Genomic DNA, 54,795 nt, shown 5'->3' with positions numbered 1-54,795 from the left:
CGCTGGGACTGGCGCTGCTGGCCACGCCGCCGCTGGTGGCGGTGCTGCTGATGGCGACCGTGGTGGGTGCCCTCGCCGGCCTGGTGCTGTTCGCCCTCTACCCGGTCATGGTGCTGGTGGGCGGGCTCAACGGCGCCCTGTCCCTCGGCGGCCTGGTGCTGGCGCGCCTCCGGCGCGGCGACGCCGGCGGCGGAATCCGTTTCGTGGCGCTGCTGACCGGCATCGTGGCGCTGGCGCTGCTGGCCTGGATTCCGCTGCTGGGCGGCCTGCTGGTGTTGGCGATCGCGGTGACCGGGCTCGGCGCGCTGGGGCTCTCCGCCTGGAGCGCGCGGGCCGGCGGGGCGGCGCCCCCGGCGGCCCCCGACGTGGTATAAATTGACCCTCTACCGACCGCACCGTTTTTGTTCATGACCGCCACGCGCATCGATCTGGAGCACGTCGTCCCCGCCGGCGAGAAGCGGGACGCCTGCACGCTGCTGGCCGCCCTCTCCGGCCTGCCCAAGGGACGCATCAAGGACGCGATGAACAAGGGCGCGGTCGGGCTCCGGCGCGGCTGCGCCCCCACGCGGCGCCTGCGTCGCGCCACCGCCGCGCTCTACGCCGGCGATCGGCTCTCCCTGTGCTATGACGCCGAGCTGCTCGCGCGCCAGCCGCCCCGGGCCCGCCTGCTGCACCGCCTGGGCCGCTACAGCGTCTGGTACAAGCCGCCCGGGCTGATGGCCCAGGGCAACCGCTGCGGCGATCACTGCAGCCTCCTGCGCCAGGCGGAGCAGATGCTGGCGCGCGAGGTCCACCTGGTGCATCGGCTGGACCGGGAGGCGGAGGGCCTGATGCTGGTGGCCCACGACGGGGAGGCGGCGGCGAAGCTCTCGGCGCTGTTCGCCAACCGCCGGGTGGAGAAGCACTACCGGGTGGAGGTGCGGGGCGTGCCGGGTCCGGTGGGCGCCACCGGGCGCATCGACACGCCGCTCGACGGCAAGCCGGCGCTGACCGCCTACCGGGTGACTGAGGTGGATGCCGGGCGGGGAACGGCCCGGCTGGAGGTCGCCATCGAGACCGGGCGGCTGCACCAGATCCGCCGCCACCTGGACGCCATCGGCCACCCGGTGCTGGGCGATCCCCGCTACGGCACGGGCAACCGGAACACTGAAGGGTTGCGGCTCAGCGCCTGCCGGCTGGCCTTCCGCTGCCCGTTCACCGGCGCCCGGCGCGAGTTCAGCCTCGACGCCCCGGAGGCGGTCGGGGAAGCCGCTCCCGGCCCGGAACAGCCGGCATGAACGCCCCCGCCGGCCTGGATCGGCAGGCCCGCCTGCTGCGCCGGGCCACACTGGCCTCGGTGGTGACCGCGAGCGTGCTCATCGCGGCCAAGCTGGTGGCGTGGCTGCTGACCGGCTCGGTCAGCCTGCTGGCCTCCCTGGTGGACTCGCTGATGGACGTGGCCGCCTCCATCATCAACCTGATGGCCGTGCGCTACGCGCTGGAGCCGCCCGATGCCCAGCACCGCTTCGGCCACGGGAAGTCGGAGGCGCTGGCGGGGCTGGCCCAGGCGACCTTCATCGCCGGTTCGGCGGTGTTCCTGGTGTTCCACGCCGTGGACCGGCTGCTGCACCCGGTGCCGCTGGCCGATCTGGAGGTGGGCATCGTGGTGATGGTGTTCGCCATCGTCGCCACGGCCGTGCTGGTGGCCATCCAGCGCCACGCCATCCGCCACACCGGCTCCACCGCCATCCGCGCCGACTCGCTGCACTACCTCACCGACCTGCTCACCAACGTCGGCATCATCGCCGCCCTGGTGCTGGCGGGCCTCGGCTGGCAGGGGATCGACCCCGTCATCGCCATCGTCATCGCCGTCTACATCTTCTGGAGCGCCTGGGGCATCGGCCGGGAGGCGTTCCACGTGCTCATGGACCGGGAGCTGCCCGAGGCGGTGCGCGAGCGGGTGACGGCCCTGGCCCTCGGCCATCCGGAGGTGCGCGGGGTGCACGATCTGCGCACCCGCCAGTCGGGGCTGGTGAAGATCATCCAGCTGCACCTGGAACTGGACGCGTGGCTGCCCCTGCGCGAGGCCCACGCCATGGCGAAGCAGGTGGAGCGGGAGATCCTGGCCGCCTACCCGGAGGCGGACGTGACCATCCACCAGGACCCCCGCGAGGTGGACGGCAGCCGCTCGCGGAGCTGAAGGATTTGTCCAACAGAGGGTACAGGGCAGAAGGCGAAGAGAAAAAAGCGGCGGGACCGCAGATTGACCGCATGTGCCTTTAGATAGGCGGAGCAGGGCCCTTGTTCACCTCCTTCAGCGAGGTGTGCAATCCCCGGTTGCTGCCTTCAAACGATTACCGTGCCTGCCACCCGCTGAATCGCATCGAGAACGTCAATCACCTCGGGATCGATGTCTGCTGGGTCGACATGCTTCGCGAGGACATGATAGTCCGTCTTTCGAATCAGGTTCGGCAAGCCCAGTTTCCTGAAAAACTTTTCGAACAGCGGGTCGAGAAAATCGTCGGTGACCTTGATGTCTGCGCTCCAGGGCGATGGCTTCCCCAGGGTTTCCAGCGCGCTCTCCAGCTCTGTGAGCGTTTCATCCATCACGCTTTCCCATTGCCCCGCAAAAAGCGGTCCGGCCGACTCGGCTTCCGCGGTGTTTCTCGCCCATTTTCTCAGCACATCCCTGGAGCAGAGATAGTTTTCGATCTCCCGCCTTTTCCACATGTGTTGTTGAAGATTCGGATCGGCAGGCAGGTCGCGGTCCAGTCGATCGTAAATGGCGATGCCCGCGAGTTCGGCTTTAGCCTCACGCAGTCCATAGAAATGATCTCGTGCCTTCTGCGGCTGATTCAGCACATAGTGCGCAAAGGGCCGTTCAAGGCGATCCATCACCGGATGGCCCAGGGACCGGGAGAAGGCTCGCAGGATGGCCAGATCCGTGGAGCCCTCGAGGTACAACACCCACCCCATCTCCTCGGCCTGGTAGTACTGGTCGTAACCGATCTCCTTCAGCGACTTGAGGACCTGTGAACCGCGATCATCGATGCGGTGCGGCTTCCCGACGAACGCGACCACCATGTCGCGGTCGGCCGCCTCGTTCAGGATGACTTCCGAATGACTGGCGGCAATGATCTGATTGCCGTGCTCGCTGGCGGTTTCGGTGAGCAACTGGTAGATCTGGCGTTGACGGAGGATTTCCAGATGCGCATCCGGCTCGTCCATCAACAATACGGACTTCCGGTTGACCATCATGTGGGCCAGCAACAGCAGTGTCTGTTGAAGTCCTCGGCCGGATGACGAGACATCGAGCCGGATGTTCCTCTCCCGATAGGCCAATGTGATTTCGCCTCGCTCGGCGATGTAACGCGGTTCTTCGAGCTCGATGCCAAAGAAGTGATGGATACGCTCCGCAAGCGTGTTCCAGCGCTCTACGCCGTTATCGCCTTCGAGAATCTGATGACAGAGGTTTCGCAAAACCTCGGCGGTGCGTCCTTCACCCAGGCGGACATTGATGGCGCCCACATCCAACCGGGTTTCGGTTGCCGTCAATCCAGACATCGGCGGCAGGTAGGCCACCCGGACGTCCTGTGCCTGTTCCGGTACCTGCATGCGCTCGGGGTGCTTGTCCTCGCTCAGGCGCAGCGGACGACAATAGAAGGACTCCTCGTTCGCATAGTCGAACTCGAGCCCGCACTGCCATTCCTCGCCGCCGGAGACGCCGCTCACGATGATATCGATACGGATGTTTTGGGTTCCCTTGCTCTTCGTCGACTCCCGGACGTGCAAGTTGCGCCACAGGAGGTTGGCATCGGGTACCGGCACGGTAATCAGGTCGCGACGGTTCACCGTCACCCCGGGGCGCTTGTTAGGCACGGTGCCGGTGCCGCGTTTTTCGATCCAGCGCTTCAGGCCGATATCCCACAGCGCCAGGGCCTGAAGGGCCGATGTCTTGCCCGAGTTGTTCGGACCGATGAAAATGACGCGGTCGCCGAGTTCGAAGGAGACCTCGTCGAAGCCCTTGAAGTTGCGGATCGTGATGTGGGTCAGCATGTGGCTGTGGCTCGATCTGTATCAGGATTCATCCACGAAGGATTACGAAGTCATTCGGGCATTGTTTATAGGTTACCTGAGAATGCTTGGTGCAGTAGTGCCTGAAAGGCCAATTCGCTGGCTGAATCAGCCGCCCCCCCTGAGCCTCAAGGGCGAGCACATCTTTGCATCGTTGTACAAATCGGTCTTGCGGAAGCAACGGTGGCAATGGTATTGGAAACCCGCGTAGCGCACGCTGTGGCCATCGGTCATGTCCCAGCCTACATCCTTCAACTGGGTGTCGATGACGACGCGGGTGAATGCCTCTTTTTGTCCGGTTGGCGGGGTCACGGGCAGGCTTCATTGTCTCTCGTCACTCGCCCACCTGTGGGTGGGTTTCCAATGCTTCTGGCTTGTCCGGGACTTCCGTGAAGACCCGCATCAACGGCAGGTTGATGTAGTAGTTGTAGCGTCCGATCTTGTGTTTCTCGACAAACCCATCCGCGGCCAGCAGGTCGAGGTACTTGGTAGCGGTCAATCGGGATACGCGCAGGTCATTCTGCAGTGCCTCGATCTTGGTGTAGGGGTGCTTGAACAGGTTGTTGAGCAGGTCTTGGCTGTAGATCTTCGGCAGATCCGTCCGGATGCGATGCTTGTAATCCATCATCAATGCCTTGATGCGGCCGATGATCCAGATGGTCTGCCGCGCGGTCAGCTCCACACCCTGCAGTATGTAGAGGATCCAAGGCTCCCAGTCGCCCGTGTCCCGGGTCTCCTGCAGCAGCCGGTAGTACTCGGTCTTGGTGTGGATGACGTAGCGGCTGAGATACAGCACCGGGATGTTGAGCAGGCCTTTGGCGACCAGGTAGAGGATGTTGATGATCCGGCCCGTACGCCCGTTGCCGTCGTAGAACGGGTGAATGCTCTCGAACTGGTGATGGATCACGGCCATCTTCACCAGCGGGTCGGCATCACTCAGGGCATCGTCATTGATGAACTGCTCAAGGTTCGTCATCAGTCGCACAAGTTCGGCGTGATCCTGCGGCGGCGTGTAGACGGTCGCACCGGTTCGCTCGTTCTTCAGTGCCGTGCCGGGCACCTTGCGAATACCCGCGTCGTTAAGCACCAACTCGTGGTGTATATCCAGGATGCGATTAGTGGTCAGCAGGTGGTCGCGGGAAACCAGCTCGAAGCCTTTCTTGAGTGCCGTGGCATAGCGGCTCACCTCCTTCGCCGCGGGATCGCGGATGTAGTCGGAGAAGAGGTCCGCCTTGTACAACTCGTCCTGCGTGGTGATGATGTTTTCGATTTCGGAGCTGTCCTTCGCTTCCTGCAGTGCGAGCGTGTTGATCAGAATGTGCTCGTTCGGGATCGTCGACGCCAGACCCTTCAGTTCCGCCAGGAACCGGTGCGCCGGCGCAAGCCGTTTGAGTACCGCCCGGGTCTCCAGCTCGGTCCTGGGCGGCAGAAGGGGTAGGGTGGGAGCCATCACGTAGGGGAGGTACCTGTATAAGGCTTTCGGGTTTTGTATACATGAAATCAAATCATGTCAAGAAAATCGTATTTTTTATACATGACAGGCATGACATGCATAGAAACCTGGCCGTTTCTTGCACGACTGGGCTGGCAGCTCAGCAGTACCCCGAGGACCGGCCGTCACTCCGAGCGGTGCAGCACCGCGCCCGCCGGGTCCACCACCTCCACGGCGATGGGGATGCCCGCGCGGATGCTGGCGCTCACCACGCAGAAGTCCTCGAACAGGTCCAGGCAGCGCTTCATGCGCGCCGATTCGGTGAGCTCCCCGCCCACCTGCAGGCGCACCTCCATGGCGCCGATGCGCAGCCGCTTCTGTTCGTTGCGCACCAGGCTGACCGTGGCCTCGGTCCGCACGCTCCCGGCGGGGACATCCTCCTTGCTCACGCAGTAGAGCAGGCTGGCGCTGAGGCAGTTGGCGGCCGCCGCGGCCAGCATCCGCGCGGCGTTGGGGCCGGCCTTGCCGCCCAGCGGCGGGGGTTCGTCCATGAGCACCTCGGCGGCCTGCTCCCAGTCGAATTTCACCTTGAACTCGTAGTCCTGCAGGTGCTCCATGCGGATGGTGAAACGGCCTTCTTCGGACATCGGATCGGCTCCTGTCACAAGATCTTCACCACGATCGGCGATTGTTTGGGTTGATTACGGGGCCAGAATAGCGAGAATTGCCTGTTCAAAAAACGGCTTTTAAGATTGCGGTTCGTTCGCCAGGGAGGGCGTGCTCCCGGGGGGACGATGCAATGAGTGAAGGCGGCACGAGGGTGGCTGCCGGCAGTGGCGCGTTTGTCGCCCTGCTGGGGGGGTATTTCCTGCTGCATCTGGTCTTGCGGCTGTTCCTGTCGGACAGCTTCGAGCTGGACGAGGCCGAGCAGCTGCTGATGACCCAGCAGCTGGCCTGGGGCTATGCCTCCCAGCCGCCTCTCTACACCTGGTTGCAGTGGGGCTTCTTCGCCCTGTTCGGCAAGGGCGTGCTGGCGCTGTCGCTGCTCAAGCAGCTGCTGCTGTTCACGGCCTTCGCGTTCTGTTTCCTCTCCGCCCGGCTGGCCTTCGGCGGACGCTTGCTGCCCGCCGTGCTGGTGACGCTGTCGCTGCTGCTGCTGCCGGAAATCGCCTGGGAGTCGCAGAAGGATCGCAGCCACTCGGTGTTGATGCTGGCCCTGTGTAACCTCTCCTCCTACCTGGTGCTGCGCTTCCGCGCCCGGCGGCAGACGCTGGATTACCTGCTGCTGGGGCTGGTGCTGGGGCTCGGGCTGCTGTCCAAGTACAACTTCGCGCTGTTCGCCCTGGCGCTGTTCCTGGCCGCGCTGCTGGCCCCCGCCTGGCGGGCGGCGGCCCGGGATCCGCGGATCCTGCTCGCCATCGCCATAGCGGTGGCGCTGTTCCTGCCCCACGGCCTCTGGGTCCAGGAGCATGTCCAGGCGGCCACCGGCGATACGCTCCAGGCGCTCAAGGTCTCCGGGCCCGGGCTGGAGGCGTTCCTGCGTGGGCTGGGCTCGCTCACCTATGAGACGTGGCTGTTCCTGACCCCCTTCTGGCTGGTGGCGCTGCTGGCGTTTCCGGGGATGTTCCGCTGGCGGACCAGTACCGCTGTGGACCCATTCGCCGTCGAGGTGCGGGCGCTGCTGGGGCGCTTCTTCGTGGTGGTGTTCGTGCTGCTGGTGGTGATGATGCTGGTATTCGGCTTCTCCCAATTCAAGGCGCGCTGGCTGGAGCCGTTCCTGTTCCTGGTGCCCCTGTTTCTGTTTCTGCGCGGGGATTGGGAGGCATGTGGGGAGAGGCGCCGGCGGGTGTATTTGGGCGTGACACTGGTGTTTGCGGTGCTGGTGCCGGCGCTGCTGGCTGCCAGCGTGCTGGGTGGTTCATTCCGCGGCAAGTTCACCCGCCTCGGCCATCCCCTGACCGCCATCGCTGAACAGTTACGCGCGGCAGGATATGAAGGCGCCCGGGTCTATGCCGATCGCCGCTTCGTGGGCGGCGCCCTGCTGGTCCACCTCGACAGCCCCGCCACCCAGGTGCCGGGGGCGGAGTTCGCACCGGCGGGGCCGGACGGGCGCGTGGTCATGGTCTGGCAGGGCCCGGCGGAGGAGCCGCCGGCGGATCTCGTCGGGATCGTCGCCCGGGACACGGGCGTGCCCGGGGACCGCCTGCCGCCGCCGATCACCCTCAGGGCGCCCTATCTCCACAGCGACCAGGAGTACGAGATCCGGGCGGTGCTGCTCGATAAGGCCATGCTGGCGGCGCTGCGGGAGGAGTGAGCCGGGTCCCGCGCGGGCTCAGTGCTCCCGGTGCCAGATGAGCTCCCCGTTCCGGTAGACCGCCTTGATGCGGTGAAGCGGAATGGTGCGCGGCACCCCCTCCGCGTCGATGAGCTCGAAGTCGAACCGGTCGCCCGGCTCGAAGCGGAGCTCGCCCAGGGGCACCCGCACGATCGCCCCCTCCACCCGGTCGTAGTAGCCGATCACGAACTCCCCCCGCCCGAACTCCGGGTCCCAGCGGATGCGGCTCAGCAGTTCGTGGATGGGGACCATCGCGGTGATTCCTCCCGGCCGACTTGCAGGGCAGAGGGGGCACGATCACGTAGTTTCAGTTCTTGTTCAAAGATCTCACCGATAAACTTGATCTGTTCCTTGTTGAAAAGGCGTTGATAGGGCACGTTGCTGTCACGGTAGTTTGACTTTTCTCGTTCATTCAGTCTGCCGCTGAATGGTATTCCAAGCATTTTGAAAATGCATGTCAGTTCTTCGTCGAGATTCTCGTACTTGATGATGTGGTCGACAAGGATATTCTGGTTTCTGTCGCAGTACAGGGGGTAGTTGAGGCAAAAATTGCCATCGGAAAAATATTTTTCCACCGTCAGATCCGGGTGCTTGTTTTTCTGGTGGTAGAAGTGAGAAGCGGTTTTGTCCCAGGGGTTTCTTTCCACGCAGAATTTGAAATAGCTGTTCCATATCTTCTCCGGAATTCTTGCCCTGAGCACCATGGCCGGCATATGGCTGTAATAATTTTTTCTGTTGAAGAAATGGCCAAGCGCCTTGATCGCATCTTTGGGGCCGAGCGCCATTTCCTTTATGGGGCTGAACAGGCCTCGGTGATTCCTCGCTGTATGGTGGACCACCGGTGGTGATATTTCTGTCAGTACATCATCCAGGCCGCAATGCCTCGACAGGTAGGATTCGATGCTGGTCCCAGCCGTTTTCTTGGTTTTTATAAAAATGAATTTGTATTTGTGCGAAATGATCATGAATTCCCTTTCATGTGTGTCGTTGCGGTGGAGCCCGCTTGTCCAAGCTAGCGTGCAGGGATATGGCGTTTCCTGTGTCTCATGCGCTCGAGATGGTCTTGGCGCAATGTCGTGCGGCGACGGACCTGACGTTCACCGGTGGTCTGGCGCAGGGTGAAAGTGAAGCACCCTGTGTGCTGGCAGGAGCCGTTGCAGGTAGTCGGTACATTGTCCGGGTACGTGCCGCAGTCTGGTGAGACTCGGCATCCTGGTACCGGAAGGGGAATTGGCAGGGGGTGTCCATGGGGTGACATTCCGTGGTCGTCGATCCGGACATCAGGCGATGGCCCGATCATGTCCGGGGGGATTCCTTCCCTGGCCTCCACCAGGCGGCGAAGGCAACACGACTCATAGGTTAAACGAAAGGGTATCCTATTTCGAGTAGGGACCCGGTGGAGTCTTTGTTGCAGTGCGGGTTTTCAGGGGGACAAAACCCTCATGGCGCACAGTGGCTTGAGGCCCGCATGGACCACGGGGCGATCGCCAGATACGCGCAGCGGATGTGGCAGTACCCAGATTGTCCGCCCGGGCAGGCAACGACTTCAGCCGATCGAGTGCAGATGAATCTGCACCTGCAACCCTTGTCCACCCTCAGCAATCGTCCGCGCATTCCCCCCGGGTGTGGATCCAGACCAGGGTGCGGTTGTTCACCGGCATTTCGTGGTCCGCGGTGAGACACAGGCCGTGCCGGCGGGCGAGCCGGTCGAGGGCCTCGAAGTCGCGGATGCCGCTGGCGGGATCGCGGGCCTTGAGCCAGGCGTCGAAGCGGGCGTTGCTGGGCGAGGTGTAGCGGCCGCCGTAGTTGAACGGACCGTAGAGGCAGAAGCGGCCGCCGGGGCGCAGCACCCGGCCCACGCCGGCGAAGAGGCGTTCCACCGCGTCCCAGGAGATGATGTGGGTGGTGTTGGCGGAGAAGATGAAGTCCGCCTGGGAAACCGGCCACTGCGCGGCGTTCACGTCGAGCGCCAGCGGCTCGCGCACGTTGGGGAGCTGCGTCTCCTCCAGCCAGGTCCGGATGCCCGGCAGGTTCTCCTCCATGTCGGTGGGCTGCCAGGTGAGATGGGGCAGGGCGGAGGCGAAGTAGATGGCGTGCTGGCCGGTGCCGCTGCCGATCTCCAGCACCGTGCCCGGGGAATCGAACTCGAAGCGCAGCACGCCGAGAATCGGTTCCCGATTCTGCTCGCTGGCCTCGGAGTAGGGCTTGGTCCGCTTGTTCAATCGTGCACCCTCCAGGGTCGACGCTGGGTTGGCCGGACTGTAGGCTTGACCGGATTCGGAGGCTTCCCTTCCAGCCTCCCCCGGGAGCCGAAGGCAATATGACAGTTAAGTTAGACGAGAACGCGGCCTACCGCGAACTCGGACCCGATCAGGTGCTCGATGCGGTGGAGAGTCTCGGTTTCCCCACCGATGGCCGCCTCCTGGCGCTCAACAGCTACGAGAACCGGGTCTACCAGGTGGGCCTGGATCCGGGCAGCCCGCTGGTGGCCAAGTTCTACCGGCCCGGGCGCTGGAGCGACGCGGCGATCCTGGAGGAGCACGCCTTCACCCTGGAGCTGGCCGAACGGGAGATACCGGTGGTGGCGCCGCTGGTCTTCGACGGCCGGTCACTCCACCGCCACGGCGTGTTCCGCTTCGCCCTCTACCCGCGCCGGGGCGGGCGCAATCCGGAGCTGGACGACCCGGAGGTGCTGGAGCAGCTCGGCCGCTTCATGGGCCGCATCCACGCCCTGGGCGAGGTGGAGCCCTTCACCCACCGGCCCACCCTCGACCTGGAGAGCTTCGGCACGGCCTCCGCCGGCTACCTGCTGGACAGCGGCCACCTGCCGGCCGAGGTGCGCCCCTCCTACGCCGAGGTCACCTCCGCCCTCCTGGAGGCGGTGCGCGCCGCCTACGGGCGGGCCGCCCCGGTGCGCCTCATCCGCCTCCACGGCGACGCCCATCCCGGCAACATCCTCTGGACCGACCACGGGCCCCACATCGTGGACTTCGACGATGCCCGCATGGGCCCGGCGATCCAGGACCTGTGGATGTTCCTCTCCGGCGACCGCGCCGCCATGAGCCTGGGCCTGTGCGACCTGCTCGAGGGCTACACCCAGTTCCACGACTTCGACCCCCGCGAGCTGCACCTGGTGGAGGCGCTGCGCAGCCTGCGCATGCTCCACTACGCCGCCTGGCTCGCCCGGCGCTGGGACGACCCCGCCTTCCCCCGCGCCTTCCCCTGGTTCAACACCCACCGCTACTGGGAGGAGCACGTCCAGAGCCTGCGCGAGCAGATCGAGGCGGTGGCGGCGCCGCCGCTGGTGTGGGATTGAGGTTGGTTTGCAATAGACAGGATTGACAGGAATTTTCAAGATTTACAGGATGTTGGTTGGGGTAATGGTGAAGGGTTAAAGGTGAAGGGATTGCCCGTTCTGGCTCCAGCCACCTTTATCCATTATCCATTGGCCATTGACCCTTCACGCACTCACGCACTCACGCACTCACGCACTCACGCACTCACGCACTCACGCACTCACGCATTCACGCACTCACGCACTCACGCACTCACGCACTCACGCATTCACGCACTCACGCATTCACGCATTCACGCACTCACGCACTCACGCATCATTTCGTGTCTTGGCGCCCTTGGCGGTGAACCGATTCAGTCCCACTTCCCCTCCAGCGCCCGCTCGAACCCGGCCAGGGTGGTGACGGGCGCCGCGCAGGCGGTGCCGGTGCAGAGGTAGGCGATCGCCTCGCCCCGGGGTCTGCGCTCGGCGAGGAGGCCCGGGAGCGCTCCGGCTTCCGCGGGGATGGCCAGCACCATCCGGCCGGGGTCGTAGGCCTTCTGCGCCAGCGCCTGCCACCGGGCCAGCGCCTCACCGTGGCCGCGCAGCACCACGCTGCGGGGCGGGTCGAGGTACTCCTCCAGGGCGGTCAGCAGGCTGGTATGGGCGTAGGGCGCCTCGCGGATGCCGTTCCAGGCGGCGCGCAGCGTGCCCTCGGCGGCGTCCAGGTAGCGGGTCTCGCCCAGCAGGTGGCCGAGGCGCAGCAGCACCTGGGCGGCGATGCCGTTGCCGGAGGGCAGCGCCTCGTCCAGCATCGGCTTGGGACGGTGGATGAGCCGCTCGTGATCGTCGGCGGTGAAGAAGAAGCCGCCGGCCTCGCGATCCTCGAAGTGGGCGAGCACCGCCTCCACCAGCTCCAGGGCGAATTCCAGGTCGCCCTCCCGCCAGCGGGCCTGCAGCAGCTCCAGGATGCCGTCGGCGAGAAAGACGTAGTCGTCCAGGTAGGCGGCGTGCCGGGCGCGGCCATCCTTCCAGCTCGCCAGCAGGCGGCCCTCCCGCCACAGCCCGGTGCGCAGGAAGTCCAGCGCCTGCTCCGCCGCCTGCAGGAAATCCTCCCGCCCGAGGAGGCGCCCGGCCCGCGCCAGGCCGCGGATCATCAGCCCGTTCCAGGCGCTCAGCACCTTGTCGTCGCGGCCCGGCCGCACCCGCTTCCCGCGGGCCTGGAACAGCCGTTCCCGGGCCGCCTCGAAGCGCCGCGCCGCCTCGGTCTCGTCGATTCCCAGCCGCCGCGCCGTCTCCGCCAGGGAGTGGAAGACATGGGGATACCAGCGGCCCTCGAAGTTCGGCTCGCCGTCGAGGCGGAAGCGGTGGGCCGCCACGGCGAACTCCCCGGGGCTGAGCAGCGCCTCCACCTCCTCGCGGGTCCAGGTGTAGAAGCGGCCCTCCTCGCCCTCGCTGTCGGCATCCAGCGCCGAGGTGAAGCCGCCCCCCGGGGCGCGCATCTCCCGCAGCGCCCACTCGCCGGTCTCGGCGGCGATGCGGGCATAGAAGCCGTTGCCGGTGGCCTGGGCCGCGTCGGCGTAGACGGGCAGCAGGAGGGCGTTGTCGTAGAGCATCTTCTCGAAGTGGGGGATCATCCACTCGTTGTCCACCGAGTAGCGGCAGAAGCCCCCGCCCAGCTGGTCGAACAGCCCGCCCATGGCCATGCGCGTCAGGGTCATGGCGGCCATCTTCAGCGCCGTCTCGTCCTCGTTGCCGCGCACGCGGCTGGCGTGCCAGTGGCGCAGCAGCCGGTTGAGGTTGTCGGGGTGGGGGAACTTGGGCGCCTGGCCGAAGCCGCCGTGGCGGGACTCGAAGGCCGACTCCAGCTGGGCCCGGGCATCCTCCAGGGGGGCGCCGTCGAGAATCTCACCGCCGGCCGGGGCCGGGTTGAGGCGGGTCATGGCCTCGCCGAGGGCCCAGGCGTGGCCGGCCAGGTCATCGGCGTGCTCCCCGTACCACTCCGCCACCCGTCGGCAGAGGTCGGTGAAGGCGGGCAGGCCGTGGCGCGGCTCGCGGGGGAAGTAGGTGCCGGCGAAGAAGGGGGTGTGATCGCGGGGGTCCAGGAACACCGTCAGGGGCCAGCCGCCGCCCCGGCCGGTGAGCAGCTGGTGGGCGGTCTGGTAGATCTTGTCCAGATCCGGGCGCTCCTCGCGATCCACCTTGATGTTCACGAACAGGCGGTTCAGCACCGCCGCGGTCTCCGGGTCCTCGAAGGATTCGTGGGCCATCACGTGGCACCAGTGGCAGGCCGAGTAGCCGATGGAGAGCAGGATGGGGCGGTTTTCCGCCCGCGCCAGCGCCAGCGCCTCCTCCCCCCAGGGCTGCCATGCCACGGGGTTGTGGGCGTGCTGGAGCAGGTAGGGGCTGGTTTCCGCGGCAAGGCGGTTGGAGTGGGCGGGGGCGTGGCTCATGGCGGGCTCCGGTGAATATCCGACCGAAACAGTCTACATTGGCCGGCCAGGAGTGGATACACCGAGAGCGCGGGGAAGAACGGTTTTCCGTGTTCCGTATTCAGAGCGTCCCCGTTCGGCTCCAGCCACCTTTATCCTTTGTCCATTATCCATTGACCCTTCACGCACTCAATTGACCCTTCACGCACTCACGCACTCACGCACCCACGCACCCACGGAACACGGAACACGGAACACGGAACACGGAACACGGAACACGGAACACGGATGAGCGGCCCTCTTACCTTTATCCATTCACCTTTATCCTCGTATCCATAAACCCTCATCCCTTGTCCCCAAAAACCCCAGTATTCATCCAGACTTATTGAGTTGAACCCCCGTTGATGCTAGATTTCCACGCTTTCTCTTCCGGGCCGGCAGGGACCTTCCAGGGTTGGCTATTTCCTCTCTCAAGCTGAAGCGGCTGGCTGCCTTCCTGCTGCTCATCGGCCTCGTCGTGGCCGTGCAGGCGTACGTGGGCTGGGGCCGGCTGCTGCAGCCGTGGCTCGCCGTGCCCTTGCCGCCCATGGCCGCCGCGGTGCTGCTGGTGATCTGCACCTACGGGCTGCGCGCGGTGCGCCTCTACGACTTTTTCGCCGAGGAGGTGCGCGGCCGTTTCCCGCTCGCCTTCAAGCTGATGCTGCAGCACAACTTCTTCAACAACCTGCTGCCGGCCCGCAGCGGCGAGGTGGCCTTCCCGGTGCTCATGCAGCGCTACTTCGACGTGCCCCTGGCGCGCTCGGTGCCGGCGCTGATCTGGTTCCGCCTGCTGGACCTGCACACCATCGCCCTGGTGGGGCTGTGGGCGCTCGGCGCCCTGTGGCTGCCGCCGTGGGCCATCCTCGGCCTGTCGCTGGTGTGGCTGAGCGTGCCCGGCTGGGCCTGGCTGCTGAACAACTGGCTGCTGCGGCGCATCTCCCCGCACAAGGGCGGGCTGCAGGGGCTGCTGCGCAAGGCGCTGGAGGGCTCGCCCCGATCCTCGGGGATGCTGTTCCGGGCCTGGTCCTGGACGATGGTGAACTGGACGGTGAAGCTGGGCGTGTTCGCCTGGGTGCTGGCGCTGTTCGTGGACGTGAGCCTGCCCGGCGCGGTGCTGGGGGTGTTCGGCGGCGAACTCACCAGCGTGCTGCCCATCCACGGCGTGGCGGGTGCGGGCACCTACGAGGCGGGCATCGTCGCCGCCCTCCTGCCCCAGGGGCTGGACGGCGAGTCGGCGCTGGGCGCGGCGGTGAACCTGCACCTGTTCCTGCTCGGCGTTACCCTGATCGGGGGCGCCTTCAGCCTGGTCATGGGCCGCAGCCATGGGCGTTGACCGGCAGATCCTGCTCTGGATCAACCAGGACTGGGCCCAGCCATGGCTGGACACCCTGTTCGCCTGGGTCTCCGAGCGCGGCGCCTTCTCCATCCCGCTGCTGCTGGCCATCCTGGCGGGGCTTGCCGCCTGGCGCGGACGGGACGGGGTCAAGCTCTGGGGGCTGCTGATTCTCGCCGTCCTCCTGGGCGACGGCATCGGCAACCTGCTCAAGCACCTCATCGAGCAGCCCCGGCCCTGCTTCGAGGTCTGGGAGCTGCTGCGCCCGCCCGGGGGCGGCGCGCCGCGCCAGTGCAACGCCCCGGTGACGGGCATGCCCTCGAACCATGCCCTGAACTTCTTCGCCGCCGCGGTCTTCCTTGCCCTGACCGTGCGTGCGCGCTGGCTCACCGTGGCCATGGCCGTGATCGCCGTGCTGGTGGCCGTCTCCCGGGTCTACCTGGGCAAGCACTACCCGAGCCAGGTGCTGGCGGGCGCCGGCATCGGCCTGGCCTGGGGGGCGCTGGCGGCCGGGCTGGCGCTGCGCTTCCTGCCCTTCGCCCGGCGCCTGCGGCCGCAGGCACCCCCGGCGGGCAACGGGACGGCGACCCGCTTCGAACCCGTCGACCTGCCGCCCATGGCCGCCCCGGCAGGCGGGGGGACTCCCGCCTGGGCCGCGCGCCTGGCCGCCCGTCCCGACTGGCAGCTGCTGCTGGGGCTGGGGCTGGCGCTGGTGGCGCTGCGGGCGCTGCTGGCCGCCGCCGCGGGACTGGAGATGCACTTCGACGAGGCCCAGTACTGGGAGTGGTCACGCCACCTGGACTGGAGCTACTACTCCAAGGGGCCGCTGGTGGCGTGGCTCATCTTCGCCAGCGAGAGCCTGTTCGGCCATGGCGAGTGGCAGACCAGGCTGCCGGCCTGGATCGCCGCCAGCGGCTGGCTGGCGCTGCTCTTCGCCCTGGCCCGCGACCTGGGCGGCGGCCGCGCCGCGGGCTGGTGGGCGGTGCTGCTGGGGCTCACCACGCCGCTCTACTTCACCCTCGGCCTGGTGATGACCACCGACGTGTTTCTGTTCCTGTTCTGGACCTGGGGGCTGTGGGCGGCGGTGCGGGCGCTGGAGGGTGGCCGCTCCCGGGCCTGGCTGGAGCTGGGCGCGGCGGTGGGCCTGGGGGCGCTGACCAAGCTCTCCATCGGGCTGCTGCCGGCCATCGTCGGGCTGCTGGTGCTGCTCTCGCCCGCCCGCTGGCGCCACCTGCGCGACCCGCGGCTGTGGGACGGGCTGGCGCTGATGGTGGTGCTCATGAGCCCGGTGCTGGTCTGGAACGCCGCCAACGACTGGGTGATGCTGCGCCACGAGTTGGGCCACGTGGGGCCGGACACCTGGTCGCTGGGAAGGCTGGGCGAGTTCGTCGGCGGGCAGTGGCTCGCGCTGTCACCGCTGGTGGCGGCGCTGGCGGTGACGGTGCTGTGGCGGCGTCCCGCCGGTGCGGCGCGGCGCCTGGTCTGGATCGTCTCCCTGGCGGGGCTGGCCTTCTTCCTGTTCAAGGCGGCCACCGGGAAGGTGCAGCTGAACTGGGCCGCGCCGGTCTATATCGGTTTCCTGGCCCTGTTCGCGGGCGCCATTCCGGGGCTCGGCCGCGGCGCGCGGCGGGTGCTGGCCGGCGGCATGGCGCTGTCGGTGGCGATCGTGGGCCTGGCCCTGTTCCCCATGGTGCTGGGGCTGCCCGCGGACCGCGCGCCGCTGCACCGCCTGCGCGAATGGTCCGATCCGGTGGCCCGGCTCGCCGCCCAGGCGCCCGCGGCCCGGTTCGCGCTGGTGGACGACTACAAGATGGGGGCCTGGATCGCCTACTACTGGCCGCGGGAGATCCCCGTCTACCAGACCGGCGACAGGGATCGGCGCTACAACCAGCGCGACCTGTGGCCGGGACCGCAGCGGGAGGCGGGCCGGACCGGGCTCTACGTGAGCGACGACCCGGAGCTGCCGGCGGTGGTGGAGGCCGCCTTCGCCCGCTGCAGCGCGCTGCCGGTGGTGCCCGCGGTGGATGCCGACGGACGGGTGATCCGCCTGCTGCGCGGCTACCTGTGCGAGGATTTCCGGCCCGTCGACTGGCCCGAGCCGGGCAAGTACTGAGCCCGGTCCCCCCATGAGCCCGCAATCGAACCACAGCCCGCCGCTCGCAGCCGCCGAGCACCGGGCGCTGCTGGCGCTGGTGCTGCTGGCCGTGGTGGCGGGGTTCTGGGTGGGCATCGGCTCGGTGCCCCTGTTCGACCTCGACGAGGGGGCCTTCAGCGAGGCCACACGCGAGATGTTCGAGCGCGGGGATTTCATCTCCACCTACCTCAACGGCGAGCCCCGCTACGACAAGCCGATCCTGGTCTACTGGCTGCAGGCCGCGGCGGTGCTCGCCTTCGGGGTGAACGAGTTCGCCTTCCGCCTGCCCTCGGCGCTCTCGGCGAGCCTCTGGGTACTGCTGGTGGGCGCCTTCATGGGCCGGGTGGCGGGTCCGCGCGAGTCCCTCTACGGCGCCGGACTGACCGCCACGGCGCTGATGATCACGGTCATGGCCAAGGCGGCCACGGCCGACGCGCTGCTCAACGTCCTGCTCGCCGCCGCGGTGCTGGCCGCCTACCTGCACCTGCGCGAGGGGGGGCGGCGCTGGATCCTTGCCGCCTTCGCCTGCGCCGGGCTGGGCTTCCTGGCCAAGGGACCGGTGGCGGTGCTGGTCCCGGCGGCGGTGACCTTCCTCTACTGCCTCAGCCGCCGCGAGCCCGGGCGCTGGCTGCGGGCCATGTTCCATCCCGGCGGGCTGCTGCTGTTCGCGGCCATCGCGCTGCCCTGGTACCTGGCGCAGTACCTGAAGGAGGGCGACGCCTTCATCCAGGGCTTCTTCATGAAGCACAACGTGGGCCGCTTCTCCTCGCCCATGGAGGGGCACGGCGGGGGGTTCCTCTACTACCTGCCGGTCCTGCTGCTGGGGGTGCTGCCCCACACGGCCCTGCTGTTCAGGGTGTTCGCCCGCTGGCGCGCGGTGTGGGCCGACGACCTGCAGCGCTTCATGCTGCTCTGGTTCGCCTTCGTGTTCGTCTTCTTCTCCCTCTCCGGGACCAAGCTGCCCCACTACCTCAACTACGGCTACACCGGGCTGATGGTGCTCATGGCGCTGCACCTGGACGGGCTCCGCTCGCGCTGGCTCACCCTGCTGCCGGGGCTGCTCTACCTCGGCTTCCTCATGGCCCTGCCGCGGCTCATCCTCGCGGCGCTGCCGCTGGTGGAGGACCCTTACTACCGGGCGGCGCTGGGCGCGGTGGACGAGTATGCCGGGGCGGCCTGGTACGGCGGCTTCGCCGCGGCGCTCGCGGTGGGGCTCTATCTCGCCGTCGAGCGGCGGCGGCCGCCGGGGCAGAAGCTGCTGGTGCTGGGCGCGGTGCTGGCGCTCGCCAATTCGACGCTGCTGTTCCCGCTGGCCGGCGACCTGCAGCAGCGCCCGGTGCGGGAGGCCGCCGCGGTGGCCCGCCAGCTCGACGCCCCCCTGGTGATGTGGGGCATCAACACGCCGAGCTTCAGCGTCTACGTGCAGCGGGTGGTGCCGCGCCGGGAGCCGCGGCCGGGCGAGGTGGTGCTCACCAAGAGCCACCGCCTGGAGCGCCTCGGGGACTACACCCTGCTCTACGACCGGCAGGGCGTGGCGCTGGCGCGGGTGCGGCCATGAGGCTCGACTACGACATTCCGGCGGTGGGGCGTCTCGGCGATCCCCGGGTCTGGGCGGTGCCGCTGCTGGCGGCCGCCGCGCTGCTGATCGTGGCCATGGGCGACAACAACCTGGCCCTGTTCCGCTTCCTCAACGGCTGGGGCGCCGTGACCGGCGACAGCGTCTGGGCGGCCCTGACCGTGCTCGGCGACACGGTGGTGGCGCTCACGCTGCTGGCGCCCTTCATCGGCCGGCGCCCCGACATCATCCGGGCCGCGGTGGTGGCCGCCGTGCTGGCGACCCTCTACGTGCACGGGCTGAAGGACCTGCTGGCCCTGCCGCGCCCGCCGGCGCTGCTGGACGCGGCGACGCTGCACATCATCGGGCCGGCCTTCAAGGCCGGCTCCTTCCCCTCCGGCCACACCACCACCATCTTCACCCTGGCCGGCGTGGTGGCGCTGCACTTCCCGGGCCGCTGGCACACCCGCTCCCTGGCGGTGCTGGCCCTGCTGGTGGGTCTGTCGCGGTCGGTGGTTGGTGTACACTGGCCGGTGGATGTGCTGGCCGGCGCCGGCGGCGGGTGGCTGGCCGCCGTGGCCGGCACCTGGATCGCGCGGCGCTGGGCCTGGGGGCTCTCGGGCCGGGCGCAGGCGCTGTTCGCGGTGCTCCTGCTCGGTTGCGCGGCGACGCTCCTGGTGGGACAGAAGACCGGCTACGGCGTGGAGAACTGGCAGCGGCTGATTGCCGTCGTCTGCCTGCTGCCCCCGCTTCTGCGCCTGTTCGCCCGCCGGGGAGCGGCGACTCCAGGGCACTTCCAGTAATCCGGCCGCCCGGCGACCGTTTTCCATTCATCGAGCAGAGGCTTGCAAGCAGACGTGACCACCGACACTCCCACTTCCGACACGCCCGTCTCCGAGAGCCTGTCCATCGTCATTCCCATGTACAACGAGGAGGACAACGTGGTGCCCCTGCTGGCCCGCGTGCACGAGGGGCTGGCCGGCTACGCCGGACCCTGGGAGCTGATCCTCGTGGACGACGGCAGCACCGACGCCACGGTCGCGCGCCTCCAGGACGAGGCGCGGCGCTACGGCAGCCACGTGCGCGTCGTGACCCTGCAGCGCAACTTCGGCCAGACGGCGGCCATGCAGGCGGGCATCGATCATGCTCGCGGCACGGTGGTGGCCATGCTCGACGGCGACCTGCAGAACGATCCCGTGGACATTCCGCGCATGGTGGCGCGGCTGGTGGCCGAAGACCTGGACATGGTGGCCGGCTGGCGCAAGAACCGCCAGGACAACCTGTGGCTGCGCAAGGTCCCCTCGCGCATCGCCAACCGCCTCATCGCCCGCATCACCGGCGTGCACCTGCACGACTACGGCTGCAGCCTGAAGGTGTTCCGGGGCGACGTCATCCGCGACGTGCGCCTGTACGGCGAGATGCACCGCTTCATCCCCGCCTGGGTGGCCTCCCTGACCTCGCCGGCGCGCATCAAGGAGATGGTGGTGAACCACCACGCGCGCAAGTTTGGCGAGTCGAAGTACGGCCTGTCGCGGGTCTACCGGGTGCTGCTGGACCTGCTGTCGGTCTACTTCTTCATGCGCTTCCGCGCCCGGCCGGGGCACTTCTTCGGCCGCATCGGCCTGGTGTTCGGCGCCATCGGCGGCGTCGCGCTCACCTGGCTGCTGGGGGTGAAGCTGTTCCTGGGCGAGGATATCGGCACCCGCCCGCTGCTGCTGGTGGGCATCCTGTTCGTGGTGATGGCGGTGCAGTTCCTCACCACCGGCGTGCTGAGCGAGCTGCTCACCCGCACCTACTTCGAGTCGGGCACCACCCGCTCCTACACCGTGCGCCCGCCGCGGGGCGAGCAGCCGGAGCCGGGCTGGAAGCAGCCCGCCGGCCGCGCGGCGCGGGCCTGAGGTGGAGACCGTGACGGAGTTCCATCCCCTGCGCCTGAAGCGCGGCGAGGAGCGGCGCCTGCGGGCCGGCCACCTGTGGGTGTTCAGCAACGAGGTGGACGTGGAGGCGACGCCGCTGAAGACGCTGGAGCCCGGCGTACCGGTGGTGATCGAGGATTACCGCGGCCATGCGCTCGGCACCGGCTACGCCAATCCCCACTCGCTCATCGGCGCGCGGCTGGTGAGCCGCGACCCGAAGCACCCCTTCGGCCCCTCGCTGCTGGTGCACCGGCTGAAGGTGGCGCTGGCCCTGCGCGAGGCGCTGTTCGGGCGGCCCTTCTACCGCCTGGTCCACGGCGAGAGCGACGGACTGCCGGGGCTGGTGGTGGACCGGTTCGGTGAGGTGCTGGTGGCGCAGATCACCACCGCCGGCATGGAACGGCAGCGGGAGGCGGTGACGGCAGCGCTGGAGAAGGTGCTGAAACCCGCGGCCATCCTGTTCCGCAACGACACTTCCATCCGCACCCTGGAGGGGTTGGATCTCTACGTGGAGCCGGCGCTGGGCCCGGTGCCGGAGGAGGTGGAGCTGGAGGAGAACGGCGTCCGCTTCCGCGCGCCGCTGCTCGGCGGCCAGAAGACCGGCTGGTTCTACGACCACCGCGACAACCGCGCCCGGCTGGCCCGCTACGTCGCCGGCCGGCGGGTGCTGGACCTGTTCAGCTACCTGGGCGGCTGGGGCGTGCAGGCCGCCGCGGCGGGCGCGGCCGGGGTGCTGTGCGTGGACGCCTCGGCGCCCGCCCTCGAGCGGGTCCACGGCAACGCCGCCCTGAACGGGGTGGCGGAGCGGGTGGCGACCCTGCAGGGCGACGCCTTCGAGGCGCTGAAGGCCCTGCGCGAGGAGCGCGAGCGGTTCGACGTGGTGGTGCTGGATCCGCCCGCCTTCATCAAGCGCCGCAAGGATGTGAAGGAGGGCGTCGCGGCCTACCGCCGCGTCAACCAGGCCGCCATGCAGGTGCTGGGCCGGGACGGCATCCTGGTCTCCTGCTCCTGCTCCTTCCACCTGCAGCGCGACACCCTCCGCGACACCCTGCTCGGCGCCGCGCGCCACCTCGACCGCAACCTCCAGATCCTGGAGCAGGGGCACCAGGGGCCCGACCACCCCATCCATCCCGCCATTCCCGAGACCGAGTACCTGAAGGCCTTCTTCACCCGCGTGCTGCCGGCCTGAGACCGGCGGTCACGGGCGGGCGGCGCCGGCGCGGACAGCGGCGTTTCCCGGTGGCGGCAACGGACTCGCCACGGGAGGCGATGGGGAGGTGCGATCGAGGGAGGGATAAAAATAAAAAATTGACCAAAATCAATAATATTACTGACATTGGTCATTTATTTCGGGGGCCGGCGGCTTTACTTTGACCTCTCCGCCGCGCAGGTTCTAAATATAACAGAAATTCCCCGGTTCGGGAGGTCAATCATGCAAGCCCTGGTGGATCGCGACTTCATCGTACGCAACGCCGCCGACATCATCGGCCTGTTCGGCGTGGGCGTCTACCTCAATCTCATCCTCATGCGCCGGACCGATCTGTTCGAGGCGGTGGCCGACTGGCACCTGCGCCACGGCATTCCCATGCCCGGACGGGTGGGCAACGCCTACCGGCTCTCCGCCCTGCTCGAGTACCGCGTGGCCCGCATCTACGGCCGGCTCGCGGAACGCTTCAGCCTCAATGCCGAGGCCCGGGATCTGTTCCGGGAGCTCGAGCGCGAGGAGATCCAGCATGGGCAGGTGATGATGCTGTGCCTGTACACGGTCCGCCAGGACTCGGCCCTGACCTTCATTCCCAGTGTCCGCGACCCGGAAATGCGCGAGATCCTGCAGAAGCTGCGGCGCATCGAGCGCAACGTCGAGGGGCTGTCCCTGGAGCAGGCGCTCGACCTGACCCTCAAGCTGGAGGAGGGGGAGGTCAACACCATCTTCGGCCGCCTGCTGAAACAGGTGGAGGATCCGAAGACCCGCTTCTTCGCGCACCTGCTCAGCCTCGCCGGCAGCCACCAGACCACCGTTCCCCCGCGGGTCGCGCGTCTGCGCGAGAGCCTCCACTCCGACGCCGCCTGAGCGCCTCTCCGCGACGGCTCCCGTCGCGGAGAGGGCTGTTGACGACGGGTCAGTGCCTGTCCAGGCCGCTCCAGCCGGGGTGGTCGAAGTAGCTCCCGTAGTTCTCCAGCGTCCGTATCACCCCCAGGGCGCCGTCGCGGCGGGAGATGTCCGGCCGCTCGCCGCGCATGACGGGCACACCCTCGATGGCGTCGGTGAGCACCGTGTGCAGGGTGGCGTCGGTCGCCGGATCGAGGTGGCAGTTCTGGAACATGTAGCCCAGCTGCGCCTCCACCCCGTCGGCGAGCTCGCCGTAGTCCTGTTCCGTCGCCACGTCGCTGTGAATGCGCGGCAGGCGCTCGTTGATCAGCGCCAGGATGGCGCCCATTCCCTGGCGCAGGGGCGCGTCGGTGGGCCAGCGCTCGCCCTGGTGCAGGCTGAGGGCCGGCGCCGGCGCGCCGCCGTGTTCGTGTTCGTGGCCCTGGGCGGCCCAGGCGGCCGGTGCAATCAGGAGTCCTGCGAGCAGGAGCGGGGTGAGTCGGTTGTGCATTGGGTGTCCTCCGGGCAGTGATTCGGCGCATGGGGTACGCGCCGGTCAAGACATTGGAAGTTGCACCCTAGCTGCTGGAACCTTAACCGAAGATTAATTAAATACACAATAAATACATCAGCTTATATATTTGATGTATATCATATACATCTATTGTGGATGTCGGCCGCGGGATTGATTTCGGTGCGCCGCAGCGGCCGGAACGGGTGTCGCGGCGTCTCAGCGGGACTGGCGCCGCCGGCATTCCCGCCGCGGGCCGGTCCCGATGGCTGGGGCATGATTCAGCCGCCCTCGGGTGCGCCGTGTTCCAGGCTATCCAGGTAGCCGGCGATGGGCTTGGGCTTGTCGACGTGGAAGCCCTGGACGAAGTCGATGCCGATCCCGCGCAGCATCTCCAGGGTCCCGGCATCTTCCACCCACTCGGCCACCGTGTACTTGCCCATGGCCTGCGCCACCACGTGGATCGCCCGCACCATGGCCTGGTCGGTGGGGTCCCGCTGCAGGTCGCGGATGAAGCTGCCGTCGATCTTCACGCAGTCCACCGGCAGGCGCTTGAGGTAGGTGAAGGAGGACAGCCCGGTGCCGAAGTCGTCCAGGGCGAAGTGGCAGCCCTGGGCGCGGAGGCTCTCGATGAAGGTCACCGCCTGTTCCAGGCTGCCGATGGCCGAGGTCTCAGTGATTTCGAAGCAGACGCGATCGCCCGGGATGGCGTGGTGGCGCAGCCGGTCGATGATGAAATCGATCATCTCGTGGCGGCGCAGGGAGTCACCGGAGAGGTTGATGCTGCAGAGCGGCTGATTCGGAGCCAGTGCCCGCAGGCGGGGATCCGCAAGTACCCGGAAGGTGTGCTCGATGACCCAGCGGTCGAGGCCGGGCATCAGGTTGTAGCGCTCCGCGGCGGGGATGAAGTGGCCGGGCGGAATGGGCTGCTGCCCGGGCGCCTCGCCCTGCATGCGGACCAGGACTTCGCAATAGCCCGGGCGGCCGGCGGCCAGCGGGCGGATCTCCTGGCAGTGGAGTTCGAGCCGGTCGTGCTCGAGGGCCTCCTGCAGGAGGGTCACCCAGCGCATTTCGCCGTGCAGGACCGACATCTCCCGGTCCCCGGGCACGAAGACCTGGACCCGGTTGCGGCCCTTGTCCTTGGCGGCATAGCAGGCGGCGTCGGCCTGGGAGAGCAGTTCCGCCGGGCTGGGGCTGTCGCGGGTGACGGGCACCACGCCGATGCTGAGGCTGACCCGGTGCACGCCCTGGCCGTGGGCGCAGGGAAAGCGGAACAGGATCGCGGCCTCCCGCAGGCCATCGGCGGTTTTCACCGCCTCCTCCAGGGGGCAGTCGCGCAGCAGCAGGCCGAACTCGTCGCCGCCGAGCCGGGCGAGGAATGCGCCGGGCGGCAGGCCCCCCTTGAGGTGGCTGCTGAGGCGGCGCAGCAGGTCGTCGCCCTCGGCGTGGCCGCAGGTGTCGTTGACGACCTTGAACTGGTCCACGTCCAGGTAGCAGAGGGCGTGCTGGGCGTCCCCGTCCTGTGTCTCGCCCACCGCCTGGAGCAGGTGGCGCTCGAACTCCCAGCGGTTGGCGAGCGCGGTGACCGGGTCGTGGGTGGCGTGGTAGGAGAGCAGGTGCTCGCCGGTCCAGGGGTGGAGCACGTCGTAGAAGACCATGACCGCGCCCACGATGCGGCCCCGGTTGTCGCGGATGGGGGCGGCGGAGTCCTGGATGATGACCTCGGTGCCGTCCCGGCGCAGGAGCAGGGTGTCGCTGCTCAGCCCGACGATCTTGCGGGAGGCGAGGCAGCGCTGCACCGGCGTGGGCAGTGCCTCGCGGGTGTAGCGGTTGAGGATGCGGAACACCTGGTCCAGGGGCTGGCCGCGGGCCTCCCGGGCGCTCCAGCCCGTGAGCTGCTCGGCGATGGGATTGAGGTGCTCGATGCGCATCTCCGCGTCGGTGGTGATGACCCCGTCGCCGATGGAGCGCAGGGTCACCTCCGCCAGTTCCTTCCTCTCGAACAGCAGCGTCGCCGAGCGTCGCGACCGGACCAGGCTGAGAGGGGTCAGGAGGCCCACGGCCAGCAGCAGCAGGCCGTTGAAGATGAAAATCCGGTCACTGCCGCCCAGGGTGTGGACACTGCGCTCCCGGGTGGCTGCGATCAGCGTATCGGACAGCCCGACCACGGCATTGACGGCGGTGGTGGCGGTGCTCATCCACGTCTCCGCGTCACCGTCGGGAACGGTATCGGGCGGGGTGCCGAGGATCGCCTCCAGCCGTGACGAGAATCCGCGCCCCATCATCAGGCCGATCTGCTGCATGTTTCTGCTGATGGCGGTCTCGGTGAGGCCGGCGTGTTCGAGTCCGGTGAGTTCATCCAGCGCCTCTTCAGCCAGTGCAAAGGTGCCCTGGAGCCGGTCATGGGCGTGGTTGTCGAGGGGCATCTCCGCACTGAGGAAATAGCCGACGATGGCCCGGCTCTGGCCGGTGAACTCGGCGAGCCGCCAGGCGAGCGAGCTCAGCCGGTAGTCGCGAAGCTCCAGCAGGCGCCCCCCGTCGGTGCTGGTGTAGATGGCCTGGGCCAGTTCCCAGAGGGCGGCGTTGAAGTTCGAGATGGGAAGGAATACTTCGTCGAGCCCAAGGGTGGGACCGTCGCTTGCGAGGGCCTTGTCGGCCCGCTTGCGCATCAGGTCGAGGCCCATGCGGGCCTCGACCAGGCGGGTGTAGGCGGTGCGGACCGGCGCGGACCGCAGCAGGGGCCCGGCGGTTCGGTCGAGTCCGGTCAGCAGGCACTGCCAGCGGAGGTCGGCCGCCTGCCGCAGCCGCTCCAGGTGCTCCAGGGCGGTTGTCCGTTTCTCCAGCGGACGACCCATGTAGACCGAGGTCCAGCCCCGCTCCAGGGCGAAGGAGGGCCCCGTCTGCAGTACCGCGTAGAGGATGTTGGTGCCGATTTCCGCACGATGCAGCGCGGCGTTCAGGCGGTAGGTTTCCCAGGTTCCCAGTGTGGCGTAGACCGTGACCACCAGGGCCAGCAACAGGGTCACGCCCTGGACGATCTTCAGCTCGTTCCGGCCGCCGTGTCTCCCGGGTTCGTCCCCTTGCCCCATCCTTTGCCTACCCCATATGGCCGTTGTTGTAATTGTGTCGTGCCCTATCGGCGCAGGGCTGGCAACGCGGCCCGCCGACCATGGTCGCCTAAAAATCTTATGAAGTTACTATGGTTTGCCGCCCCGGGGCTGTCAATTGCCGGGGAATCGCGAAATCCGCACCAGGTTCCCACGGCCGGGTGATGGCTGAAGAGCCGTTGCGGAGCTTGCTCACGGAAGGGCGGAGTGTTCCCGCTGGAGAGTTTCCGAGCGGAGCGGCCCACAGGCCGTGTCGAGCCTTGGTCGCCGAATTCAGCCCGGCAGCCATGCCGTGCCGGAGGGCGTCGGGATGGCGCGCATGGGGTGGCGGTAGAGGCGCTCGAGGTTGGCGGCGGTGAGCAGGTCCGTGGCGGGGCCGGCCTGGGTCACCCCCTCCCCGTGGAGCAGCAGCAGACGATCGCAGAAGCGCGCCGCCAGGTTCGGATCGTGCAGCACCATCAGTGCCGCCCGCCCGCCGCGGCGCAGGGTGCGTGAAAGCTCCTCCAGCACCGAGACCTGGTGGTTGAGATCCAGGTGGTTGGTGGGCTCGTCGAGGAGATAGAGCGCCGGGTCCTGGGTCAGCAGGGTGGCGATGGCGAGCCTGCGGCGCTCGCCGCCCGAGAGGGTCTGCACCGGGCGCGATTCGAACGCCCCGAGCCCCACCCGGCCCAGGGCGGCGCGGGCGGCGGCGAGATCCGCCGGCCCTTCCCATTCCCACGGCCCGAGATGGGGGTGGCGGCCGGTGAGGGCCGTTTCGAGGACGGTGGAGGGAAAGGCGTCGACGTAATCCTGCAGCAGGATCCCCAGCCGCCGGGCCACGGTCCGGCGTTCGAGACCGGGGAGCGCGCGGCCGTCCAGGCGGATCCGGCCGGCCGCCGGCGGCCGCAGGCCCGCCAGGGTGTGGAGCAGGGTGGTCTTGCCGGTGCCGTTGCGCCCCAGGATGCCCCAGCACTGGCCCGGTGCAACGGCCAGTTCCAGCCCGGCGCAGACCCGCACCCCGCCCACCTCCACCGTGAGCCCGGCGGTCTCCAGCAGGGCGCTCACCGGCGGGACTCCCGGCGCAGCAGGTAGAGGAACACGGGCACGCCCACCAGGGCCGTCACCACGCCCACCGGCAGCTGCTGGGGCGCGATCACGGTGCGGGCCAGGGTGTCGGCCAGGGTCAGCAGGACGCCGCCCAGCAGCACCGCGGCGGGCATGAGGACGCGGTGGTCGGTGGCCCCCAGCAGCCGCAGCAGGTGGGGGACCACCAGGCCGACGAAACCCACGCTCCCGGCCAGCGCCACGGCGCCGGCGGTGAGCAGGGAGGCGAGGACATAGAGGCGCAGGCGCAGGGGCTGGACCGCCACGCCCAGGGCCCCGGCCTGGAGGTCGCCGCGGGCGAGGAGATTGAGCTGGCGGGCCAGGGGCAGGGTGAGGGCGAGGCCCAGGCCGAGCACCGTGAAGCCGAGCCCCGCATGGCCGGCGTGGGCCAGGTCGCCCATGAGCCAGAACAGCATGCCCCGCAGCTGCGCGGTCGGACCGAGGCTCAGCAGGAGGCTGATGAGGGCGCCCCAGCCCGCGGCCACCACCACGCCGGTGAGCAGCAGCCGGGTGCCGGTCCAGCTGCCCTCGCCCCGGGCCAGACCGAACACCAGGAAGGTGGAGAGCAGGGCGCCGGCGAAGCCGGCCAGGGGCAGCCAGACCGCGGCCGCCCCCGCGATCATGGCGCCCAGGGCGGCCACCGCGGCGCCGCCGGAGACCCCGAGGACATAGGGATCGGCGAGGGGGTTGCGCAGCAGCACCTGCATCAGGGTGCCGGCCAGCGCCAGCAGGCCGCCGGTGGCGAAGGCGGCCAGGGCGCGGGGCAGGCGCAGCTCCAGGACGACCTGTCCCGGCAGGCCCCCATCGCCGCCCGTGGCGAGGGTGAGCAGGGTCGGCCAGCCGGCATCCAGGCTGCCGGAGACCAATGCCAGGGCGAGGCTGGCGGGAACGGCGGGCAGCAGCAACAGGATCAGGAGGCGTCCCGCGCGGCGCGGCGAGGAGGGGGGGCGGGTCAGCATCGCCGGGGGCCGCGCTTCAAGCGTAGGCCTCCGCCTCCTCGTCCACCGGCGCCGGGCGGTCGCGCAGGCTGATGACGGGCCAGCCGCGGAACTCCGCGTGCTGGCGCAGGGTCTCGTCCGGGTCCACCGCCACCGGGCTGGAGACCAGCTCCAGCAGCGGCAGGTCGTTGTGGGAGTCGCTGTAGAAGTGGCTGCCGGCCAGGTTGCGGCCGGTCTGCTCCAGCCAGCGGGTCAGGCGCTGGACCTTGCCCTCGCGGAAGCTGGGAATCCCCGCCACCTCGCCGGTGTAGCGGCCGTCCACCAGCTCCGGATCGGTGGCGATCAGGTGATCCACCCCGAACTCGGCGGCGATGGGTTCGGTGACGAAGTGGTTGGTGGCGGTGATGATCAGGAGGTAGTGGCCCCGCTGCCGGTGGCTTTCGAGCAGCGCCCGGGCCCTGGGCAGCAGGATGGGACGGATCTTCTCCGCCATGAACTCCTCGCGCCACTCCAGCAGGCGTGGGCGCGGGTTTTCCGCCAGCGGCCGCAGGGAGAAGCGCAGGAATTCGTGGATGTCGAGCACCCCGCGCACGTACTCGTCGTAGAAGCGCTGGTTCTCGCGCGCATAGGCATCGCCGTCGACGATGCCCCGCTCCACCAGGTACTGGCCCCACAGGTAGTCGCTGTCCCCGGCGATGAGGGTGTTGTCGAGGTCGAAGATGGCGAGGGTCAAGGCGGATTCGCTCCCTGGACGATCCAATCCGTAAGGATACCGTTGCGCGGGTTGCAGGTAAAACCGGGGCGGCTTGCCGCCCCGGCCTGTGTTGTGGAAGAATTGTGGTTGGTCGAAAAGGCTCGGGTGTTTTATAAGTGATTGATTCTCAGGGGTTCAGGGCAAACGTCGGGATTATCCTGACCAACGACAGGGGGCAGCTCTTCTGGGCTCGCCGCGTCGGCCAGAACGCCTGGCAGTTTCCCCAGGGCGGCATGCTGCGGGAGGAGTCGCCCGAGGAGACCCTGTTCCGCGAGCTGGAGGAGGAGGTCGGCCTGGGCGCGGCGGACGTGCAGATCATCGCCCGCACCAGCGGCTGGCTGCGCTACCGCCTGCCACGCCGCTACGTGCGGCGCAACGCCGATCCCGTCTGCATCGGGCAGAAGCAGAAGTGGTTCCTGCTGCGGCTGCTGGCGAGCGAGGACAAGGTCCGCTTCGACTGCACCGCGAAACCCGAGTTCGATCACTGGCGCTGGGTCAGCTACTGGTATCCCCTGCGCCAGGTGGTGGCCTTCAAGCGGGAAGTCTACCGTGCCGCGCTGCAGGAGCTGGCGCCGTCGCTGTTCGCCGAGCTGCGGCTGCGCGAACGCACGGCGGAACGCGACCAGGTGCGCCGGGCCTGAAGGACCGGTAACGGACCGACCCTACGCGGCCCGCTGAACAGGACACCCGATGCTCAAGACACTTCGCCGAATCGTCCAGGACGTCAACGCCGCCCGCAATCTCGGCGAAGCGCTCTCCATCATCGTCGCCAGCGTCAAGGCGGCGATGGACACCCATGTCTGCTCGGTCTACCTGGTGGATCCGGAGCACAAGGACCTCCGGCTGATGGCCACCGACGGCCTGCGCCAGGAGGCGGTGGGCGTGGTCCGCCTCACCTTCGACCAGGGCCTCGTGGGCTACGTGGCCCAGCGCGAGGAGCCGGTCAACCTCGAGGACGCGCCCACCCACCCCCGCTATCTCTATTTCCCCGAAACGGGCGAGGAGCGCTACAACAGCTTCCTCGGCGTGCCCATCATCCACCAGCGCCGGGTGCTGGGCGTGCTGGTGGTCCAGCAGCAGGAGCGGCGGCGCTTCGACGGCGGCGAGGTGGCGTTCCTGATCACCATGTCCGCCCAGCTGGCCGGGGTGATAGCCCACGCCCTGGCCACCGGTGACATCCAGGAGCTGGGGCGCACCGGCTCGAGCCTGACCGGCAACTGGTATACCGGCGTGGCGGGCGCGCCCGGGGTCGGCATCGGCACCGCGGTGGTGGTCTACCCGCCGGCGGACCTGGAGGCGGTGCCCGATCGGGCCGCCGAGGACGTGGAGATGGAGATCCAGGCCTTCCACCAGGCGCTGGAGGGGGCCAAGGCGGAGATCCGCCAGCTCTCCAAGCAGCTCTCGCCCTCCCTGCCGCCCGAGGACCAGGTGCTGTTCGACGCCTTCATCCAGATCCTCGGCAGCGATACCCTGGTGGGGAAGACCGAGGCCTACATCCGCGCGGGTTCCTGGGCGCCGGCGGCCCTGCGCGACGCCATCCGCGATCACGTGCGGGTGTTCGAGGGGCTGGAGGACGAGTACCTGCGCGAGCGGGCCGCGGATCTCAAGGACATCGGCCGACGCATCCTGGCGCACCTGCAGGAGTCGGAGCCGAGGCGCGACAGCTGGCCGCAGGACACCATCCTGGTGGGCGAGGAGATCAGCGCCTCGGAGCTTGCCGAGGTGCCGCCCGAGCGCCTCGCCGGCATCGTCTCGGTGCACGGTTCGAGCTCCTCCCACGTGGCCATCCTGGCCCGGGCGCTCGGCGTGCCGGCGGTGATGGGGCTGCAGGAGCTCAAGGTGGCCCGCAGCGAGGGGCTGCAGGTGGTGGTGGACGGCAACCAGGGGCGCGCCATCCTCGCCCCCTCCGCCACCCTGCTGGAGGAGTACCAGCGCCTGGCCCGGGAGGAGAAGGAGCTGCAGGTGGGGCTCACCGGCCTGCGCCACCTGCTCGCCCAGACCCCCGACGGGCACCATCTGCCGCTGTTCGTGAACACGGGCCTGCTGGCCGACATCACCCCGTCGCTGAACAGCGGTGCGGAGGGCATCGGCCTCTACCGCACCGAGATCCCGTTCATGATCCGGGAACGGTTCCCGGACGAGGACGAGCAGCGGGTGCTCTACCGGGAGGTGCTGGAGCGCTTCGCCCCGCGCCCCGTGGTCATGCGCACCCTCGACGTGGGCGGGGACAAGGCGCTGCCCTACTTCCCGGTGGTGGAGGACAACCCCTTCCTCGGCTGGCGCGGCATCCGCATCACCCTCGATCACCCCGAGATATTCCTGGTCCAGGTGCGCGCCATGCTGCGGGCCAGCAGCGGCCTCGGCAACCTGCAGATCCTGCTGCCGATGATCAGCGGCGTGGACGAGGTGGATGAGTCGCTGCAGCTCATCCACCGGGCCTATGCCGAGGTCCTGGAGGAGGAGGGTCCCTCCATCGCCATGCCCCGGGTGGGCGTGATGGTGGAGGTGCCTTCGGCGGTGTACCAAATCCGGGCCCTGGCGCGGCGGGTGGATTTCCTCTCCGTGGGCTCCAACGACCTGACCCAGTACCTGCTGGCCGTGGATCGCAACAACGCCCGGGTCGCCGGGCTGTTCAACACCCTTCATCCCGGCGTGCTGCACGCGCTGAAACAGGTGGTGGACGGCGCCCACGCGGAGGGTAAGCCGGTGAGCATCTGCGGCGAGATGGCCGGTGATCCGGTGGCCGCGGTGATTCTCATGGGGCTCGGTTTCGACACCCTGAGCATGGGCGTGCCGAGCGTGCCGCTGGTGAAGTGGGCAATCCGCAACATCACCCTCGACCGGGCCCGCGAGCTGGCCCTCGAGGTGCTCGAGTTCGACAACGGCAAGGCCGTGCGCGCCCATGTCGGCGCCCTCCTCGAAGCCGAGGGGCTGCTCAACCCGCTCGGCCTGAAGAGCTGACCGGCGGCCGCCGGCCAGCGCCCCGCTCAGACCAGCAGCCGCCTGCGCACCAGCACCACGGCCAGGTAGTAGCTCACCGCGGCGTAGGCGGCCAGCACCGCCAGGTGCAACGGCACCCCATCCAGCGGCAGGCCGGTGACCAGCGGCCGGGCGAGGGCCACCGCGTGGGTCAGCGGCAGGAACTGGATGAAGCCCTGCAGCGCCCGGGGCAGCGTCTCCACCGGGTAGAACACCCCGCACAGCAGGTACATGGGCGTGATCACCAGCACGAAGAAGTAGTTGAAGAAGTCGTAGCTGGTGGACACGGCGCTCATCATCATCGCCGGCCCGGCGAAGCACATCCCGGCCAGGAACACCACCGGCAGGACCCACAGGGCCTGCCAGCCCGCCACCACCCCGAGCAGGGCCGCCACCACCAGGATGGCGGCGCTGCTGAACACGCTCTTGGTGGCGCACCAGAGCATCTCCCCGGCGAGGATGTCGTCCACCTCCAGCGGCGTGGCCAGCAGGGCCTCGTAGGTGCGCTGGGGCACCATCCGGGTGTAGACCGAATACATGCCCTCGAAGGCGGCGGTGGTCATGGCCGAGGAGGCCACGATGCCCGAGGCCAGGAAGGCCAGGTAGGGCAGTTCGTTCACCTGGCCGACGAAGAAGCCGAGGCCGTAGCCGAGCCCGAGCAGGTAGAGGGCGGGCTCGCCGAAGTTCATCACGATGGCGGGGCCGATGAGCTTGCGCCACACCAGCAGATTGCGGCGCCAGACGGCGAAGGCGCCGCGCCGCAGCCGGGGGGGGCTCCAGGGCGCCATCAGTCGCGCAGCTCCCGCCCGGTCAGGCGGAGGAAGACATCCTCCAGCCCGGCGGGCCGGTGCAGGAAGATGACGCCGGGGGCCGCCTGCAGCCGCTCGATGAGCGGCGCCGGCTCCCGGGTGTAGCAGTAGAGGCTGGTGCCCATGCGCTCCAGCCGGCAGCCCGCGGGGGCGTCGTGCTCCACCAGCAGCGCGCCGCTCTCGCTGCGCACCTCCACCACCTCCGGCTCCACGTGCCGGGCGATGAGCGCCCGCGGCGAGCCCTGGTCGAGGATGCGGCCGTGATCCATGATCACCAGCTCGTCGCAGAGCCGCTCGGCCTCCTCCATGTAGTGGGTGGTGAGGATCAGCGTGGTGCCGCGGGCGCGCAGGTCCGCCAGCCGGCCCCAGATGACGTGGCGGGCCTGGGGATCGAGCCCGGTGGTGGGCTCGTCGAGCACCACCAGCTCCGGATCGTTGACCAGGGCGCGGGCGATGGTCAGGCGCCGCTTCATGCCTCCCGACAGGGTCTCGGTCCGGGCGCCGCCCCGTTCCGCGAGCGCCGCGAAGTCGAGCAGCGCGGCGATGCGCCGCGGGTCGGCGGGCAGGCCGAAGTAGCTGGCGTACATGCGCAGGTTCTCGGCCACGGTGAAGTCCGGATCCAGGTTGTCCAGCTGGGGCACCACGCCCACCCGGGCGCGCACCGCGCGGGCCTGCGCCGGCACCGGGCGGCCGAAGACCGTCAGGGTGCCGCCGTCGGGCGGCGTGAGGCCCAGCAGCATGCGCAGGGTGGTGGTCTTGCCGGCGCCGTTGGGGCCGAGAAAGCCGAAACAGCGCCCGCGGCGGATCTCCAGGTCCACCCCGTCGACGGCGTTGCGGTCGCCGTAGCGCTTCACCAGGCCGGTTGCCCGGACCACCGGCTCCGGGGTCGATTCCATCAGCTGTGCGGGCATGGGTTCATTTCCGATCCATCCTCCGGCCGGCATCCCGCGGAAACATCCCGCCCGGGCGGCCGCCCCTCCGGCGTCGCGGGAATTCCGTCACCGGCCCTGAGTGTAGCGCGGCGCGGGCACGGGTACAGGGCCTGGGCGGCGGGTGTTTGAACCGCGCCCCCCACAGGGTCATGATGGGGGCAGATTTCCCGCCAGGGAGAAGGATCATGACCGAGCCGCTGGTGTGCTGGAAGTGCGGTGGGTCCATCGAGGAGTGGCCGCTGCCGCTGTCGCGACGGGCCGTGTGCCGCGCCTGTGACGCCGAGCTGCATGTGTGCCGGCTGTGCCGGGCCTGGGACCCCGCGGTCGCGGGGCAGTGCCGGGAGGACCGCGCCGAGGATGTGACCGACAAGGAGCGGGCCAACTTCTGCGACTGGTTCCAGCCCCGGGTCGGCGCCTGGCAGCCGGCCGATCCGGGTGAGGAGGCGGAGGCGCTGGTGGAACTGGCCGCGCTGTTCGGCGAGGAGCCGCCCGCGGCGGCGGTCGCCGCCACGGAGCGGAAGCCGGAGTCGGAGGAGGAGGCCGCCGCCCGCGTGGCCCTGGAGCGGCTGTTCGGGAAGGAGTGAGGCGCGGGGGAGGGTGGCAAGGCCTGCGCCGACGCGGTTTCAGGGCGCATCGTCCGGCTCCGGCAGGTTCCCGTAGTGGACGGCGATGACGTAGTAGCGCCGTTCCCCCTCCGGCGTGAGCACCCGCACCTCGTCGTCCAGTCCCCGGTTGAGCAGGGCCCGGGCCATGGGGGAGTCCACGCTGATGTGGTTGCGCCCCGGTTCGATCTCGTCGGCGCCCACGATGCGCAGGCGCAGCTCGGCACCGTCCTCGTCCTCCAGCACCACGTGGGCGCCGAAGAACACCCGCTCGCGATCCCCGGGGGCGTCGCGCACCACCTGGAGCAGCGGCAGGCGCTTCTGCAGGTAGCGGATGCGCCGGTCGATCCCGCGCAGCTCCTTCTTGCGGTAGATGTATTCGGCGTTTTCCGAACGGTCCCCCTCCGCGGCGGCCGCCGCCAGGTGCTTCGTCACCTCCCGGCGGTGGGGCCACAGCGCGGCGAGCTCCGCCTGCAGCCGATCGAAGCCTTCGGCGGTGATGTAGGGGGATGACTTGGGTGGAGGGGGTCGCCAGCGTCCCATGGTCTGCCTGAGGGGATGGAAGGTGCGTACACCGGTTCTCCGGGCTTATAGCAGAGCCGGGTGCGATTCGTCACCGGGCCAGCCGCGTGATCTCATCCGTCCAGTCGTCGCCGTCGCCCATCGGTCGTTCCGTCCGCCGAGTTGCCAGGCCCATTATGCGCCAAGGGCCGGGGACTCCCGGTGGGACGCGCGCCGAATGTGCCTCCAGGAGTGAAGCGGTACACTAAAATCAGCAGAGGGAGTTTCAGGTTGGATTCCCCCGACACCCGCAGGTTCTCCCCGACGAGGCTCCGCTTCATGACCGAGCTGCTGCAGATCGACGGACTCTCCTTCTCGGCGGCGGGCCGGGCCATCCTGGAGGCGGTGGACCTGACCCTGGAGGCGGGCGAGATCCATGTCCTGCTCGGCGCCAACGGCACGGGCAAGACCACCCTGGCCAACCTGGTGATGGGCTGCAGCGGCTACCGGCCGAGCGCCGGCACCATCCGCTTCCGCGGGCGGCCCATCGACGGGCTCCCCATCCACGAGCGGGCCCGCCTCGGCATCACCCTCACCTGGCAGGAGCCGGCGCGCTTCGAGGGGCTGAAGGTGCGCGACTACCTCACCCTGGGGGAGGACCCGGGCGACCCCGCGCTGTGGCTGGAGCGGGTGGGGCTGGAACCCGGCGCCTACCTGGAGCGGGCGGTGGACAAGACCCTCTCCGGCGGCGAGCGCAAGCGCATCGAGCTGGCCTCGGCGCTCGCCCTGCGGCCGCGGCTGGCCATCCTCGACGAGCCCGGAGCGGGCATCGACCTGCTCTCCATCGACGAAATCGCGAAGCTCATCCGCGAGTTGCGCGGACCCGGCGCGGCGGTGCTGCTCATCACCCACCAGCAGGAGCTGGCCCAGGTGGCCGATCGGGCCTCCTACCTCTGCGCCGGACGGATCATCGCCACCGGCGCACCGGAGTCCATCGCGGAGTCCTACCGGCGCCGGCCCTGCGGCGTCTGCGACGGGGAGGTGTGCCGTGACTGAGTCATCGGGCGACCTGCTGGCGCTGCTGTTCCGCACCTATGCCGACGCCGCCATCCTGAACAGTCCCGAGACCGCCCACGTGGTGGTGGACGGCCAGGAGCTGGTGAGCGCGAACGCCATCCCCGGGGTAAGCGTGACCGGCCGCCGCGAGGACGGCGTGATCGTGGCGGAGATTACCGTGGCGCCCGGGGTCGAGGTGCGCAACCCCATCCACACCTGCGTGGGCATCATGCAGCCGGAGGGGGACCAGCGCCTGCGGGTGGTGGTGGCGCTGGGCGAGGGGGCCCGTGCGCGGCTGGTTTCCCACTGCCTGTTTCCCTACGCCCGGCAGGTGCGCCACGAGATGGAGGCGCGGGTGGATCTCGCCGCGGGCGCCGAGCTCGACTACTCCGAGGGCCACGTGCACGGTCCCTACGGCGGGGTGACGGTGATTCCCCGGAGTATCGTGCGGGTGGGGCCGGGGGCCCGCTTCCGCTCCGACTTCCACCTCATCCAGGGGCGGGCGGGAGCGGTGGAGCTGGACGTGCGGGTGGAAGTGGCCGAGGGCGGCGTGGCGGAGATTACCGCGCGGGTCGCCGGCAGCGGGAGCGACCGCATCAGCCTGCGCGACGAGCTGGTGCTCGCCGGGCGCGAGGCCCGGGGCCTGATCAAGACCCGGGTGGCCCTCTCCGGCGAGGCCCGCGCCGAGGTGCTGGGCATCACCCGCGGCCAGGCCGCGGGGGCGCGCGGCCACATGGACTGCATGGAGCTGGTGCGGGACCACGCCGTGGCGCGGGCCGAACCCATCGTCGATGTCTCCCACCCCCAGGCCAAGGTGACCCACGAAGCGGCGGTGGGAACCGTGGACCAGAAGCAGCTCGATACCCTGATGGCGCACGGACTCTCCCCCGAGGCGGCCGTGGATCTCATCGTCACGGGGCTGCTGCGCTGACGCGTCGCCGGGCGGCGGGAACCGCGCGGGAGGGAATGCACCCGCGTCAGGGCGGCGCTGTACACTTTCCCCGCCCGGGATGCCGGGTGGAACCGGCCCGCCGCCACCACTCTGCGATAAGGAGGATGCCATGCTCGACGTGAATCCCGACAGCGTCTGCTTTCTCATCGAGAAGGCCCGGGAATTCCAGGCCAAGGAGGCGGTGGTCATACCCGAGGAGCCCTTCAGCCCCAGCGACGACTGGGCCCTGCAGGTGCTCGCCGACCACCAGGACGATCTCTCCTACCAGGAGGCCCGCGCCGTCATCGAGGATCTCGAGGAGGGGCAGCAGGTGGAGGTGGTGGCGCTGATGTGGCTGGGGCGCGGCGACTACGAGGAGAGCGAGTGGGAGATCGTCCTCGAGGAGGCGAAGGCGGCCTGGACCCCGCGCACGGCCGATTACCTGCTGGCCACGCCGCTGGTGGCCGACTACCTCCGGGAGGGGCTGGACCTGCTCGGCTACGGCTGTGACTGATTCGGGGCCCCGGATGGAGCCCCGGGCGGGGGTTTGGGATAGTATATCCGGCCCAGACCGCAACGATGAGCCGAACCGTGAGCGTATCCGACCCGAGCGATGAGATGACCGAACTGAACCGTGCCCTGCAGGAGGTGGTCGAACTGGGCAACCGCCTGCTGGAAGAGGATCCGGAGGCGGACTCCTGGGACGTCGCCTCGGGCCTGCTGGCCGGTGCCGTCCACTTCTGGCTCTACTCGCGCCAGCCCTGTGGCGATCCCCTCTGCGAGAGCTGCACCGATATCGATACGGCGGAGAAACGGCTGCGAATGCTGATGGACGAGACGCGCCAGTCGGCCGAGGAGAGTGAATATTTCCACACCCCGTCGGATGCCAACGTGGGCAGGGCCTGAGGCCGCATGGGGTCGCCGCGGACAGTCGGATCGGCGCCGGGCGCCAGCCCGCTGACGGAGCGGGGACGGACCGTGGGCAGGCGTGTGGCGGCGTGTGGCGGCGGGCTCCGCGGGGTGCTCCTGCTCGTTGTTCTGGCGCTGTCGGCCTGCACCCGCGGCGGCGGTCCGCCGCCGCTGCCGGTGGTGGGGCACGTGGACCTGGAGCGCTACCAGGGCACCTGGTACGAGATCGCGCGCCTGCCCAACTGGTTCGAGCGCGGCTGCCTGCACTCCTATGCGGAGTACCGGCTCACCGGCCCCGGCACGCTGGCGATTACCAATACCTGCATCAGCGCCGAGGGAAACCGCCGGGTCGCCCAGGGCCTCGCGACGGTGGCCGACCCGGTCACCAACGCCCGCCTCGAGGTGGAGTTCGACAACTGGATCTCGCGCCTTATCCCGGGACTGACCCGGGGCCGGTACTGGATCCTGGACCTGGACCCCGCCTACCGGACCGTGCTGGTGGGGGAGCCCGGCCGTGACTACCTGTGGATTCTAGCCCGGGAGAAGTCCGTTCCCCCGGAAACCTATGGGCGGCTGGTGCAACGGGCCGGCGCCCTCGGGTTCGATACCGCCAGGCTTGTCGTCCCGCAACGCTGAACGGGCCGCCGGGACGGCTGCCCGCACCGATTGAGCCTCCGTCCCGCAGCGGGTAAGCTTCCGCGCGGCGGGACTGTCGAGGGCAAGAGCATTGACCGTGAGGGAGAAGTGCATGAAACGTTTCGGTATCCGCATCACCCTGCCCGAGGGCGACACCATGAGCGCGGCGCACCTGCTCGGGCCGGGCTGGGAGAGCTTCCGCTGGTTCGAATCCGCGGCGCAGCGTGACGGGGCCTTCGCGGAGATGCAGCGCCAGCTGCCCATCTACCGCCGTCACGACCGCATCACCCAGGTGCTGGAGAAGGTGGAGCGCTGAGGGCCGCGACAGCGCCCGGCGCGCTGTTCCATACTGTGCCGGTGACCGCCCGCCGGAGCCCCCCGTGCGTCCATTCGCCGCCCTCTCCCTTTTGCTTCCGCTGCTCTGCCTGACCGGGCCGGTTCCCGCCCGCGCCCAGGCGGAGAGTGCGGCGCCGGGCATCAACCGGGCCTTCGAGAACCCCGAGTTCGAACGCTGGCGCGGCGCCTTCGAGCATCCCGGCCGCGAGGTCTTCGACCGGCGCGGGGCCATCGTGGCGGCGCTGGCGCTGCGCCCGGGGATGGCGGTGGCGGACATCGGCGCCGGCACCGGCCTGTTCACCCTGCTGTTCGCCCCCGCGGTGGGGCCGGCGGGCAGGGTCTACGCCGTGGACATCTCCGCGCCCTTCGTGGAGGGCGTCCTGGCGCGGGCCGCTGCGGCGGGCCACGACAACGTGACCGGGGTGGTCAACACGCCCGCCGACGTCTCCCTGTCCCCGGGCAGCATCGATGTCGCCTTCGTCTGCGACACCTACCACCACTTCGAGTATCCGCAGCCGACCCTCGCCTCGATCCACCGCGCCCTGCGCCCCGGGGGCGAGCTCGTCATCATCGATTTCCGCCACCAGGCGGGCCACAGCTCCGCCTGGGTGATGGGGCATGTGCGGGCCGGCGAGGAGACGGTCGTCGCCGAGGTGGAGGCGGCCGGGTTCCGCCTGGCGGGGCGGGAGTCGTTCCTGCGGGAGAACTACTTCCTGCGCTTCGTGAAGGAGTGAGCCCTCCGCTCACCGGCGGGCTCGGCGCCGGGCCTCAGCCAGGCTCCGCGCCCAGGCGCAGCAGGGTCAGCGTACCGCGGTAGCAGGCGCCGGTATCGATGAAGTGCACGTTGCCCACCCGCCGCGGCGCCGGCAGCGGGGTGTGGCCGCAGTAGACGGCGCACACCCCGGCAACCGGTCCGGCGCTGCCCCGCAGCGCCCGCGAGCGGCTCCACAGGGCGTATTCGAGGGCCACCGGGTCACCCCGCTCCAGGTCGCGGAGAAAGCCGTCCCAGTCGCGCCCGGGCGGGAGGTCGGCATGCACGATGCCGTAGCGGCGCTCCCGGGCGCCGGCCACCTCGATGGCGAGCGGCAGCCGCCGCAGGGCCGGGCGCAGGGCCCGGCGCAGCGCCGGTCCGGCCGCCAGCCACCACTCGCCCCCGTTCCACAGCCAGGCCTCCGCCATGTCCGGATCGTGCTCCGCCTGCAGGGCCATCTCCTCGTGGTTCCCGCGCACGGCATGGAACCAGGGGCGCGCCAGCCACTCGAGGGCGGCCGGCGAGTCGGGACCGCGGTCGATGAGGTCGCCCACCGAGAAGAGGCGATCCCGCTCCGGTGCGAAGGCGACGCCCTCCAGGCACGCTTCGAGGCGGCTGAACTCGCCGTGGATGTCACCCGCCACGAAATCGCGGCCCGACGTGTTGGCGGCGAAGCGTCGGACCGGGGCGGTTGTCCGGGTCGTTGTCATGGGCTGTGGCGGCAGGTCGGGTCATCCGCGGCGGAGGCTGGGCGCGAGTCGGCTGTACGAAGGGTCCGGGTCTGATACAAGATGGCTGCATGACCGCCACCCGCGCCACCCTCTCCGTCCTCGTTCTGTCCGATACCCACGGCTGGATAGACCCCCGTGTCGTCGCGCTCGCCGCCCAGTGCGATTACGTCGCGCACGCCGGGGACGTGGGGGCGGCGGCGGTGATCGAATCCCTGGGCCCGCGCCGGTCGGTCATCGCGGTGCGCGGCAACAACGATGTGCCCGCCAAGTGGGGCGAGGACGGCGATCTCCTGGCGTGCCTGCCCTTCACGGCAACCCTGGCGCTCCCCGGCGGGGCGCTGGTGGTGGAGCACGGCCACCGGGCCGGCGGGGTACGGGTGCGGCATGAGCGCCTGCGGCGGCGTCACCCGGAGGCACGCACCGTGGTCTACGGGCACAGCCATCGCCTGGTGGTGGATACCGATGCCTCCCCCTGGGTGCTCAATCCCGGCGCCGCCGGGCGTTCCCGGACTTTCGGCGGGCCTTCGTGCCTCATCCTCCATGCCGGCGAGGAGGCCTGGCGGGTGGAGGTGCTCCGCTTCGCCCCGCTACGGTGAAGCCGGAGCTTCATGTCCGATTCTGCCACGGAGGGCACGGAGACCGCGGAGGGCATGCTTGCCGGGGGCAAGGGGCGCCGCCCCGGGCGGGCGCATTCGGAACGTTCGGTAACGCCGGGTCATCCCCCGCGATCCCCGTGTCCCCTGTGGCGAGAGGCTCCGTATCCGTGGGTCCGGGTTCAGAGCGGGGTGCCGTGCTCGAACATGCTCACATAGGCGTGGGCGTCGAAGAACAGCTCCATGTAGGTGATCAGACCCTCCTCGACCCGCACCAGTTCCGCGACCCGGCTGTTGGAGAGTTCGGGTATGGTGGCGATGAAGTCGAACACCACCATCACCTCGTTGCCTTCGACGAAGGTCCGCCGGCGCTGGATGGATTTGAGGATGGGCCCGATGCGGGAGATGTCGGAGAGAAAATCGGCGGCGTTGTCGAAGCGGGAGGTCGGCCCGATATAGCTGAAACGTTCCCGGCTCAGGTAGCTGGCCGCCCGCTCGAAATCCCTCTGCTCCAGGGCGTCCAGAAACGCATGGACAACCGCATCGGCTGGGGGAGCACTCATAGTCGCATCCGCTCGGGTCTGGTCTGGGGCGATGACGGTGTTTTCGAAAGTATAGCGCCGCTGGAAATGCGGGTGCACGGATCTTGTGTCGGAAAACCCGTCGGGCAACCGCCGCCGCGCCGGCATCGATCCGGCGGATACCGGCCCCGGCGATCCGTCGTCTGGCCGCCCACGGCAAGCGGGACTATGCTCTATCACACCACCGGCACCCGGACCCCGGGGGCTCCCGTGGAGCCCCTCCACGGTCCGTTGCGGTGAACCTTCCGGACAAGCCAACAAGGAGAAGCGCGGCATGGGTGATCACGTCTACAAGATGGTGGAGCTGGTGGGCTCCTCCCGCGAAAGCATCGAGGATGCCATCAACCAGGCCATCGCGCGGGCCTCGAATACCATCCGCCACATGGGCTGGTTCGAGGTCGTCGAGACCCGCGGTCACATCGAGGACGGCAGGGTGGCCCATTACCAGGTGACCGTACGGGTGGGTTTCCGCCTCGAGGAGTGACGCGGTGGGCGAGGTGGTTCCCTTCCGCCGCCCCCGGGCGTCGGAGAAGCACAAGGGAGATACCCTGTGCCGGCGCGGCTTCCACAAGTGGGAGATCGTCCAGGAGCAGCGCTTCGACGTGAAACGGGGCTGCCTGGTGACGGTCTATCGCTGCGCCCGCTGCGGTGCGGAGAAGAACGAGGCCCGCTGAGGCCCGCGGCGTCGCCCGAGGTCCCTCATCCCCCGGTCACCTCCCGCAGGTAGCGGAACAGCTTCCGGGCCGAGGCCGGCGGCTTGCCGGCGTCGGCCTCGCGGCGGGCGTTGCGGATCAGCTGGCGCAGGGGCTGGGCCTCGGCACCCGGGTATTCCACCAGGAACGCCGCCACCGCCTCGTCACCCTCCGCCAGCATCCGGTCGCGCCAGGTCTCCAGGCGCTGGAACCGGCGCGCCTCGGCGCGGTGGCCGGCATCCATGTCCGCCAGGATCTGCCGCATCGCCTCCACCTCCTCGCTGCGCAGCAGCTTGCCGATGTAGCCGATCTGGCGCTTGCGGGCGGCGAAGCTGGTGATGCGCCGGCCTTCGGCCACCGCGGCGGCGAGCGTGTCGCTCATGGGGATCCTCGCCAGCTGGGAGGCGGGCATCTCCACCAGGCGTTCGCCCAGTTCCCGGAGGGCCTGCAGCTCCCGCTTGACCTGGGATTTGCTCGGCGCTTCGGGCTGTTCCACCCCCTCATCGCGTTCCGGGTCGTCCATCATCAACGTCTCGCTCCATGGAAGCCGCCGCGACCGGCGGTGTATGGGCGGTGATTATCGCAGATGGACGCAGCGCTTGCAGGGGGTGGGCACCTCGGCGTGCTGCCGAGGTCAGAGAGGAGAGGCGCGGGCGTTCCGCTGCCGACACCCATCACCCATCATGGAGGGTACGCCGTGAATCCATCCAGACTCGCACCGTGGCTGCTGGGCGCCGCCGCGGGACTGTTCATGCCCTGGGCCGCGGCCGGCACCGCTCCCCTCGACTACGTGCAGCAGAGTGTGACGGTGGACGGTTCCGTTCAAAAGGCGCGCCTGCCCCGCGGTTACGTGCTGGAGGTGCTCACGACGGATCTCGACCGCCCCCGGCTGCCGGCCTTCGCCCCGAACGGCGATCTCTTCATCGGTTCCGGCTCCGGGGCCGTCTACCGGCTGCCGCCGCCCTATACCGCACCCGTGCTGCTGGCGCGGCTGCCGGGCTATCCCCACAGCGTCGCCTTCCGCGAGGGCGAGATCCTCATCGCCCGCACCGACGGTCTCTACCGTGCCCCCTACGAACCGGGACAGGCGCGCCTGGAACCCGACCGGGTGCGCCTGCTGGCGGCGCTGCCGGGCGGCGGCGGGCACAGCAGCCGGACGGTGGCCGTGGGGCCCGACGGCCGGGTCTACGTGAGCCTGGGCATCAGCGGCAATTGCAGCGACCAGTACCTCGGGCAGGGCTACGACTTCGATGCGCGCCGGGGCGGCGTGCTGGTCCTTGATGAGAGCGGGGACGAGGCGCGCTGGGCGCCCTTCGCTTCCGGCCTGCGCAACCCGGTCGGCTTCGACTGGCAGCCGGGCACCGGTGTCCTATACGCCTCCAACAACGGCCCCGATCACTGGGGCTACGACCTGCCGCCGGAGGTCTTCAGCCGCCTCGACCCCGGCTCCTTCCACGGCATGCCCTGGTTCCAGTACGACGGCGAGCGGGTGCGCAGGGATGACTGCATCCGTCGTGATCCCCCCCGGCCGCGCGCGGAGGTGGCCCCGCCCGTTGCCACCTTCCCCGCCCGCAACGCCCCCATGGGGGTCGCCTTCGTGGCCGACGACCGCCTCGGCGCCGACCTGGAAGGGGACGCGGTGGTGGCCCTGCACGGCTCCTGGGGCACCCGGCCGTTCGGCGGCTACGTGGGCGATCCCGCCACGCGGCGGCCGCCCGCCCTGGTGCTGGTGCGGTTCGCCGAGGGCGGGGCGGTCCGGGTGGACGACCTGGTGAGCGGCTTCCAGGCGGAGAGCGGCGCCCGCTGGGCCCGCCCCGTGGGCGTGGCCTACGGCCCCGACGGCGCCCTCTACTTCACCAGCGACAGTGGCGCCAACGCCCTGTTCCGCCTGCGGCGGGCGGAGTGAGGGGGGATGGTCGTAGGGCCGGATTCATCCGGCCGGACACGCTCCCCAATCCCTGCGCTCCGTGAGGATGAATCTGCGCCCGTGTCCGGGTGATGAGGGAGGCGTAGGAATGAGTCTTGCTGTCTACGCCTTTACTCCTCACTCCTCACGCCTCACTCCTGACCGGCGATCAGTTGAGCCGCCGGGCCGCCCGCTGCAGGTCGATGACCCGGGCGCGGATGGACTCCGCGTCGGGTGCGCGGGGCGCCAGATCCAGGTAGCGGCGCAGATCCTCGAGGGCCGGTTTGGCGCACTCCAGGGTCTCGTAGGCCAGCCCGCGGTCGCGCAGGGCCTCGGCATCGTCCGGCTGGCAGGCGAGTATCCAGTCCAGGGTCTGGAGAACCCGGAGGTGATCCTCGCGGCGGAGGTAGACACTGCGGAGATTGCGCAGCATCCGCACCAGGATGTTGCGCTTGGTGGTTCCGGAGAGCAGGCCGGGGAGGAGGGGGCGCAGGGGGCGGCCGTTGCCCATGGCCTGCTCCATGCGCTCCTCCAGGTCGTCCAGGCCGAGGGAGGCGCCGCCGCCGTAGGGATCCAGGATCACCTCGCCCTCGTTCACGTGGAGCTTGACCAGGAAGTGACCGGGAAAGGGGACGCCCTCCAGATCCAGCCCCACCCGGCGTCCCACCTCCAGGTAGACGATGGAGAGGGTGATGGGTATGCCGAGCCGACGGTCGAGCACGTCGTTGAGGAAGCTGTTGCGCGGGTCGTAGTAGTCCTGGCGATTGCCCGCGAAGCCCAGCTCCGAGAACAGGTACTGGTTCAGTTCGAGCATGGTGTCGACGGGGGTGTAGTCGGGATCGAGGCGCTCGCGCAGCGCCTCGGCCATCCGGTCCAGCCGCTCCAGGTAGGAGTCCGCATCCAGGTCGGGATAGGCCTGGCGCGCGATCAGCAGGGCGGTGGCGGCGAGATCGATGTCCGGATCGGCTTGCGCCAGGGTGGTGATGAACTGGTTCAGCAGCGTATCGGCCATGGGCGGAGGGAGACCCTGTGCGAACCCCGGGATCGCCCCGGGTCCGGGTAAGATATATCCTAACCGAACCAGTCACGATTCAATCCACGACAAAGATGGGTGATTCCGACCGCAAGCTGACCCGCGCCTCCACCGACACCGAGGTGAACGCCTTTCTGCGCAAGGTGGCGTCCACGCCGGCGGTCCGGGCCGGCGGCGAGGGCGGGCGCCTCATCTTCGCGCTGGATGCCACGGCCAGCCGCGAACCCACCTGGGATCGGGCCGCCCACATCCAGGCGGAGATGTTCCGCGAGACCGCCGCGCTGGGCGGACTGCAGGTGCAGCTCTGCCACTATGGCGGCTTCGAGGAGTTCGACGCGAGTCCCTGGTACCGGGACACCGACGCCCTGGCCCGGCGCATGACCGCCGTGCGCTGCCGGGCCGGCCATACCCAGATTGAGCGGGTGATTCGCCACGGGGCCGCCGAGACACGGCGCGCGCGGGTACAGGCGCTGGTGTTCGTCGGCGACAGCATGGAAGAGATGCCCGAACGGCTCTACCGCGCGGCGGGCGAGCTGAGCCTGCTGGGGCTGCCCATGTTCCTGTTCCACGAGGGCGGAGACCCCGTGGCGGAGCGGGTGTTCCGGCGCCTCGCCGAGCTGACCGGCGGCGCCTGCTGCCCCTTCGATGCGGGCAGCGCCGGTCAGCTGCGGGATCTCCTGGGCGCGGTGGCGGTGTTCGCCGCGGGCGGACGCACGGCGCTGGAGGATTTCAGCCGCCGCCGGGGCGGCACGGTGCCGGCCCTTACCCACCAGCTGGGGAGGCGCTGAGGCGGTGATCCGCTATGTTTTCCTGGTGCTGCTGGTGGCCGCCATCGGCTGGCTGCTGCTCGGGCCCCGCATCCGCGGCGCCAACTGGCGCGACCTGGGCCGCTGGGCGCTGGTGGGCGGCGGCCTGGCGCTGCTGCTGATCCTGGCCCTGACCGGGCGTCTCAACTGGCTGTTCGCCCTGTTCGCCGCCCTCATCCCCCTGGCGCAGCGCCTGCTGCGGCTGCTCCCGGTGATGGGCATGGCGCGGCGGGCATGGGCCTCGCTCCAGCAGCGCCGCGCCGCCACCGCCGGACCCTCCGGCGGCCAGAGCTCGACGGTGCAGACCCGCTACCTGCACATGACCCTGGATCACGACTCCGGTGCCCTGGCCGGGGAGGTGGTGGCCGGGGTCTACGCCGGCCGGCGCCTCGACGGCATGCAGCTGCCGGAGCTGCTGGACCTGCTGGAGCGGTGCCGGGATGATCACCAGTCGGTGATGGTGCTGGAGACCTACCTGGATCGCGTCCACGGCGACGCCTGGCGCGACGCCCGGCACAGCGGCCAGGCCCACAGACCCGTGGCGGAAGGGCCCATGGGCCGCGAGGAGGCACTGCGCATCCTGGGGCTGGAGCCCGGCGCCGACCGCGACGCCGTCATCGACGCCCACCGCCGCCTGATGCAGAAGCTCCACCCCGACCGCGGCGGCTCCGACTGGCTCGCCTCCCAGATCAACCGCGCCAAGGATCTGTTGCTGGATGGGGGGGACAAGGGTGAAGGGTGAATGGATAAAGGTGAATGGATTCACGCATTCACGCACTCACGCACTCACGCACTCACGCACTCACGCATTCACGCACTCACGCACTCACGCACTCACGCAACACAGTACGACTTGGTTATTAACCATTAACCATTAACCATTAACCATTAACCCTTCCCCTCAAGCCGCCGGCAGCAGGATCCGGTGCTCGGTGCTGTAGAGATAGTCGTTGAAGACGTGCTCGGCGCTGAGCAGCTCATAGCTGCCGTCGAGGCGCTGGCGGGTGGTTTCCTTCAGCCGGTAGGTGTAGTGGCCGCAGGTCCAGCACTGGAACTTGCGCATGTGGGTGCACAGGCAGGTCTTGTCCAGCACCTTGATCTTCTTCGCGTCGGGGTGGCTCTCCACCTCGCGGTTGTAGGCGTCCACGTAGTCGCAGTGGCCCTTGCTGTCGAGCAGGTAGCCGTAGGCCTCGCAGTTGGGGCGGATGCCCGAGCCGATGGCCGGGGAGTTCTTCAGCATGCGCATGGGGTAGCCGGTGGGCGAGATGGTGTTGACCTCGATGTCATCCTCGCCGGCCTTGAAGTACTCCTGCTTCACGTCGTCCGGCAGGCCGCACTCGTGGGTCACGGTGAAGCGGGTGGCCACCTGTATGGCCCCGGCGCCCTCCTCCATGAACTCCACCGCATCGGTGCCGGTGAAGATGCCGCCGGCGGGAATCACGGGGATGTGGCCGATATCGTTTTCGCGCAGGAAATGCGCCACCTCGGCCACGATCTGGCGCAGATCGTAGTTGGCCCAGTCCAGGCCGAAGCCCAGGTGGCCGCCCGCCAGGGGACCCTCCACCACGATGAAATCGGGCAGCCGGCGCAGGGAAGCCGATTTGCGCAGGAACAGGTTCAGGGCCCGCGGGGAGGAGACGATGATGCCGAACTTCACGTCGCGGAAGCGCGGGTGATCCTCCACCAGCGCCAGCGAGCCCAGGTGCAGGCCGGCGCTCAGGGTGATGCCGTCGATGCCCGCGTCCATGGCGGCCGTCAGGCGCACCCTGAGGGTCGCCTTGGGGTTGTTCATGCCGAGCTTCTCCATGCAGTTGATGAAGATGAGCCCGTCGCCGCGCTTGGCCTCCATGGTGTGGGACACGTGCATGCGGGTGGCCTCGGCCAGCTGGCCGAGGTCGAACTGCACCACCGACTTGTCGGCGTTGTCGCGGTTGAACTTGTACTTGTCGAGCTTTTCCTTGACGTACCCGGTCTTGAAGCGGCGATCCGTGACCGTCGGGACCATGGCGTCGGAGATGTGACCCACCCCTCCCAGCCGGGCGGCCTCCAGGGCCAGGGCCGAGGTGGAGATGTCCACCCCCATGCCTCCAATCATCAGCGGGACCAGTTCCTGGTTGCCCAGCTTCAAACGGAAATCGTCCAGCCGTTTCATTGCGTCTCCAAGCAGCGACACAGGCTTTTGGTCGCAGCGCTGTGCGACGGTCGGCATAAGCCTGCTTCTATAATGGGTATTGTCACGGGTTACCGGACTATCGCCCACGATAGCAAATTCTTGCTCCCTGTGGCGCAAATTTCACCGGCTGCGGGACGGTGCCGGGGTGCCCCGGAATGGCCGTGTCAGGATGGTCAGGACCGGGCTAATCGGCGCCGCGGCGGTGGTTTCCGGCAACGATCGTGTCGACCATGGCGAACAGGTCGAGGAGGTGGCGGGTGTTGGCGCCGAAATCGGCCCGCCCCACGCGGGAGGCGGAGTGGGCGGTGAGGAGGCTCCCGCCAGCGGGGCCGCGCTCGGCACGGATCTCCACATCGTCGCGGAATCGCAGCAGGGGCGTGATGATTACCGCCGCGAGGAGCCGTTCCCCCTCCTCCCGCGCGCTCACCTCCCAGCCGAGCCGTTCCACCGCCTGGACGGCGGCGGCGTGGAGGGCCTCGGGGGTGATGTCGTAGCGGGGCGGGCGCAGTTCCGGGAAGTCCGATGCCGGGTCGGTCGCCGCGCTGTTGCTGCCGAGGTAGACCACCAGCCGCGCGGCGGCACCCGGCGGCTGATCCCAGGGCAGGCGGTTGAGCAGCAGGGCGCCGGCGGCCAGCAGCAGTCCCCCCAGCAGCAGGGCCAGGAGTACGAGAACCACGCTGATCAGCAGTTTCATGGTGTTGTGCCCCCTCTGCGGGCGACCGCAGCGCGGCGTGGCCGGTCGTCAGGCCACGGCTTTCTCCTCCCGTGCCCGGAGCGACTCCGGCGGCGGGAAGCGGCGGACCAGGCCCTCCGGGACTTCGCCGCGGGTGGCCTGGTAGATGGCGCTCGATTCCAGTACGAAGCACACCATCACCGTGATCAGGGTCGGCACCACGGCGATGCGCTCGAACACGGTGAGCAGGATCTCCTGGGTGGTCTTCTTGTCCACCCCGGCGCTGATGAGCAGCCCCGCGCTGACCACCGTGGCGCTGATGGCGTAGGCGATCAGGAGAATGCGGTAGCGGCGGAAGGCGAGCTTCCAGTGGGCCATGACGAACCAGTGATCGCCGTGCTCGGCGCGCCGGCCGCGCACCCAGGTGTAGGTGATGACGCTCAGGGAGAGCAGCAGCGGCAGGAGGAAGGCGAGGGGGCCGATTTTCAGCACGATGGCCGCCGGGGCCAGGAGCAGGTGGAAAACGGCCAGGTTGAGCATGAACAGCTCGTGGGGTGTCTTGGCCTTGCGGCGAACGGTTTCTTCGATGTCGTACAGCATTGTGCGGGCCCCTGATGAGTCTCTGACGGGAAGCGGCAGCTTCCATTCCGTTGTTCCCGCATCCGGCAGCGCTCGGGCGCGGTTGGGTCCGCGTCTCGGTTTCCCGTCATTGTACACCCCGGGTGTGGGGCCGCGCCCCATGGCACCCATGTGCCGGCGGGCCCGATATGCTATTTACTGAACTGGCAAAGCCCCCGCTGCGCTTCAACCGGGAGCCTGGCCGGGGTCTGGATGGGTGAAAGTGACGGGACGGAACGCGCCGGACGGTTCCGCTCCACCGTTCTCGGCGCACGGGAGGCGACATGCGGCATTACGACCTGGTGGTGATCGGCAGTGGACCGGCGGGGCTGAAGGCGGCGATACAGACCGCCAAGTACGGGCGGCGCGTGGCCATGGTCGAGCGCAGTGACCGGGTGGGCGGGGTGTCGGTGCACACCGGAACGATTCCCAGCAAGACCCTGCGCGAGGCCGCCCTCTATCTCTCCGGCACCGATCAGCGCGGCCTCTACGGCCGCAGTTACCGGCTCAAGCCCGATCTCACCATCGGCGACCTGATGCAGCGGCTGGAGATCACCGTGCGGCACGAGATCGAGGTGATCGAGAATCAGCTGGCCCGCAACGGTATCCACGTGCTCCGTGGCAGTGCCTCCTTCATCGATGCCCACCGCTTGTGCGTGGAGGGCCCCGACGGCGAGGTGGAGGAGCTGCAGGCGGAGCATGTCCTGATCGCCACCGGCACCCGTCCGCAGCGCCCGGACGGGATTCCCTTCGACGACGAGCATGTGCTGGACAGCGACAGCGTGCTGAAGCTGCGCAACCTGCCCCGTTCGCTGACCGTGGTGGGAGCGGGAGTGATCGGCGTGGAGTACGCCAGCCTGTTCAGCACCCTGGACATCCCGGTGACCCTGGTGGACGGGCGGGAGGGGCTGCTCGGCTTCATGGACCGGGAGATCGTGCAGGAGTTCATGCACCAGTGCCGTGACCGGGGGATGGTGCTGCGCCTGGGCGAGCAGGTGGAGCGGCTGGATAAGACCGGCGACGGCCAGGTGATCACCCACCTGCGCAGCGGCAAGCAGGTGCGCTCCGACGTGGTGCTGTTCGCCGCCGGGCGCATCGGCTGCACCACCTCGCTGAAGCTGGAAAACGCGGGCCTGGAGGCCGACGAGCGCCACCGCATCCACGTCAACGACAACTACCAGACCGCGGTGCCCCATATCTACGCCGCCGGTGACGTCATCGGCTTCCCGGCGCTCGCCTCCACCTCCATGCAGCAGGGCCGGCAGGCGGCCTGCCACATCTTCCAGGGCGTGGGCTGCAAGGGACCGGCGGACTTCCCCTTCGGCATCTACTCGGTGCCGGAGATGAGCATGGTGGGCATGACCGAGCAGGAGCTGGCGAAGCAGGGCATCGCCTACGAGACGGGCATCGCGCGCCTGCGCGAGACCGCCCGCGGCCAGATCATGGGGCTGCAGGACGGCATGCTGAAGCTGCTCTTCGACCTCAAGGACCACCGCATCCTCGGCGTGCACATCCTCGGCGAAGGCGCCACCGAGCTCATCCACATCGGCCAGACCGTGCTCATCCTCGGCGGCACGCTGGAGTACTTCCTGGAGACGGTGTTCAACTACCCGACCCTGGCCGAGGCCTACCAGATCGCCGCCCTCGACGGCTACAACCGCGTCAACGCGTAGAAGTGAAAGACACTTGAATAGACAGGATTAACAGGACTTACAGGATTGAAATGTCGTATCAGTCCGGATTTTTCTCGCCAAGATCGCCGGGAACGCAAAGGTTCAGAATGATCAAGACCTTATGAATGGCGCATCGAGCATCGTCCTGCACGAGGGCCGCGACTGTATAAGACTGTCAATCCTTTGTTTTCCTGGCGTTCTTCGCGTCTTGGCGAGAGATATTTAATGAAGTATTTGGGGTCAGGTTGAAGCGTATCAGGTATTAAGTTGGTTCGGGCGCTGGATAGGCCGTTGCGAGAGTCCGCGCCGTCCTGTTTCAACCAATCTGCGTAATCTGCGGATAGACAGTCTTTAAATCCCGTCAATCCTGTAAATCCTGTCTATGTGATCCCTGCCTCAGGTCACCGGGATCAGCCGCAGGTGGCCGTCCTCCACCGTCACGGCGCGCTCGCCGCGCAGGACGGCATGGAGGTCGTCGCCCACCAGGGCGCGGCGCCAGCCGCGGGCCAGCTCCGGGGTGGGCTCGCCGCGCACCAGCCGCTCCAGGGCCTTGCGCGGGGCGAGCACGGCGGGATTGAGGGATTCATCCAGGCCCACCCGGTGCACCACCGCCTCGAGCAGCTCCACCAGCGCTTCCTGCTCCGGGCTGCAGCGTTCGGAGCGGCGGTGGACGGGGCGCTCGTCCGGCGTCCGATCACGGGCCTCGCGCACCACCGCCAGCAGCGCCTCGCCGTTGCGGCGCAGGGACTGCTCGTGCAGCCCGCGCACGCGGGCCAGTTCGCCCAGGCTGGAGGGCAGCTGCCGGGCGATATCCTCCAGCACCTCGTCGCGCATCAGCCAGCCGCGCGGCCGATCCTCGCGCCGGGCCGTCTCCTCGCGCCAGGCGGCCAGGGCCTGGAGCACCGCCAGCCGCGGGCCGCGCAGCCGCTCCGCGGCGCGGATGCGCTGCCAGGCCTGCTCCGGGTGGACGATGTAGCGTTCCGGGTCCGACAGTCCGGCGAAATCCTCCTCCAGCCAGGCCAGCCGGCCCCGCTCCACCAGCGACTCGCGCAGGACCGGGTAGAGGCGCGCGAGGTAGATGACGTCGTCGGCGGCATAGCGGAGCTGCGCCTCGGGCAGTGGGCGTCGGGTCCAGTCGGCGCGGGCGTGGCCCTTCTCCAGCTTCACCCCGAGCACCGCCTCCACCAGGTTGCCGTAGCCAATCTGCTCGGGGTGGCCGAGGAGGGGGGCGGCCAGCTGGGTGTCGAAGATCGGCGCCGGTACGGAGCCCCGCAGCTGGAACAGTATCTCAAGGTCCTGGTGGCAGGCGTGCATCACCTTGGTGACCGCGGGGTCATAGAGGCGATCCAGCAGGGGATCCAGGTGTTCCAGCGCCAGGGGGTCGATGCAGGCGGTCAGCTCCGGCGTGGCGGCCTGGAGCAGGCACAGGCGCGGGTAGTAGGTCTTCTCGCGCAGGAACTCGGTATCCAGGGCCAGCCAGCCGGCATCCGCAATCCGGGCGCAGAAGCGCTCCAGGGCCTCGGGCGTGTCGATGAAGAGGATGCTATCCGGGTCGCTCATGGTGGCGGAGCATAGCAGCCGCACCGGCGCGGGCATAGGCTCAGTCGCGGCGGCACCAGGGGTTCAGGGGGCAGAGGAACAGGCTGCTGAGGCCCACGACAATTGCGGCGGTGATGAGGATATAGAGATAGATCAGGGGCATATCTTGTATTTGTCTGGTTTGCGTCAATCGGTTGCCGGCGGCAAAGCCGCTCCGGCTGTCATGGCCGGCCATCAATACCATGATTGCGTCATGGTATATGTGACGGTGGTCACCGGCGAGCAGGGAAAGACACCATCCAGTGGGGGAAGTTCAGGGATTCGGGGTCGGGGCGTGGAACAGCAGGTAGAGATCCACGAGCAGGTCGGGAATGTCGCGGACCATGGAGCGGCTGCGGCGGGGATCCCGGCGCAGCCGCTCCAGATCCCCGTCCTCGTCGAAGAGCCCGGAGGCCATCATCATCGGCAGCGTCAGCTCCGCCACCCGCTCCTCGTCGGCGGCGAACCAGGCCGTATCGTCCAGGAACACCCCCTCCATGAACCCGGAGCACCAGTCGGCCAGCGGCGCCTGGTCGGGGTCGGGGCCGAGCTCGAGCGGGCAGGGTAGCCGCGGCGGCTGTCCGTGGTAGAGATCCAGCGCCACGCTGCGGGACAGTCGCTGCAGCAGGGCGGGGATGCGTGCGGCCTCGGCGTCGTCGGCGTAGCGGGGTTCGCCGCCGAACAGCTCCCGCAGCCAGCGCGACGGTTCCGGCTGCCGGGGCGCGACGGCCAGCGCGGTCAGGAACCCGTGGGCGCCGAGGAAATCCAGGCTCTCCTCCGGCACCGCCGCGGAGTCCAGGAACGCCCGCAGCCGTTCGGTTTCCGCGTCGGTGAGCGGGGCGGGGAAGCGGTCGGCGGTTTCGGTCATGGGTCAGTAGCGGCGGATTTCGAGGCGCTGGTCGGGATGGCGGATGATATCACCCACATGGACCTCGAAGACGCCCTGGCGGCGGTCGTCGAAATAGAGCTCGAGGGTTTCCCGCACCACCGGGAACGCCAGCTCCCGCCACGGGATGTCCGCTTCCGTGAACAGCTCCACCTCCAGGCTCTCGGAGCCGGGGTGGGCCTGGCCGCCGCCCAGCCGGCCGCGGAACATGGTGTAGACCTGGCTGATGTGGGGGAGGTTGAAAATCCCGTACAGGCTCATCTCCTCCATCACCGCGCCGGCCTCCTCGTGCGCCTCGCGCGCGGCGGCCGCCTGGGTGGTCTCGCCGTTCTCCATGAACCCGGCGGGCAGGGTCCAGTAGCCGCGGCGGGGCTCGATGGCGCGGCGGCAGAGCAGGATGCGATCCTCCCATTCCGGGATGCAGCCGGCGACGATCTTGGGATTCTGGTAATGGACGGCGCCACAGCTGTCGCACACGTAGCGCGGCAGGTTGTCGCCGGGCGGGATGCGCTGGATGACGGTGGCGCCGCACTGGCTGCAGTAGTTCACCGGAACGAGACCTTCCTGATCGTTTCTCTGCCTGCAATCATCGGATCTGGTGGCGGAGTTGTACAGACCGCGCCCGCTGCCGCCTCTCAGTTGACCGGGCCGCCGGACTGCTGGGACAGGGCGGCCACCATGTCGGCCTCCATGTCGATGCCCACCTCGCTGCCGGGGTTGAGCGACAGGGCCACGCCCGCGCCGAGCTTCTCCAGCACCCAGCTGAATTCGGCGAGCAGCCCGCCGCCGTAGCCTGGGTAATCCGCCACGAAGGGCTTGGCCCGCTCCGGGCTGGTGAAAATCACCACCACCTCCTGGCCGTCCGCGTCCTTCAGCGTCAGCGGCTGGGCCGACCTGGAGTCCTGGAACCCGCCGATCCGGGTCTTGTCGTAGATGGGCAGGAACACCTGGGACTGGAGCAGGGTCGCCATGAAGGCATCCTCGGCCAGGCGGCCCTCCTGGGCGTCGAGCAGGGCCCGCTCCAGGTCGTTGTGGGGTTCGAATCGTTCGCTCATGGTCACTCGTCGCGGGCTGGTGGTATGGGTGGCAACCGGGTGGGTATGCGCAGAAGACTGCGCGAAGCGAACCGGGAGTTCAAGCCCGGCGCGGGCGCGGGTATCCCCGGCCCCGCCACCGTCCCGCGGGCAGGGCCGGTGAGAATGCGCTGATGACGGGGTGTTTTTCGTGTTCCGTGAATGTGGGAGTGCGGGAGTGCGTGAATGCGTGAATGCGTTAGTGCGTGAAGGGCGAAGGGGTTGCGCGGATTCTGGATTTCCGGGGACGCTCTTGGCGGAACACGGAACACGGAACACGGAACACGGAACACGGAACACGGAACACGGAACACGGAACACGGAACACGGAACACGGAACACGGAACACGGA

55 protein-coding genes (1 of these 55 only partly in view) are annotated in these 54,795 nt (G+C 68.9%); 29 read left to right on the top strand and 26 right to left on the bottom strand.

Annotated features, from left to right (window positions below; all coding sequences use genetic code 11):
• The 3 genes in view from DFQ59_RS17495 to DFQ59_RS17485 are tightly spaced (at most 33 nt apart) and all read left to right on the top strand, a layout consistent with a single transcriptional unit that may run on beyond the window.
• Window positions 1-374, top strand: partial view of a bactofilin family protein gene (locus DFQ59_RS17495; RefSeq protein WP_147275282.1) — the 3' portion only. The gene continues 778 nt to the left of window position 1, outside the view; only the last 374 of its 1,152 coding nucleotides appear in the window; the start codon falls outside the window, past its left edge; it ends in the stop codon at window positions 372-374.
• A gap of 33 nt (window positions 375-407) precedes the next feature.
• Window positions 408-1,277, top strand: a complete 870-nt coding sequence (locus DFQ59_RS17490) for an RluA family pseudouridine synthase (RefSeq protein WP_114281019.1) — start codon at window positions 408-410, stop codon at window positions 1,275-1,277.
• Window positions 1,274-2,179 (top strand): cation diffusion facilitator family transporter, encoded by a 906-nt coding sequence (locus DFQ59_RS17485; RefSeq protein ID WP_147275281.1) that lies wholly within the window; start codon window positions 1,274-1,276, stop codon window positions 2,177-2,179. The genes DFQ59_RS17490 and DFQ59_RS17485 overlap by 4 nt, the downstream gene beginning before the upstream one ends.
• 146 nt (window positions 2,180-2,325) lie before the next feature.
• On the opposite strand, the gene DFQ59_RS17480 is transcribed toward DFQ59_RS17485, so the two are convergent.
• The 3 genes from DFQ59_RS17480 to DFQ59_RS17465 form a co-directional block, all read right to left on the bottom strand.
• Window positions 2,326-4,035, bottom strand: a complete 1,710-nt coding sequence (locus DFQ59_RS17480; RefSeq protein WP_114281018.1) for an ATP-dependent nuclease — start codon at window positions 4,033-4,035, stop codon at window positions 2,326-2,328.
• Window positions 4,036-4,387: 352 nt separating this feature from the next.
• The gene (locus DFQ59_RS17470) at window positions 4,388-5,503 is read right to left on the bottom strand and encodes a Fic family protein (RefSeq protein ID WP_114281016.1); all 1,116 of its coding nucleotides are present in this window, start codon (window positions 5,501-5,503) and stop codon (window positions 4,388-4,390) included.
• Between the two features lie 167 nt (window positions 5,504-5,670).
• A complete protein-coding gene (locus DFQ59_RS17465; RefSeq protein WP_114281015.1) occupies window positions 5,671-6,132 on the bottom strand; it encodes an OsmC family protein in 462 nt (153 codons plus the stop codon).
• 152 nt (window positions 6,133-6,284) lie between these two features.
• On the opposite strand from DFQ59_RS17465, the gene DFQ59_RS20560 reads away from it, so the two are divergent.
• Window positions 6,285-7,799 carry a glycosyltransferase family 39 protein gene (locus DFQ59_RS20560; RefSeq protein WP_114281014.1) on the top strand — a complete coding sequence of 505 codons (1,515 nt, stop codon included), beginning with the start codon at window positions 6,285-6,287 and terminating at the stop codon, window positions 7,797-7,799.
• Between the two features lie 18 nt (window positions 7,800-7,817).
• Here DFQ59_RS20560 and DFQ59_RS17455 read toward each other — a convergent pair whose 3' ends face one another.
• The 3 genes from DFQ59_RS17455 to DFQ59_RS17445 all read right to left on the bottom strand — a co-directional run bounded on the left by DFQ59_RS17455 (window position 7,818) and on the right by DFQ59_RS17445 (window position 10,042).
• Complete coding sequence (locus tag DFQ59_RS17455) at window positions 7,818-8,072, bottom strand: DUF504 domain-containing protein (protein WP_114281013.1); 255 nt, start codon at window positions 8,070-8,072, stop codon at window positions 7,818-7,820.
• On the bottom strand, window positions 8,048-8,785 hold the full coding sequence (locus tag DFQ59_RS17450; RefSeq protein WP_114281012.1) for a sulfotransferase family 2 domain-containing protein: 738 nt from the start codon (window positions 8,783-8,785) through the stop codon (window positions 8,048-8,050). The genes DFQ59_RS17455 and DFQ59_RS17450 overlap by 25 nt, the downstream gene beginning before the upstream one ends.
• Before the next feature lie 630 nt (window positions 8,786-9,415).
• Window positions 9,416-10,042 (bottom strand): DUF938 domain-containing protein, encoded by a 627-nt coding sequence (locus tag DFQ59_RS17445; protein ID WP_114281011.1) that lies wholly within the window; start codon window positions 10,040-10,042, stop codon window positions 9,416-9,418.
• Window positions 10,043-10,140: 98 nt separating this feature from the next.
• Between DFQ59_RS17445 and DFQ59_RS17440 the strand changes: the two genes are divergently transcribed.
• A complete protein-coding gene (locus DFQ59_RS17440) occupies window positions 10,141-11,136 on the top strand; it encodes a serine/threonine protein kinase (protein ID WP_114281010.1) in 996 nt (331 codons plus the stop codon).
• A 332-nt stretch (window positions 11,137-11,468) separates the two neighbouring features.
• Here the strand turns inward: DFQ59_RS17440 and DFQ59_RS17435 are convergent, their stop codons facing one another.
• Window positions 11,469-13,547 (bottom strand): thioredoxin domain-containing protein, encoded by a 2,079-nt coding sequence (locus DFQ59_RS17435; RefSeq protein ID WP_114281009.1) that lies wholly within the window; start codon window positions 13,545-13,547, stop codon window positions 11,469-11,471.
• 433 nt (window positions 13,548-13,980) lie between these two features.
• On the opposite strand from DFQ59_RS17435, the gene DFQ59_RS17430 reads away from it, so the two are divergent.
• The 7 genes from DFQ59_RS17430 (at window position 13,981) to DFQ59_RS17400 (ending at window position 22,574) form a co-directional block, all read left to right on the top strand.
• Complete coding sequence (locus DFQ59_RS17430; RefSeq protein WP_245937310.1) at window positions 13,981-14,898, top strand: lysylphosphatidylglycerol synthase transmembrane domain-containing protein; 918 nt, start codon at window positions 13,981-13,983, stop codon at window positions 14,896-14,898.
• Window positions 14,888-17,011 (top strand): glycosyltransferase family 39 protein, encoded by a 2,124-nt coding sequence (locus DFQ59_RS17425; RefSeq protein WP_114281008.1) that lies wholly within the window; start codon window positions 14,888-14,890, stop codon window positions 17,009-17,011. The genes DFQ59_RS17430 and DFQ59_RS17425 overlap by 11 nt, the downstream gene beginning before the upstream one ends.
• Window positions 17,012-17,024: 13 nt before the next feature.
• Window positions 17,025-18,590, top strand: a complete 1,566-nt coding sequence (locus DFQ59_RS17420) for an ArnT family glycosyltransferase (protein ID WP_245937309.1) — start codon at window positions 17,025-17,027, stop codon at window positions 18,588-18,590.
• Complete coding sequence (locus tag DFQ59_RS17415; RefSeq protein WP_114281007.1) at window positions 18,587-19,390, top strand: phosphatase PAP2 family protein; 804 nt, start codon at window positions 18,587-18,589, stop codon at window positions 19,388-19,390. Before DFQ59_RS17420 ends, DFQ59_RS17415 begins: the two co-directional genes overlap by 4 nt.
• Window positions 19,391-19,444: 54 nt before the next feature.
• The gene (locus DFQ59_RS17410) at window positions 19,445-20,485 is read left to right on the top strand and encodes a glycosyltransferase family 2 protein (RefSeq protein ID WP_281268265.1); all 1,041 of its coding nucleotides are present in this window, start codon (window positions 19,445-19,447) and stop codon (window positions 20,483-20,485) included.
• Window positions 20,486-20,495: 10 nt separating this feature from the next.
• Entirely contained in the window at window positions 20,496-21,692 is a 1,197-nt protein-coding gene (locus DFQ59_RS17405; RefSeq protein WP_342768457.1) for a class I SAM-dependent rRNA methyltransferase, read from the top strand.
• Window positions 21,693-21,935: 243 nt separating this feature from the next.
• Entirely contained in the window at window positions 21,936-22,574 is a 639-nt protein-coding gene (locus DFQ59_RS17400; RefSeq protein WP_114281005.1) for a ferritin family protein, read from the top strand.
• A gap of 49 nt (window positions 22,575-22,623) precedes the next feature.
• Here DFQ59_RS17400 and DFQ59_RS17395 read toward each other — a convergent pair whose 3' ends face one another.
• The 5 genes from DFQ59_RS17395 to DFQ59_RS17375 form a co-directional block, all read right to left on the bottom strand.
• The gene (locus DFQ59_RS17395; RefSeq protein WP_114281004.1) at window positions 22,624-23,103 is read right to left on the bottom strand and encodes a hypothetical protein; all 480 of its coding nucleotides are present in this window, start codon (window positions 23,101-23,103) and stop codon (window positions 22,624-22,626) included.
• Between the two features lie 281 nt (window positions 23,104-23,384).
• Window positions 23,385-26,192 carry an EAL domain-containing protein gene (locus DFQ59_RS17390; protein ID WP_114281003.1) on the bottom strand — a complete coding sequence of 936 codons (2,808 nt, stop codon included), beginning with the start codon at window positions 26,190-26,192 and terminating at the stop codon, window positions 23,385-23,387.
• A 291-nt stretch (window positions 26,193-26,483) separates the two neighbouring features.
• Window positions 26,484-27,254, bottom strand: coding sequence for an ABC transporter ATP-binding protein (locus DFQ59_RS17385; RefSeq protein WP_114281002.1), 771 nt, complete (start codon window positions 27,252-27,254; stop codon window positions 26,484-26,486).
• Window positions 27,251-28,252: a FecCD family ABC transporter permease gene (locus DFQ59_RS17380; protein ID WP_114281001.1), complete on the bottom strand. Its 1,002-nt coding sequence runs from the start codon at window positions 28,250-28,252 to the stop codon at window positions 27,251-27,253. The genes DFQ59_RS17385 and DFQ59_RS17380 overlap by 4 nt, the downstream gene beginning before the upstream one ends.
• Before the next feature lie 16 nt (window positions 28,253-28,268).
• Window positions 28,269-28,964 carry a histidinol-phosphatase gene (locus tag DFQ59_RS17375; protein ID WP_114281000.1) on the bottom strand — a complete coding sequence of 232 codons (696 nt, stop codon included), beginning with the start codon at window positions 28,962-28,964 and terminating at the stop codon, window positions 28,269-28,271.
• A 137-nt stretch (window positions 28,965-29,101) separates the two neighbouring features.
• Here DFQ59_RS17375 and DFQ59_RS17370 point away from each other — a divergent pair, with 137 nt between their 5' ends.
• Together DFQ59_RS17370 and ptsP are read left to right on the top strand one after the other, a co-directional pair.
• Window positions 29,102-29,626, top strand: coding sequence for an RNA pyrophosphohydrolase (locus tag DFQ59_RS17370; RefSeq protein WP_114280999.1), 525 nt, complete (start codon window positions 29,102-29,104; stop codon window positions 29,624-29,626).
• Between the two features lie 49 nt (window positions 29,627-29,675).
• Window positions 29,676-31,946, top strand: a complete 2,271-nt coding sequence (ptsP, locus tag DFQ59_RS17365) for a phosphoenolpyruvate--protein phosphotransferase (protein ID WP_114280998.1) — start codon at window positions 29,676-29,678, stop codon at window positions 31,944-31,946.
• Window positions 31,947-31,972: 26 nt separating this feature from the next.
• On the opposite strand, the gene DFQ59_RS17360 is transcribed toward ptsP, so the two are convergent.
• Both DFQ59_RS17360 and DFQ59_RS17355 read right to left on the bottom strand, forming a co-directional pair.
• Window positions 31,973-32,752, bottom strand: a complete 780-nt coding sequence (locus DFQ59_RS17360; RefSeq protein ID WP_114280997.1) for an ABC transporter permease — start codon at window positions 32,750-32,752, stop codon at window positions 31,973-31,975.
• Window positions 32,752-33,684 (bottom strand): ATP-binding cassette domain-containing protein, encoded by a 933-nt coding sequence (locus tag DFQ59_RS17355; RefSeq protein WP_114280996.1) that lies wholly within the window; start codon window positions 33,682-33,684, stop codon window positions 32,752-32,754. The genes DFQ59_RS17360 and DFQ59_RS17355 overlap by 1 nt, the downstream gene beginning before the upstream one ends.
• Window positions 33,685-33,890: 206 nt before the next feature.
• Here DFQ59_RS17355 and DFQ59_RS17350 point away from each other — a divergent pair, with 206 nt between their 5' ends.
• Window positions 33,891-34,289 (top strand): hypothetical protein, encoded by a 399-nt coding sequence (locus DFQ59_RS17350; protein ID WP_114280995.1) that lies wholly within the window; start codon window positions 33,891-33,893, stop codon window positions 34,287-34,289.
• Between the two features lie 39 nt (window positions 34,290-34,328).
• Here the strand turns inward: DFQ59_RS17350 and greB are convergent, their stop codons facing one another.
• Entirely contained in the window at window positions 34,329-34,850 is a 522-nt protein-coding gene (gene greB / locus DFQ59_RS17345) for a transcription elongation factor GreB (protein WP_114280994.1), read from the bottom strand.
• A gap of 297 nt (window positions 34,851-35,147) precedes the next feature.
• Here greB and DFQ59_RS17340 point away from each other — a divergent pair, with 297 nt between their 5' ends.
• From DFQ59_RS17340 to DFQ59_RS17310, 7 genes are all read left to right on the top strand, one after another.
• On the top strand, window positions 35,148-35,864 hold the full coding sequence (locus DFQ59_RS17340; RefSeq protein WP_114280993.1) for an ATP-binding cassette domain-containing protein: 717 nt from the start codon (window positions 35,148-35,150) through the stop codon (window positions 35,862-35,864).
• On the top strand, window positions 35,857-36,795 hold the full coding sequence (locus DFQ59_RS17335; RefSeq protein ID WP_211314990.1) for a SufB/SufD family protein: 939 nt from the start codon (window positions 35,857-35,859) through the stop codon (window positions 36,793-36,795). Before DFQ59_RS17340 ends, DFQ59_RS17335 begins: the two co-directional genes overlap by 8 nt.
• A gap of 130 nt (window positions 36,796-36,925) precedes the next feature.
• Window positions 36,926-37,309, top strand: a complete 384-nt coding sequence (locus DFQ59_RS17330; protein ID WP_114280992.1) for a DUF3775 domain-containing protein — start codon at window positions 36,926-36,928, stop codon at window positions 37,307-37,309.
• A gap of 104 nt (window positions 37,310-37,413) precedes the next feature.
• On the top strand, window positions 37,414-37,701 hold the full coding sequence (locus DFQ59_RS17325) for a hypothetical protein (protein ID WP_114280991.1): 288 nt from the start codon (window positions 37,414-37,416) through the stop codon (window positions 37,699-37,701).
• Window positions 37,702-37,773: 72 nt separating this feature from the next.
• A complete protein-coding gene (locus DFQ59_RS17320) occupies window positions 37,774-38,340 on the top strand; it encodes a lipocalin family protein (RefSeq protein WP_170142210.1) in 567 nt (188 codons plus the stop codon).
• A gap of 112 nt (window positions 38,341-38,452) precedes the next feature.
• The gene (locus DFQ59_RS17315) at window positions 38,453-38,656 is read left to right on the top strand and encodes a hypothetical protein (protein WP_114280989.1); all 204 of its coding nucleotides are present in this window, start codon (window positions 38,453-38,455) and stop codon (window positions 38,654-38,656) included.
• Window positions 38,657-38,720: 64 nt separating this feature from the next.
• Entirely contained in the window at window positions 38,721-39,410 is a 690-nt protein-coding gene (locus DFQ59_RS17310; RefSeq protein WP_114280988.1) for a class I SAM-dependent methyltransferase, read from the top strand.
• Between the two features lie 34 nt (window positions 39,411-39,444).
• Here DFQ59_RS17310 and DFQ59_RS17305 read toward each other — a convergent pair whose 3' ends face one another.
• Window positions 39,445-40,137 (bottom strand): metallophosphoesterase, encoded by a 693-nt coding sequence (locus DFQ59_RS17305; protein WP_114280987.1) that lies wholly within the window; start codon window positions 40,135-40,137, stop codon window positions 39,445-39,447.
• An 89-nt stretch (window positions 40,138-40,226) separates the two neighbouring features.
• On the opposite strand from DFQ59_RS17305, the gene DFQ59_RS17300 reads away from it, so the two are divergent.
• Complete coding sequence (locus DFQ59_RS17300; RefSeq protein WP_114280986.1) at window positions 40,227-40,754, top strand: metallophosphoesterase family protein; 528 nt, start codon at window positions 40,227-40,229, stop codon at window positions 40,752-40,754.
• A gap of 179 nt (window positions 40,755-40,933) precedes the next feature.
• On the opposite strand, the gene DFQ59_RS19955 is transcribed toward DFQ59_RS17300, so the two are convergent.
• Window positions 40,934-41,314 (bottom strand): nuclear transport factor 2 family protein, encoded by a 381-nt coding sequence (locus DFQ59_RS19955; protein ID WP_170142209.1) that lies wholly within the window; start codon window positions 41,312-41,314, stop codon window positions 40,934-40,936.
• A gap of 292 nt (window positions 41,315-41,606) precedes the next feature.
• On the opposite strand from DFQ59_RS19955, the gene DFQ59_RS17290 reads away from it, so the two are divergent.
• On the top strand, window positions 41,607-41,816 hold the full coding sequence (locus tag DFQ59_RS17290) for a dodecin (protein ID WP_114280984.1): 210 nt from the start codon (window positions 41,607-41,609) through the stop codon (window positions 41,814-41,816).
• 4 nt (window positions 41,817-41,820) lie between these two features.
• Window positions 41,821-42,006 carry a hypothetical protein gene (locus tag DFQ59_RS17285; protein WP_114280983.1) on the top strand — a complete coding sequence of 62 codons (186 nt, stop codon included), beginning with the start codon at window positions 41,821-41,823 and terminating at the stop codon, window positions 42,004-42,006.
• A gap of 25 nt (window positions 42,007-42,031) precedes the next feature.
• Here the strand turns inward: DFQ59_RS17285 and yjgA are convergent, their stop codons facing one another.
• A complete protein-coding gene (gene yjgA / locus DFQ59_RS17280) occupies window positions 42,032-42,547 on the bottom strand; it encodes a ribosome biogenesis factor YjgA (RefSeq protein WP_114281043.1) in 516 nt (171 codons plus the stop codon).
• Window positions 42,548-42,721: 174 nt separating this feature from the next.
• Here yjgA and DFQ59_RS17275 point away from each other — a divergent pair, with 174 nt between their 5' ends.
• Window positions 42,722-43,930 carry a PQQ-dependent sugar dehydrogenase gene (locus DFQ59_RS17275; RefSeq protein WP_211314989.1) on the top strand — a complete coding sequence of 403 codons (1,209 nt, stop codon included), beginning with the start codon at window positions 42,722-42,724 and terminating at the stop codon, window positions 43,928-43,930.
• Between the two features lie 169 nt (window positions 43,931-44,099).
• Here the strand turns inward: DFQ59_RS17275 and DFQ59_RS17270 are convergent, their stop codons facing one another.
• Window positions 44,100-44,942 carry a SirB1 family protein gene (locus DFQ59_RS17270; protein WP_114280981.1) on the bottom strand — a complete coding sequence of 281 codons (843 nt, stop codon included), beginning with the start codon at window positions 44,940-44,942 and terminating at the stop codon, window positions 44,100-44,102.
• A gap of 95 nt (window positions 44,943-45,037) precedes the next feature.
• Here DFQ59_RS17270 and DFQ59_RS17265 point away from each other — a divergent pair, with 95 nt between their 5' ends.
• Entirely contained in the window at window positions 45,038-45,751 is a 714-nt protein-coding gene (locus DFQ59_RS17265) for a VWA domain-containing protein (protein ID WP_114280980.1), read from the top strand.
• Between the two features lie 4 nt (window positions 45,752-45,755).
• A complete protein-coding gene (locus DFQ59_RS17260; RefSeq protein ID WP_114280979.1) occupies window positions 45,756-46,511 on the top strand; it encodes a J domain-containing protein in 756 nt (251 codons plus the stop codon).
• A 159-nt stretch (window positions 46,512-46,670) separates the two neighbouring features.
• On the opposite strand, the gene DFQ59_RS17255 is transcribed toward DFQ59_RS17260, so the two are convergent.
• From DFQ59_RS17255 to DFQ59_RS17245, 3 genes are all read right to left on the bottom strand, one after another.
• Window positions 46,671-47,921 (bottom strand): nitronate monooxygenase, encoded by a 1,251-nt coding sequence (locus tag DFQ59_RS17255; protein ID WP_114280978.1) that lies wholly within the window; start codon window positions 47,919-47,921, stop codon window positions 46,671-46,673.
• A 205-nt stretch (window positions 47,922-48,126) separates the two neighbouring features.
• Window positions 48,127-48,636: a DUF1499 domain-containing protein gene (locus DFQ59_RS17250; protein ID WP_114280977.1), complete on the bottom strand. Its 510-nt coding sequence runs from the start codon at window positions 48,634-48,636 to the stop codon at window positions 48,127-48,129.
• A gap of 48 nt (window positions 48,637-48,684) precedes the next feature.
• Entirely contained in the window at window positions 48,685-49,215 is a 531-nt protein-coding gene (locus DFQ59_RS17245) for a hypothetical protein (protein ID WP_114280976.1), read from the bottom strand.
• Between the two features lie 302 nt (window positions 49,216-49,517).
• Between DFQ59_RS17245 and sthA the strand changes: the two genes are divergently transcribed.
• Window positions 49,518-50,906, top strand: a complete 1,389-nt coding sequence (gene sthA, locus DFQ59_RS17240; RefSeq protein WP_114280975.1) for a Si-specific NAD(P)(+) transhydrogenase — start codon at window positions 49,518-49,520, stop codon at window positions 50,904-50,906.
• Window positions 50,907-51,302: 396 nt separating this feature from the next.
• On the opposite strand, the gene rnd is transcribed toward sthA, so the two are convergent.
• From rnd to DFQ59_RS17215, 4 genes are all read right to left on the bottom strand, one after another.
• The gene (rnd, locus tag DFQ59_RS17235; RefSeq protein ID WP_114281042.1) at window positions 51,303-52,466 is read right to left on the bottom strand and encodes a ribonuclease D; all 1,164 of its coding nucleotides are present in this window, start codon (window positions 52,464-52,466) and stop codon (window positions 51,303-51,305) included.
• Window positions 52,467-52,758: 292 nt separating this feature from the next.
• Complete coding sequence (locus DFQ59_RS17225) at window positions 52,759-53,352, bottom strand: YecA/YgfB family protein (RefSeq protein ID WP_114280973.1); 594 nt, start codon at window positions 53,350-53,352, stop codon at window positions 52,759-52,761.
• Between the two features lie 3 nt (window positions 53,353-53,355).
• On the bottom strand, window positions 53,356-53,919 hold the full coding sequence (locus DFQ59_RS17220) for an NUDIX hydrolase (RefSeq protein WP_114280972.1): 564 nt from the start codon (window positions 53,917-53,919) through the stop codon (window positions 53,356-53,358).
• Between the two features lie 86 nt (window positions 53,920-54,005).
• On the bottom strand, window positions 54,006-54,425 hold the full coding sequence (locus DFQ59_RS17215; RefSeq protein ID WP_114280971.1) for an SseB family protein: 420 nt from the start codon (window positions 54,423-54,425) through the stop codon (window positions 54,006-54,008).
• Between the last annotated feature and the right edge of the window lie 370 nt (window positions 54,426-54,795).

Origin of the sequence: Thioalbus denitrificans (assembly GCF_003337735.1) — a bacterium.
Taxonomy (GTDB): Bacteria; Pseudomonadota; Gammaproteobacteria; order DSM-26407; family DSM-26407; genus Thioalbus; species Thioalbus denitrificans.
This window is presented reverse-complemented; position numbering and strand designations above follow the sequence as displayed.

What these genes read in the sequence shown, in the direction of transcription:
- DFQ59_RS17490 (WP_114281019.1), top strand. Translation starts at nt 408, where the DNA reads ATGACCGCCACGCGCATCGATCTGGAGCACGTCGTCCCCGCCGGCGAG.
- DFQ59_RS17485 (WP_147275281.1), top strand. Translation starts at nt 1,274, where the DNA reads ATGAACGCCCCCGCCGGCCTGGATCGGCAGGCCCGCCTGCTGCGCCGG.
- DFQ59_RS17480 (WP_114281018.1), bottom strand. Translation starts at nt 4,035, where the DNA reads ATGCTGACCCACATCACGATCCGCAACTTCAAGGGCTTCGACGAGGTC.
- DFQ59_RS17470 (WP_114281016.1), bottom strand. Translation starts at nt 5,503, where the DNA reads ATGGCTCCCACCCTACCCCTTCTGCCGCCCAGGACCGAGCTGGAGACC.
- DFQ59_RS17465 (WP_114281015.1), bottom strand. Translation starts at nt 6,132, where the DNA reads ATGTCCGAAGAAGGCCGTTTCACCATCCGCATGGAGCACCTGCAGGAC.
- DFQ59_RS20560 (WP_114281014.1), top strand. Translation starts at nt 6,285, where the DNA reads ATGAGTGAAGGCGGCACGAGGGTGGCTGCCGGCAGTGGCGCGTTTGTC.
- DFQ59_RS17455 (WP_114281013.1), bottom strand. Translation starts at nt 8,072, where the DNA reads ATGGTCCCCATCCACGAACTGCTGAGCCGCATCCGCTGGGACCCGGAG.
- DFQ59_RS17450 (WP_114281012.1), bottom strand. Translation starts at nt 8,785, where the DNA reads ATGATCATTTCGCACAAATACAAATTCATTTTTATAAAAACCAAGAAA.
- DFQ59_RS17440 (WP_114281010.1), top strand. Translation starts at nt 10,141, where the DNA reads ATGACAGTTAAGTTAGACGAGAACGCGGCCTACCGCGAACTCGGACCC.
- DFQ59_RS17435 (WP_114281009.1), bottom strand. Translation starts at nt 13,547, where the DNA reads ATGAGCCACGCCCCCGCCCACTCCAACCGCCTTGCCGCGGAAACCAGC.
- DFQ59_RS17425 (WP_114281008.1), top strand. Translation starts at nt 14,888, where the DNA reads ATGGGCGTTGACCGGCAGATCCTGCTCTGGATCAACCAGGACTGGGCC.
- DFQ59_RS17420 (WP_245937309.1), top strand. Translation starts at nt 17,025, where the DNA reads ATGAGCCCGCAATCGAACCACAGCCCGCCGCTCGCAGCCGCCGAGCAC.
- DFQ59_RS17415 (WP_114281007.1), top strand. Translation starts at nt 18,587, where the DNA reads ATGAGGCTCGACTACGACATTCCGGCGGTGGGGCGTCTCGGCGATCCC.
- DFQ59_RS17400 (WP_114281005.1), top strand. Translation starts at nt 21,936, where the DNA reads ATGCAAGCCCTGGTGGATCGCGACTTCATCGTACGCAACGCCGCCGAC.
- DFQ59_RS17395 (WP_114281004.1), bottom strand. Translation starts at nt 23,103, where the DNA reads ATGCACAACCGACTCACCCCGCTCCTGCTCGCAGGACTCCTGATTGCA.
- DFQ59_RS17390 (WP_114281003.1), bottom strand. Translation starts at nt 26,192, where the DNA reads ATGGGGCAAGGGGACGAACCCGGGAGACACGGCGGCCGGAACGAGCTG.
- DFQ59_RS17380 (WP_114281001.1), bottom strand. Translation starts at nt 28,252, where the DNA reads ATGCTGACCCGCCCCCCCTCCTCGCCGCGCCGCGCGGGACGCCTCCTG.
- ptsP (WP_114280998.1), top strand. Translation starts at nt 29,676, where the DNA reads ATGCTCAAGACACTTCGCCGAATCGTCCAGGACGTCAACGCCGCCCGC.
- DFQ59_RS17360 (WP_114280997.1), bottom strand. Translation starts at nt 32,752, where the DNA reads ATGGCGCCCTGGAGCCCCCCCCGGCTGCGGCGCGGCGCCTTCGCCGTC.
- DFQ59_RS17355 (WP_114280996.1), bottom strand. Translation starts at nt 33,684, where the DNA reads ATGCCCGCACAGCTGATGGAATCGACCCCGGAGCCGGTGGTCCGGGCA.
- DFQ59_RS17350 (WP_114280995.1), top strand. Translation starts at nt 33,891, where the DNA reads ATGACCGAGCCGCTGGTGTGCTGGAAGTGCGGTGGGTCCATCGAGGAG.
- greB (WP_114280994.1), bottom strand. Translation starts at nt 34,850, where the DNA reads ATGGGACGCTGGCGACCCCCTCCACCCAAGTCATCCCCCTACATCACC.
- DFQ59_RS17340 (WP_114280993.1), top strand. Translation starts at nt 35,148, where the DNA reads ATGACCGAGCTGCTGCAGATCGACGGACTCTCCTTCTCGGCGGCGGGC.
- DFQ59_RS17330 (WP_114280992.1), top strand. Translation starts at nt 36,926, where the DNA reads ATGCTCGACGTGAATCCCGACAGCGTCTGCTTTCTCATCGAGAAGGCC.
- DFQ59_RS17325 (WP_114280991.1), top strand. Translation starts at nt 37,414, where the DNA reads ATGACCGAACTGAACCGTGCCCTGCAGGAGGTGGTCGAACTGGGCAAC.
- DFQ59_RS17315 (WP_114280989.1), top strand. Translation starts at nt 38,453, where the DNA reads ATGAAACGTTTCGGTATCCGCATCACCCTGCCCGAGGGCGACACCATG.
- DFQ59_RS17305 (WP_114280987.1), bottom strand. Translation starts at nt 40,137, where the DNA reads ATGACAACGACCCGGACAACCGCCCCGGTCCGACGCTTCGCCGCCAAC.
- DFQ59_RS17300 (WP_114280986.1), top strand. Translation starts at nt 40,227, where the DNA reads ATGACCGCCACCCGCGCCACCCTCTCCGTCCTCGTTCTGTCCGATACC.
- DFQ59_RS19955 (WP_170142209.1), bottom strand. Translation starts at nt 41,314, where the DNA reads ATGAGTGCTCCCCCAGCCGATGCGGTTGTCCATGCGTTTCTGGACGCC.
- DFQ59_RS17290 (WP_114280984.1), top strand. Translation starts at nt 41,607, where the DNA reads ATGGGTGATCACGTCTACAAGATGGTGGAGCTGGTGGGCTCCTCCCGC.
- yjgA (WP_114281043.1), bottom strand. Translation starts at nt 42,547, where the DNA reads ATGGACGACCCGGAACGCGATGAGGGGGTGGAACAGCCCGAAGCGCCG.
- DFQ59_RS17270 (WP_114280981.1), bottom strand. Translation starts at nt 44,942, where the DNA reads ATGGCCGATACGCTGCTGAACCAGTTCATCACCACCCTGGCGCAAGCC.
- DFQ59_RS17265 (WP_114280980.1), top strand. Translation starts at nt 45,038, where the DNA reads ATGGGTGATTCCGACCGCAAGCTGACCCGCGCCTCCACCGACACCGAG.
- DFQ59_RS17255 (WP_114280978.1), bottom strand. Translation starts at nt 47,921, where the DNA reads ATGAAACGGCTGGACGATTTCCGTTTGAAGCTGGGCAACCAGGAACTG.
- DFQ59_RS17250 (WP_114280977.1), bottom strand. Translation starts at nt 48,636, where the DNA reads ATGAAACTGCTGATCAGCGTGGTTCTCGTACTCCTGGCCCTGCTGCTG.
- DFQ59_RS17245 (WP_114280976.1), bottom strand. Translation starts at nt 49,215, where the DNA reads ATGCTGTACGACATCGAAGAAACCGTTCGCCGCAAGGCCAAGACACCC.
- sthA (WP_114280975.1), top strand. Translation starts at nt 49,518, where the DNA reads ATGCGGCATTACGACCTGGTGGTGATCGGCAGTGGACCGGCGGGGCTG.
- rnd (WP_114281042.1), bottom strand. Translation starts at nt 52,466, where the DNA reads ATGAGCGACCCGGATAGCATCCTCTTCATCGACACGCCCGAGGCCCTG.
- DFQ59_RS17225 (WP_114280973.1), bottom strand. Translation starts at nt 53,352, where the DNA reads ATGACCGAAACCGCCGACCGCTTCCCCGCCCCGCTCACCGACGCGGAA.
- DFQ59_RS17215 (WP_114280971.1), bottom strand. Translation starts at nt 54,425, where the DNA reads ATGAGCGAACGATTCGAACCCCACAACGACCTGGAGCGGGCCCTGCTC.